At 64.0% G+C, this 57,443-nt stretch carries 49 protein-coding genes, 7 pseudogenes and 1 riboswitch (1 of these 57 only partly in view); of the genes and pseudogenes, 27 read left to right on the top strand and 29 right to left on the bottom strand.

Translation table 11 applies throughout. The features are described from left to right. The first annotated feature begins 45 nt into the window (after window positions 1-45). The 5 genes from ACUCCZ_RS00235 to ACUCCZ_RS00255 all read left to right on the top strand — a co-directional run bounded on the left by ACUCCZ_RS00235 (window position 46) and on the right by ACUCCZ_RS00255 (window position 3,191). On the top strand, window positions 46-735 hold the full coding sequence (locus tag ACUCCZ_RS00235; RefSeq protein WP_435917424.1) for a pentapeptide repeat-containing protein: 690 nt from the start codon (window positions 46-48) through the stop codon (window positions 733-735). Between the two features lie 82 nt (window positions 736-817). Beyond that, window positions 818-1,192: a hypothetical protein gene (locus ACUCCZ_RS00240; protein ID WP_016666307.1), complete on the top strand. Its 375-nt coding sequence runs from the start codon at window positions 818-820 to the stop codon at window positions 1,190-1,192. A gap of 218 nt (window positions 1,193-1,410) precedes the next feature. Beyond that, on the top strand, window positions 1,411-1,677 hold the full coding sequence (locus tag ACUCCZ_RS00245) for a dUTP diphosphatase (protein ID WP_445439685.1): 267 nt from the start codon (window positions 1,411-1,413) through the stop codon (window positions 1,675-1,677). A gap of 666 nt (window positions 1,678-2,343) precedes the next feature. Beyond that, the gene (locus tag ACUCCZ_RS00250) at window positions 2,344-2,718 is read left to right on the top strand and encodes a hypothetical protein (protein ID WP_435917423.1); all 375 of its coding nucleotides are present in this window, start codon (window positions 2,344-2,346) and stop codon (window positions 2,716-2,718) included. A gap of 50 nt (window positions 2,719-2,768) precedes the next feature. Next, complete coding sequence (locus ACUCCZ_RS00255) at window positions 2,769-3,191, top strand: hypothetical protein (RefSeq protein WP_237721787.1); 423 nt, start codon at window positions 2,769-2,771, stop codon at window positions 3,189-3,191. 417 nt (window positions 3,192-3,608) lie between these two features. Here ACUCCZ_RS00255 and ACUCCZ_RS00260 read toward each other — a convergent pair whose 3' ends face one another. The 3 genes from ACUCCZ_RS00260 to ACUCCZ_RS00270 all read right to left on the bottom strand — a co-directional run bounded on the left by ACUCCZ_RS00260 (window position 3,609) and on the right by ACUCCZ_RS00270 (window position 6,141). Then, the gene (locus ACUCCZ_RS00260) at window positions 3,609-4,595 is read right to left on the bottom strand and encodes an IS481 family transposase (RefSeq protein WP_202726018.1); all 987 of its coding nucleotides are present in this window, start codon (window positions 4,593-4,595) and stop codon (window positions 3,609-3,611) included. 86 nt (window positions 4,596-4,681) lie between these two features. Beyond that, a complete protein-coding gene (locus ACUCCZ_RS00265; protein WP_036316262.1) occupies window positions 4,682-5,335 on the bottom strand; it encodes an NAD(P)-dependent oxidoreductase in 654 nt (217 codons plus the stop codon). Then, complete coding sequence (locus ACUCCZ_RS00270) at window positions 5,332-6,141, bottom strand: EamA family transporter (protein WP_235187750.1); 810 nt, start codon at window positions 6,139-6,141, stop codon at window positions 5,332-5,334. The genes ACUCCZ_RS00265 and ACUCCZ_RS00270 overlap by 4 nt, the downstream gene beginning before the upstream one ends. A gap of 169 nt (window positions 6,142-6,310) precedes the next feature. Between ACUCCZ_RS00270 and ACUCCZ_RS00275 the strand changes: the two genes are divergently transcribed. After that, window positions 6,311-7,204, top strand: a complete 894-nt coding sequence (locus tag ACUCCZ_RS00275) for a LysR family transcriptional regulator (RefSeq protein WP_031943895.1) — start codon at window positions 6,311-6,313, stop codon at window positions 7,202-7,204. A 128-nt stretch (window positions 7,205-7,332) separates the two neighbouring features. Here ACUCCZ_RS00275 and ACUCCZ_RS00280 read toward each other — a convergent pair whose 3' ends face one another. After that, window positions 7,333-8,085, bottom strand: a complete 753-nt coding sequence (locus ACUCCZ_RS00280; RefSeq protein WP_435917685.1) for a hypothetical protein — start codon at window positions 8,083-8,085, stop codon at window positions 7,333-7,335. Between the two features lie 400 nt (window positions 8,086-8,485). On the opposite strand from ACUCCZ_RS00280, the gene ACUCCZ_RS00285 reads away from it, so the two are divergent. The 5 genes from ACUCCZ_RS00285 (at window position 8,486) to arcC (ending at window position 12,107) form a co-directional block, all read left to right on the top strand. Then, a complete protein-coding gene (locus tag ACUCCZ_RS00285) occupies window positions 8,486-8,719 on the top strand; it encodes a hypothetical protein (protein ID WP_435917422.1) in 234 nt (77 codons plus the stop codon). A 57-nt stretch (window positions 8,720-8,776) separates the two neighbouring features. Beyond that, window positions 8,777-9,124, top strand: coding sequence for a Tox-REase-5 domain-containing protein (locus tag ACUCCZ_RS00290; protein WP_435917421.1), 348 nt, complete (start codon window positions 8,777-8,779; stop codon window positions 9,122-9,124). Between the two features lie 31 nt (window positions 9,125-9,155). Next, a complete protein-coding gene (locus ACUCCZ_RS00295) occupies window positions 9,156-9,722 on the top strand; it encodes a hypothetical protein (protein WP_435917684.1) in 567 nt (188 codons plus the stop codon). Window positions 9,723-10,146: 424 nt separating this feature from the next. Then, window positions 10,147-11,151 (top strand): ornithine carbamoyltransferase, encoded by a 1,005-nt coding sequence (locus ACUCCZ_RS00300; RefSeq protein WP_117189735.1) that lies wholly within the window; start codon window positions 10,147-10,149, stop codon window positions 11,149-11,151. Window positions 11,152-11,174: 23 nt separating this feature from the next. Continuing rightward, window positions 11,175-12,107 (top strand): carbamate kinase, encoded by a 933-nt coding sequence (gene arcC, locus ACUCCZ_RS00305; RefSeq protein WP_435917420.1) that lies wholly within the window; start codon window positions 11,175-11,177, stop codon window positions 12,105-12,107. 52 nt (window positions 12,108-12,159) lie between these two features. Here arcC and ACUCCZ_RS00310 read toward each other — a convergent pair whose 3' ends face one another. The 4 genes and pseudogenes from ACUCCZ_RS00310 to ACUCCZ_RS00325 form a co-directional block, all read right to left on the bottom strand. Beyond that, window positions 12,160-13,254 carry a VanZ family protein gene (locus ACUCCZ_RS00310; protein ID WP_435917419.1) on the bottom strand — a complete coding sequence of 365 codons (1,095 nt, stop codon included), beginning with the start codon at window positions 13,252-13,254 and terminating at the stop codon, window positions 12,160-12,162. Window positions 13,255-13,529: 275 nt separating this feature from the next. Beyond that, entirely contained in the window at window positions 13,530-14,147 is a 618-nt protein-coding gene (locus tag ACUCCZ_RS00315) for an RDD family protein (protein WP_435917683.1), read from the bottom strand. A 189-nt stretch (window positions 14,148-14,336) separates the two neighbouring features. Beyond that, window positions 14,337-15,238: pseudogene (ppgK, locus tag ACUCCZ_RS00320) on the bottom strand (polyphosphate--glucose phosphotransferase). A 406-nt stretch (window positions 15,239-15,644) separates the two neighbouring features. Further along, window positions 15,645-18,200, bottom strand: a complete 2,556-nt coding sequence (locus tag ACUCCZ_RS00325; RefSeq protein WP_435917418.1) for a ribonucleoside-diphosphate reductase subunit alpha — start codon at window positions 18,198-18,200, stop codon at window positions 15,645-15,647. 112 nt (window positions 18,201-18,312) lie between these two features. After that, window positions 18,313-18,504: riboswitch (cobalamin riboswitch) on the bottom strand. Window positions 18,505-18,579: 75 nt separating this feature from the next. Here ACUCCZ_RS00325 and ACUCCZ_RS00330 point away from each other — a divergent pair. After that, complete coding sequence (locus ACUCCZ_RS00330; protein WP_435917417.1) at window positions 18,580-19,203, top strand: DUF1707 SHOCT-like domain-containing protein; 624 nt, start codon at window positions 18,580-18,582, stop codon at window positions 19,201-19,203. A 31-nt stretch (window positions 19,204-19,234) separates the two neighbouring features. Here the strand turns inward: ACUCCZ_RS00330 and ACUCCZ_RS00335 are convergent, their stop codons facing one another. From ACUCCZ_RS00335 to ACUCCZ_RS00345, 3 genes are all read right to left on the bottom strand, one after another. Continuing rightward, window positions 19,235-20,335, bottom strand: coding sequence for an NADH:flavin oxidoreductase/NADH oxidase (locus ACUCCZ_RS00335; protein WP_435917416.1), 1,101 nt, complete (start codon window positions 20,333-20,335; stop codon window positions 19,235-19,237). 37 nt (window positions 20,336-20,372) lie between these two features. Further along, window positions 20,373-20,645, bottom strand: a complete 273-nt coding sequence (locus tag ACUCCZ_RS00340; RefSeq protein WP_435917415.1) for a YciI family protein — start codon at window positions 20,643-20,645, stop codon at window positions 20,373-20,375. Window positions 20,646-20,850: 205 nt separating this feature from the next. After that, the gene (locus tag ACUCCZ_RS00345; protein WP_435917414.1) at window positions 20,851-22,044 is read right to left on the bottom strand and encodes a MarP family serine protease; all 1,194 of its coding nucleotides are present in this window, start codon (window positions 22,042-22,044) and stop codon (window positions 20,851-20,853) included. A gap of 134 nt (window positions 22,045-22,178) precedes the next feature. On the opposite strand from ACUCCZ_RS00345, the gene idi reads away from it, so the two are divergent. After that, window positions 22,179-22,751, top strand: coding sequence for an isopentenyl-diphosphate Delta-isomerase (gene idi, locus ACUCCZ_RS00350; protein WP_435917413.1), 573 nt, complete (start codon window positions 22,179-22,181; stop codon window positions 22,749-22,751). On the opposite strand, the pseudogene ACUCCZ_RS00355 reads toward idi, so the two are convergent. The 8 genes and pseudogenes from ACUCCZ_RS00355 to hemG form a co-directional block, all read right to left on the bottom strand. After that, a pseudogene (locus ACUCCZ_RS00355) lies at window positions 22,746-23,075 on the bottom strand (isoaspartyl peptidase/L-asparaginase); the annotation flags it as partial. The gene idi and the pseudogene ACUCCZ_RS00355 sit on opposite strands and share 6 nt — an antisense overlap. A 222-nt stretch (window positions 23,076-23,297) precedes the next feature. Then, window positions 23,298-24,671: a HAMP domain-containing sensor histidine kinase gene (locus ACUCCZ_RS00360; protein WP_435917682.1), complete on the bottom strand. Its 1,374-nt coding sequence runs from the start codon at window positions 24,669-24,671 to the stop codon at window positions 23,298-23,300. A 50-nt stretch (window positions 24,672-24,721) separates the two neighbouring features. Next, window positions 24,722-25,414 carry a response regulator transcription factor gene (locus ACUCCZ_RS00365; protein WP_435917680.1) on the bottom strand — a complete coding sequence of 231 codons (693 nt, stop codon included), beginning with the start codon at window positions 25,412-25,414 and terminating at the stop codon, window positions 24,722-24,724. A gap of 2 nt (window positions 25,415-25,416) precedes the next feature. Continuing rightward, entirely contained in the window at window positions 25,417-26,490 is a 1,074-nt protein-coding gene (locus ACUCCZ_RS00370) for a type 1 glutamine amidotransferase family protein (protein WP_435917412.1), read from the bottom strand. A 63-nt stretch (window positions 26,491-26,553) separates the two neighbouring features. Continuing rightward, a complete protein-coding gene (locus tag ACUCCZ_RS00375; protein ID WP_445439686.1) occupies window positions 26,554-27,030 on the bottom strand; it encodes a low molecular weight protein-tyrosine-phosphatase in 477 nt (158 codons plus the stop codon). A 628-nt stretch (window positions 27,031-27,658) separates the two neighbouring features. After that, window positions 27,659-29,776, bottom strand: a complete 2,118-nt coding sequence (locus ACUCCZ_RS00380; protein WP_435917411.1) for a bifunctional metallophosphatase/5'-nucleotidase — start codon at window positions 29,774-29,776, stop codon at window positions 27,659-27,661. A 165-nt stretch (window positions 29,777-29,941) separates the two neighbouring features. Then, window positions 29,942-31,243, bottom strand: coding sequence for a TIGR04053 family radical SAM/SPASM domain-containing protein (locus ACUCCZ_RS00385; RefSeq protein ID WP_435917410.1), 1,302 nt, complete (start codon window positions 31,241-31,243; stop codon window positions 29,942-29,944). Beyond that, window positions 31,240-32,592, bottom strand: a complete 1,353-nt coding sequence (gene hemG / locus ACUCCZ_RS00390; protein ID WP_435917676.1) for a protoporphyrinogen oxidase — start codon at window positions 32,590-32,592, stop codon at window positions 31,240-31,242. Before hemG ends, ACUCCZ_RS00385 begins: the two co-directional genes overlap by 4 nt. Before the next feature lie 299 nt (window positions 32,593-32,891). Between hemG and ACUCCZ_RS00395 the strand changes: the two genes are divergently transcribed. From ACUCCZ_RS00395 to ACUCCZ_RS00420, 6 genes and pseudogenes are all read left to right on the top strand, one after another. Continuing rightward, window positions 32,892-33,947: a thiamine pyrophosphate-dependent dehydrogenase E1 component subunit alpha gene (locus ACUCCZ_RS00395; protein WP_435917674.1), complete on the top strand. Its 1,056-nt coding sequence runs from the start codon at window positions 32,892-32,894 to the stop codon at window positions 33,945-33,947. Further along, window positions 33,947-34,942 carry an alpha-ketoacid dehydrogenase subunit beta gene (locus tag ACUCCZ_RS00400; protein ID WP_435917409.1) on the top strand — a complete coding sequence of 332 codons (996 nt, stop codon included), beginning with the start codon at window positions 33,947-33,949 and terminating at the stop codon, window positions 34,940-34,942. Before ACUCCZ_RS00395 ends, ACUCCZ_RS00400 begins: the two co-directional genes overlap by 1 nt. A 51-nt stretch (window positions 34,943-34,993) precedes the next feature. Continuing rightward, on the top strand, window positions 34,994-36,403 hold the full coding sequence (locus ACUCCZ_RS00405; RefSeq protein WP_435917673.1) for a dihydrolipoamide acetyltransferase family protein: 1,410 nt from the start codon (window positions 34,994-34,996) through the stop codon (window positions 36,401-36,403). Between the two features lie 84 nt (window positions 36,404-36,487). Continuing rightward, window positions 36,488-37,336: pseudogene (locus ACUCCZ_RS00410) on the top strand (ABC transporter permease); the annotation flags it as partial. Next, window positions 37,333-37,911: pseudogene (locus ACUCCZ_RS00415) on the top strand (hypothetical protein); the annotation flags it as partial. The pseudogenes ACUCCZ_RS00410 and ACUCCZ_RS00415, both read left to right, overlap by 4 nt. Window positions 37,912-38,026: 115 nt before the next feature. After that, window positions 38,027-39,019: an IS481 family transposase gene (locus ACUCCZ_RS00420; RefSeq protein WP_435916977.1), complete on the top strand. Its 993-nt coding sequence runs from the start codon at window positions 38,027-38,029 to the stop codon at window positions 39,017-39,019. A gap of 1 nt (window position 39,020) precedes the next feature. On the opposite strand, the gene ACUCCZ_RS00425 is transcribed toward ACUCCZ_RS00420, so the two are convergent. Next, a complete protein-coding gene (locus ACUCCZ_RS00425; protein WP_435918492.1) occupies window positions 39,021-40,013 on the bottom strand; it encodes a nucleoside hydrolase in 993 nt (330 codons plus the stop codon). Window positions 40,014-40,048: 35 nt separating this feature from the next. Here ACUCCZ_RS00425 and ACUCCZ_RS00430 point away from each other — a divergent pair, with 35 nt between their 5' ends. From ACUCCZ_RS00430 to ACUCCZ_RS00450, 5 genes and pseudogenes are all read left to right on the top strand, one after another. Next, a complete protein-coding gene (locus ACUCCZ_RS00430; RefSeq protein WP_435918493.1) occupies window positions 40,049-40,198 on the top strand; it encodes a hypothetical protein in 150 nt (49 codons plus the stop codon). Window positions 40,199-40,565: 367 nt separating this feature from the next. Further along, window positions 40,566-40,787, top strand: a pseudogene (locus tag ACUCCZ_RS00435) (NYN domain-containing protein); the annotation flags it as partial. A gap of 447 nt (window positions 40,788-41,234) precedes the next feature. Continuing rightward, window positions 41,235-41,651, top strand: a complete 417-nt coding sequence (locus ACUCCZ_RS00440) for a hypothetical protein (RefSeq protein ID WP_435918503.1) — start codon at window positions 41,235-41,237, stop codon at window positions 41,649-41,651. A gap of 1,246 nt (window positions 41,652-42,897) precedes the next feature. Then, on the top strand, window positions 42,898-43,422 hold the full coding sequence (locus ACUCCZ_RS00445) for an EXLDI protein (RefSeq protein ID WP_435918494.1): 525 nt from the start codon (window positions 42,898-42,900) through the stop codon (window positions 43,420-43,422). Window positions 43,423-43,959: 537 nt separating this feature from the next. Further along, window positions 43,960-45,399 (top strand): MFS transporter, encoded by a 1,440-nt coding sequence (locus ACUCCZ_RS00450; RefSeq protein ID WP_435918495.1) that lies wholly within the window; start codon window positions 43,960-43,962, stop codon window positions 45,397-45,399. On the opposite strand, the gene ACUCCZ_RS00455 is transcribed toward ACUCCZ_RS00450, so the two are convergent. From ACUCCZ_RS00455 to ACUCCZ_RS00490, 8 genes and pseudogenes are all read right to left on the bottom strand, one after another. Then, complete coding sequence (locus ACUCCZ_RS00455) at window positions 45,388-45,714, bottom strand: hypothetical protein (RefSeq protein ID WP_435918496.1); 327 nt, start codon at window positions 45,712-45,714, stop codon at window positions 45,388-45,390. The genes ACUCCZ_RS00450 and ACUCCZ_RS00455 overlap by 12 nt on opposite strands. A gap of 75 nt (window positions 45,715-45,789) precedes the next feature. Then, the gene (locus ACUCCZ_RS00460) at window positions 45,790-46,434 is read right to left on the bottom strand and encodes a TetR/AcrR family transcriptional regulator (protein ID WP_016666255.1); all 645 of its coding nucleotides are present in this window, start codon (window positions 46,432-46,434) and stop codon (window positions 45,790-45,792) included. Continuing rightward, window positions 46,431-48,224: an ABC transporter ATP-binding protein gene (locus ACUCCZ_RS00465; protein ID WP_435918497.1), complete on the bottom strand. Its 1,794-nt coding sequence runs from the start codon at window positions 48,222-48,224 to the stop codon at window positions 46,431-46,433. The genes ACUCCZ_RS00460 and ACUCCZ_RS00465 overlap by 4 nt, the downstream gene beginning before the upstream one ends. Then, complete coding sequence (locus tag ACUCCZ_RS00470) at window positions 48,221-50,041, bottom strand: ABC transporter ATP-binding protein (RefSeq protein WP_435918498.1); 1,821 nt, start codon at window positions 50,039-50,041, stop codon at window positions 48,221-48,223. Before ACUCCZ_RS00470 ends, ACUCCZ_RS00465 begins: the two co-directional genes overlap by 4 nt. Beyond that, window positions 50,038-50,676: an MptD family putative ECF transporter S component gene (locus ACUCCZ_RS00475; RefSeq protein ID WP_435918499.1), complete on the bottom strand. Its 639-nt coding sequence runs from the start codon at window positions 50,674-50,676 to the stop codon at window positions 50,038-50,040. Before ACUCCZ_RS00475 ends, ACUCCZ_RS00470 begins: the two co-directional genes overlap by 4 nt. Beyond that, a complete protein-coding gene (locus ACUCCZ_RS00480; RefSeq protein ID WP_435918500.1) occupies window positions 50,628-52,115 on the bottom strand; it encodes an ABC transporter ATP-binding protein in 1,488 nt (495 codons plus the stop codon). Before ACUCCZ_RS00480 ends, ACUCCZ_RS00475 begins: the two co-directional genes overlap by 49 nt. Continuing rightward, complete coding sequence (locus ACUCCZ_RS00485) at window positions 52,112-52,744, bottom strand: energy-coupling factor transporter transmembrane component T (protein ID WP_462981552.1); 633 nt, start codon at window positions 52,742-52,744, stop codon at window positions 52,112-52,114. The genes ACUCCZ_RS00480 and ACUCCZ_RS00485 overlap by 4 nt, the downstream gene beginning before the upstream one ends. Then, window positions 52,739-52,855: pseudogene (locus tag ACUCCZ_RS00490) on the bottom strand (energy-coupling factor transporter transmembrane component T); the annotation flags it as partial. The pseudogene ACUCCZ_RS00490 and the gene ACUCCZ_RS00485, both read right to left, overlap by 6 nt. A gap of 318 nt (window positions 52,856-53,173) precedes the next feature. On the opposite strand from ACUCCZ_RS00490, the gene ACUCCZ_RS00495 reads away from it, so the two are divergent. Beyond that, window positions 53,174-53,857, top strand: coding sequence for an EcsC family protein (locus tag ACUCCZ_RS00495; RefSeq protein ID WP_435918502.1), 684 nt, complete (start codon window positions 53,174-53,176; stop codon window positions 53,855-53,857). A gap of 30 nt (window positions 53,858-53,887) precedes the next feature. On the opposite strand, the pseudogene ACUCCZ_RS00500 reads toward ACUCCZ_RS00495, so the two are convergent. Beyond that, window positions 53,888-55,158, bottom strand: a pseudogene (locus ACUCCZ_RS00500) (threonine/serine exporter family protein). 166 nt (window positions 55,159-55,324) lie between these two features. Between ACUCCZ_RS00500 and ACUCCZ_RS00505 the strand changes: the two are divergent. Beyond that, window positions 55,325-56,968 (top strand): IS1634 family transposase, encoded by a 1,644-nt coding sequence (locus ACUCCZ_RS00505; protein ID WP_435917672.1) that lies wholly within the window; start codon window positions 55,325-55,327, stop codon window positions 56,966-56,968. 53 nt (window positions 56,969-57,021) lie between these two features. After that, window positions 57,022-57,443: the 5' portion of a hypothetical protein gene (locus ACUCCZ_RS00510; RefSeq protein ID WP_435918504.1), read on the top strand. Its footprint extends 151 nt past the window's final position; 422 of the gene's 573 nt are visible here — the first part of the coding sequence; its start codon is at window positions 57,022-57,024; its stop codon lies off the right edge, out of view.

Raw genomic sequence — 57,443 nt, forward strand, 5'->3', positions numbered from 1 at the left:
ACTGGGTTTTTGACGGACTCTGGTATCCGAGTCTGGAGCCAGACGGTGAACGACGAGACCTTCGATGTAGCACCTCATGGGCGATTGGCGGTGCGCGGAGCCAGGCTGGATGGTTGTATTTTTTCTGGTCCCCATCTGAAAGAATTTATCTTTCAGGGGTGCGAACGTTCAGTGTTTTCCGGGTGTCGCTTTGTGAACTGCCGGATTGATGAGTGGCACCACACATTCATGGACTTCGTCGACTGCGAGTTTGAGAGCGTCAAGATTAAGAAGTGGCGGCTGGACGAGGGTGACGTAGTGGATTGTCGGTTCGAGGGGGCTATCGCTGACGCCGTGATCTGGGGAGACACGGCAGCGAAACCCGGGATTGAGTACCGCCGCAACCGTTTCGAGCGGAACGACCTATCGGGCGTCGATCCTTGTTCGGTCGACTTTCGTTCGGGTGTGGACCTTGCCACCAACGTCCTTCCGGGGTCCGGTGGCTGTGCGCCACTGTTGGTCTTGGGGTGTGGTCCTCAGGTTGCTCAGGCTGCATTGGACAGGTTGGGTGAGGTCCCCGAGGAGTTGCGCGCAGCAGCGGAACAGTACCTGTCGGTGTCGTTGTGGGCTATGCATCTTGGCTCAGGGCAGAAGGACTGGTTCGGGTGGCCATTGCGTTCGACATCACCGGAGGTCTGGGCTGAAGTGTTGGGATTAGTACGAACGGTCGAGGCCGAGATGGGCGGAGAACACTGATGGGTGTCTTGTGTGATTACTTCGTGGTAGCTGAAGGCGTTGACCCGGCTGTGGTGCTGGACGAGCCTGGGGGCCCATCTCCATGAACAGCGGGCAACTGCGTGGTCTGGTGGAGACCAAGGGTGTCGATCCAGCGGTGGAGGCGTCATGTCTGCAATCGGCGTTGACGGGTGAGGAGTTGTCGGCGCTCCTGGTGGATCCTGCCGCTGGTTCCCTGGTGGCGATGGTTGATGATGGCGAGCGCATGGTCCTGGGGGTTCACCCGGGCTTGGTCTCCGCGTTGGCTGGACTAGACCTGGCGCAGGCTGGGGAGGTGGCAACGGCATGGGCTGAGGTGTCGCGGCAGGATCTGGGCCTGCAGCTTGCTGATCGGGTACGACTTGTTGAGGGTCTTGCTGGGCTGGCTCGGGCCGCTCATGACGTGGATGAGCGAGTTTATTGCTGGGTGTGCGTCTAGGCTCTGGCGCGATGTCTGCGAGGTCGAGGTCGTGACCCTCCGCTGGGTCGACTTCTGTAACCGGCTGCTATTCCTGGAGACTGGACGACCTCCCCCTCACGCAGGCCGAACAGCTGCACTACCATCGCCTTCAGCCCACCGACTGAAAGCATGAATCAAGCCTCTGGACACGCTAGGGGCTTCACTGTGGTGGAGGGGTTCTTGTGGGTGCTTTTGGCGTGGGTGTTTTTGAGTCTGATGTGCGTGGTGATGTTGAGGAGTTGTTGGAGGAGGGTGGTAAGCCTGCGGTGGTGAAGGCTGAGACTGTCCCTGCTGTGTCGCCGAAGGCTTCGTCGTCGAAGCTGTCTCCGATGGGTCGTGGTCGAAAGGACAAGGGCGATGACATTGATGGGGATGTGTATTGGCGTGATGTTCCCAATGGCGGGTACATGATCGCTCAGATTGTGGCGCACAGCAAGTTGTTGGTGGCGTTGGTGGTTTTTTGATCGGATTGTCGATGGTGAGCCGAGACATGAGGATGTGGTGGAGGTCACCAGTCAGGGGTCCCCGCTACTGCAGGGGACTGTTTCGCGTAATGCTGTGACTTTGGGTCAGGACGGTTGGGTGTATGCGGGTAAGACGGCGTATGAGGGTCGGGTGCCATTGCGGATGTTCCGACAGGTCTCGTCGAAGAAGCCATCGGGTTATGTCGAGTATGTGAGTGGACGTACTAAGAATGCGCTGGCGGCAGGGGATTGATCACCGCGGTGTTCTCGCATGGATGACACATTGGCATCCCACCGACGTGCAGGTCTTCGGGGGAATAGAGTCTTGTTAGTAGAAGTCATTACCGGTATGGGGGTTGCACGAGTCCATGATTGATCGGGTGCTGGTTGGGTCGGCTGGTAGCCGGGAGTTGGTTCGTGGTGAGGTTTTCGAGTTGAAGAACCGAACGTGGTAGGCGCTCGCGGCTGATGTAGAGGACTGCTCCTTTGAGGGTGCCCGCTGCAAGAATTTCGGCGCAGGGAGTGGTTCAGAGCCAACGATTTACCGGCGTTGCTCTTTTCGGGACGCTTGGTTGACGTTTTCGCCGGGAGGTGTGGCTCGTTTTGAGAAGTGCGATTTCACGGGCGCCCGCTTGAAGGATTGGTCGCTAATGTCTGGTGAACTGATTGATTGGTACGTTTACTGGACGTTTGCACCGCTGCCTTTTTTCTCGCCCGCGTGAACTTGATTCAGCAGCGCGTTTTCAATTTTTCGGCAATGATTTCTCGCAAGCAGAGATGATCGACTGCGACTTTCGATATGGGATCGATTTGTCGCGTCAGAAGCTCCCGCAGGGGCCCGGGTACTTCTATGCCGAGAACGGCGCGCAGGCGATCGAGCAAGCGCGGGAGCGTGCGCGGGCTGACCGAGACGACGATGCGATGATGATTCTTGACATCATCGACAAGAACCTTGTCGGACAGCAGCAGTTGTTTGACTCGGCGGCGACGTGGCCCGATTTGGGGCTTAAGCGTTGGCGTCGGATGTGGGGTCTTGTCTAATCCCCGGTCGGGGGTTGGCAGGCGGTCGAAGGGACGGGTGAAAGATGGGTATGGATCTGACTTTTTTCGTGGCGGCGGATGATGCGGCCGCAGCTGAGGTGTTGGAGCCCGGGGTGGTGTCTGGCTCGTGGGCCGCTGCCGTCGAGCACGGGGTGGTGGCTGGCGAAGAGGTCTTGGCGTTGCTGAACGCGTCTGATGACGCGGCTGATGGCGGCGCGATGGGTGAGCCTTTTGATCTGCCGGTGGCCGGTTTTGAGGAAGCCGTGATCGTTCCTGTGAAGGCGTGTGTGGTTGATGCGTTGGTCCGGCTGAGTGACGAGGATCGTGCAGCGGCTCTCGAGCAGTGGGCCGAGGAAGCGATGGTCCCAGCTGATGCGATCTCCGAGGGGCGTGACCTCCTAGACCGCTTGTCGGGTCTGGCTCGCGAGGCGCGAGAGGCTTGCCAGGGTCTGTACTGTCACTGGTCTGCGTAGGGCTTCGTCGCGAGAGCCATGACCCGGATGGGGTGGTCGCTGACGGTCGCGGAGATTCCGGGGGACGGCTACGTTCTGGTTGAAGTGGGCGACGAGGGTGGTAGCCGGTCCAGTCTGGGAGCTGCCTGTCCATCTTCGCGTCGCTCGGCGGAGCTGGGGTGTGAGTAGTTCGGGTCTTTCTCGGAGGTTGCTCCTGAGCAGTGTGTCACGGCTATTGAGATGAAGGCTGCGGTGGAGGTCTTCTTGAGCGGATGCCGTGGTGCCGAGTTGCCAGGAGGCTGGGGGCAGGGCTGACGGCGTAGCCCGAGTGTGACTGGGTGTTTGCTGTGGAGCGCTGAGTTGGAGCCGGTCATCGACCGGCCAACGATCTTCCGGGACCAGGCGGCAATGCGACGGTAATTGCTATCAATAAGCCACCTAGTTGTACTGACCGGGTACGTTGGTCAAGCGTGAGAAGGGCGGCTGGTTCCCGCAAGCGGTGTGGGGCCGGTGGTGGTTGTAGTAGTGCAGCCAGCCGTCGAGTTCTCCGCGGCGTTCGGTCTCGCTGGTGTAGCAGCGGGCGTAGGCCCAGCCGTCGGCCAGGGTGCGGTGGAAGCGTTCGATCTTCCCGTTGGTCTGCGGCCGATAGGGCCTGGTGCGCTTGTGCCGGATGCCGAGCTCGTGGCAGGTGTCTCGCCACAGGTGTGAGCGGTACGCGCCGCCGTTGTCGGACAGGACCCGCTCAACGGTCACCCCGCGTGCGTTGAACCACTTGACGGCCCGAACGAGGACCGCGGTGGCGGTGAGGGCGGTTTCGTCGTCGTGGATCTCGGCGTAGGCGACGCGGGAATGGTCGTCGATGACGGTGTGGACGTAGGCCTTGCCCATCAACGGGTCGCTGTACTTGTTCTTGGGCTTGCCCGGGGTGGCGGCGCGGTTCTTCTCGCCCTGCTGGCGGCCGACGTAGCGCCAGCCGCCGCCGTCGGGGATGTTGCCGAGCTTCTTCACGTCGACGTGCAGCATCGCCCCGGGGTGGTCGTGCTCGTAGCGGCGGACCGGCTCCCCGGTTGCCCGGTCGACATGCGAAAGCCGGTTCAGGTGCGCGTCGACGAGGATCCGGTGAACCGTCGACGGAGCGATCCCCAGCCGGCAAGCGAGCTGCACGGGTCCTTCTCGAAGACGGAGACGGAGCTGGATGCAGCGCTTCGTCGTCTTCGCGTTGGTCTTGTTCGGCGAGTGATGCGGCCGTGACGAGCGGTCCTGCATCGACTGGCCGGCGCGATAGCGGTCGGCCCAGCGCTTCACAGTGGGCCAGGAAACCTGGAACCGGGCGGCGACCTCGCTGATCGGCCAGCCCTGGTCGACCACGAGCTGGCCGACGATCAAGCGGTGGCGCGGGGTCAGTGCTGCGTTGGCGTGGAGCAAGAGCGTCCCCTTGGAATAGACGGAGGGGGCCGATAGCTCGACCCCCTCACGGTTGTTAGCGTGGATTCCTCTGTGGACCGCTGGCCCTAGGCCAGACCCTTTGCCAGCTCGATGGCGGTGAAGTGATGTACGGCGCTGGGCTGCTCGAGCTCGTCGAGCACCGCTAGGGCCAGGTCCGCAGGGGTGATCCGCGACGTGCCATCGTGGTTGATGAGGAGCGTGTCACCGCTACGGCGATAGGCGCCGGTTCCCTGTCCGGGCTCGAAGACTGCCGACGGACTCAGGTAGATCCAGTTCTGGTTCGGATGTTCGGTACACGCGTTGAACTGGTCGAGGCTGGCCGACGCGACGTCACGCCACTGGGTCGGCACGAAGGCGGGGTCGTCCAGGACGAGCAACTCTCGATCGTGAGGTGAGCGCAAGGGCGCTGCTCCTCCCACGACCAAGACCCGGACCCCCGCGACGGCGGCGTGGTCGAGGACACGGCTGGTCAGCGGAGCCACACGGCTTTCGTCGCCGGGGGCCATGCGCACGGCGAGCACGACGGCGTCTGCGTCGTTCAGGACGGGCTGCAGGGGTGCCTCGAGGTCTGTCAGATCGAGACGAGTGACGGTGGTATGCGGGTCGTTGGTCTCCTGTGGGTTCCGCGATACGGCAGTGACGTGGTGGCCGCGGCGTGTGGCCTCCTGCGCGATCGCTGCGCCGGCCATGCCGGTGGCTCCGAGAACCGTGATGTTCATGAATTGTCCTTTCGACGATGGGTGGGTGCGGGGAGCTGGCCACAGACCATGGCGGCCAGGGCGATCGCGAAGCCGAGGTACTGCTCGGCTCCGAGGTGTTCGTGCGCGATCAGGGCGCCGAGCAGGGCGGCGACCAACGGCGAGAGAAGTCCCAGGAGGGCTGTGGACGTGACGGGCAGGCGTCGGATGCCGGTGAACCAGAGGCTGTAAGAGACCAGTGCCCCGACCAGGCCGAGCCAGGCGTACCCAAGCCAGCCACGACCGGAAATCACTGCCGGTGGCCCCTCCACCAGCAGCGCCGGGATCGCCAGCAGAAGGCCGGCGGCCGTCAGCTGCCAACCGGCCAATGCGATGGGCGAGACACCTTGGGGGAGCTTCCACTTCTTGGTCAGGACCACGCCCGTGGCCATGGCCCCTGCGCCACCGAGTCCTGCAGCCACACCCACCGGGTCCAGGGCGGCGCTCGGCCCAAGGACCACGAGAGCCACCCCCACGACACCCACGACACCCCATCCCAGGCGCCAGCCGGAGAGTTGCTCGTGGAGGACAGCCACGGCCAGCAGGGCAACGATGATGGGCTGCACCGCACCCAGCGTGGCCGCGACCCCGCCCGGAAGACGCTGCGCCGACAAGAACAGCAGGGGGAAGAACGCGGCCATGTTCAGACCGCCCAACACGAAGCTCTTCCACCACCACGAGCCGCGCGGCAGCTGCCTCGACAGGCCCACCGCGATGATCCCTGCCGGCAGCGTCCTCATGAACGCGGCGAACAAGGGGTGTCCGGCTGGGAGGAGGTGGGTGGTCACGATGTACGTTGTCCCCCACGTAGCGGGGGCCAGCGCCGTCAGACAGGTCCACAGCAACGAACTGCGGGCCCCATGGGAAGAAGTGTTCACCGATCCATCGTCAGTCGCCCACCAGCGGTGAGTCCAACACATTGTTCTCACCCAAACAATGACCTGCAATCATGGTTTAGTGGAACTCCAACAGCTCAGGTACGTCGTGGCGATCGCCGAGGAGCGCAACTTCACGCGAGCAGCAGAACGCTGCTTCGTCGTGCAATCAGCACTGAGCCACCAGATCAAGGCCCTCGAACAGGAACTCGGCACGGCACTGTTCGTGCGCTCATCCCGTCGGGTGGAGCTGACCGCCGCCGGCGAAGCCTTCCTCACGGAAGCACGCGCCAGCCTCGCAGCCGCCGACCGTGCCGTGGCGGTCGCTGCCGAGGCCGTGGGCCAGGTCCGCGGAAGCCTATCGGTAGGTGTCATCCCGACGGTCACAGCCGTCAGCGTGCCCGACATCATCGCGGCCTTCCACGCCAGCCATCCCCACGTGGACCTCACCGTGCGGGGCGGGGGAAGCAATGAGTTCATGCGCGACCTCGGCAGCGGGAGACTCGACGTGGCCTTTCTCGGCGTGGACGCCGACGTCGCCCCAGCGTCCGGACTCACCGCGCACGAGATCGCCCGAGGGCGTCTCGTCGCCGTCATGGCGTCACAACACCGGCTAGCGCACACGGGCACCCTGGCCCTGGCTGACTTGGTCGACGAGACGTTCATCGACTTCCCGGCCGGGTCACCAGGCAGACTCCAAGGCGATCGGGCATTCGCTGCCGCAGGCCTTCAGCGCCGCGTGGGCTTCGAGGCGATGTCGACCGAGTTCATGCTCGCCCTCGTCGAACGTGGGTTGGGCGTCTGCCTGCTGCCCGTCGAATGTGTGCCGGCTAACCCAGCGCTGCGAGCAGTTCCCGTGGCCGATGGCCCCTGCCGGGCCGAGTACGTCGCGTGGGGCTCTTTCAATCCGAGCCCCGCGTCTCGGGCGTTCATCGAACAGGTCAAGGAATCAATCGCCCTGCACATGGTCGGCTGATGCCGGTCCCATCGATCAACGTCTCCGGTCCGTACAGCTAGCCAGGTCGGACCGCAAGATTCCTCTACCGAAGCACTCGCATCCCGGAACCAGGACCGAAGAACACCATTTGCCGCTCATGGCGCAGACTAGCGACGTGCGGCCGCCCGCGAAGCCGGGGACTGCCGACTCTCGGCGGCGCGCCGCAAGAGTTCGACCATCTGCCGGGACCACCCAGCCTGACGCCCGGACTGTTCAGGGAAGAACCACTCCGACTGACCAGTCGCAAGATCCTCACGCGCAAACCGCAACGCCTGCTCACACCGCGCAGCGTCGCCCTCAGCCAACCCATCAGCGACAGCAAGTAGCTTCTCGGCAGCCTTCACGACAGCGGCCCGATCATCGGTCACAAAGGCCGAATCGGCGAAGCGATTACCGACCACAGCCAGCCCAGCCCGCTGCGAGCACGGCCCCGAGAACTTCAACTCGGTGAGATCATTACCGTCGATCACCCCCGCACCACCGCCGACAGCAGAACTCTCGCCCCACCACAGCACATCCTTCGCCGTTCCCTGGACCCGGCAGCCCCGCATCGCGGCCCGCTCAAAAACCCACTTCTTCACCCGCAGATTTGTGAACTCACAATCGACAAACTCAACGTCCTGACACATCCAGCTTTCAACGGCCAGCCCGTCAAAATGGCAACCGACATAGCGCACCCGCTCGCCACGAGGAAAGCCCGGATACCAGTCGGCAATCTTGCGGCCACCCAGCGACCACCCCTTGACCAAGCCCTCGCTAAAAGCCATCACCCGATCCATGTCCCCCTGAGGGACCACACCGCCCGGAACCTGCACCTCCACCTGACTTGGCGGATCCGCCTGGGATGGATTGAACAACATCCTCACAACTACCTCCTAGCACCCAGGCTGCGCGTAGGTTGGGTAGGCACCTGCATCCTTTGGGTATCCGTCCTTCATTGTATGGAATAGAATCCGCTTAACTCCGGATTCAAGCCGACTGGATTTGAGTTTGATGGGAGTAGTCTCGATGGACCTCAGTGAGGCATGGGCGCAGTTGTGTGCCGCCAACGAGCGGTGGACGGCGTCTGATCTTCGGCCCATGTGGGAGCATGAAGGTCCTCGGCCTGGCTTGAGTGAGTCGGAGTGTTGGGATGTCCGTCGTCATCACCCAGAGGTGCCCGAAGCCTACGTGGAGGTTCTCCGGCTTGCTGACGGATGGCCTTCCTTTTATCAAGACTGCGTACTATTTGGGCGGCCTGAATTACGTTCTCGCCCGGGCATGATTGCCGAGGCGGCCAATCAGCCGGCGACGGATACCCCGTCGCCGGCTGACTGTTTTCTGGCTGCAGCTAGTCGCTCTGACGTGGATCAGTTCTTCCTCGAGACGGATCGTGGGCGGCCAGGCCGCGTGTTCTGGTACGCAGGCTCGCTGGTAGACACCTTCGACGACATCCCGTCGTGGCTGGCCGCGATGGCGGTCTACCTCGATGAAGAGACGCAGGAGAATCTGTAGGCCTGATTCCTGCAGGAGAACTGTGAAGCCTCCCGGTGTGGAGCTGTCCGTGAGCGAGTGCGAACGGGGCGTGATGGCAATATCAAGACCCATGTTGAGGCCCATTCTCGAGCTTATGAGTTGCAGATCACGGGTCGGCCTGAAGGCTACTATGTCAATGGTGTCGAGTTTGACGGTTTCCAGAATGGAGAACTCCTTGATGCCAAGGGGCTCGGATATGAGAAATTACTAACCGCGAAGTGGAGTACGGCTCGTGGCCCGCTCAGGGATGCTGCTGACCGCCAGCTAGAGGCGGCGGGGTCAACGCCCATTCATTGGATATTTGCTGAAGAAGGGGCTGCTAGGGTGGCGAGTAAGTTCATTCCTGAGGAGATTAAGATCAGTCATGTGCCTTTTCTTCGGTAGTTTCGTTGTTGTGAGCAGGAGATGATGTGTGATGTGGTCACTGGAGTGTGGTTGGCGGCCGTCTTCGTGGGAGATGGAGGATGTTGCTGCGCGTGTGGTTGAGTGGTGTAACCAGGTGGGTGGTCTTTATCCTGAGTTGAGCGAATGGCGATTTACCGCAGGTTCGAAGCGGGCGGCGTTGGCCACCCCAGTGGTGACCGAGCACGAGTTGGTCCGAACTCTCGTGGCCAAGGCGGGCTTCACCTCTATCTGGGCCCCGCAGGGTGATCTCAGCGTGGACGTCAGCGCGGATGATTATGCGAAGCGGAAGAATTTATTTCGCCTTGTGGCAATGGGGAGCTTACCGGGTGCCGTGGACGAGGACGATGAGGATGTGGCCATGGCGATGGCGGAGATGGCCTGTCGTATTTTTTCGCCTGAGTATGTCAACTGCGGGAAAGAGGAATTGGAGTTGATGCTTGACGGCCGTGCTCTTGTGTCAGCGGTGAACTATGCGCGGCGCGGCAGATATGATTCGTATCCGGATTTTGTGCGGGCGGCGCGGGTCATACGTACCACAGCGGAGGGAGTGTTCTTCGCTCGCCCCGACAACGACTAACGGTCTATGAATCGCCCCGGGATGTCCGGAGATTCTGAGCTTTGAGAAGGTTGGAGTCATGGCAGGCAATACGAACGAGCGCTATCCCGCTGAGCTGAGGGCCCGGGCGGTGCAGATATATTACGAGACCTGCCCGAACTATGACAGAGATTGGCCGCCCGTGTGTCTCGGTGGCGCCGGACCGGTTGTGGGTTGGCTGGCCGGGACCGAGTTGATCAAAACCCGGGGCAGTCCAATGCGTGTGGAGGTGGTTCATTCGTCCCGCCGTTCGATCCCACCCAGGAACGGACTCAATAATGACTGTTGGGGAGTTTTGTACTCCTGCCCGTGGCGCGATCGGATTGAGGCTTAGACTGAGCATCAACACAATGTCAGCGTCTGGACGAATTACCGCTCAGACAAGTTTGGGAAAGGATGGATTGTCGTGGCATTCAATTTGAAGAGTCGTCATTTGTTGTCGCTGGCACATCACAGCACCGAAGAGATCGAATTCCTTGTCCGACTCGCTGCGCAGCTCAAAGAGGCCAAATACTCCGGGACCGAGCAGCCCATGCTCGAGGGGAAGAACATCGCTTTGATCTTCGAGAAGGCGTCGACGCGGACTCGGTGTGCGTTCGAGGTGGCGGCCCATGATCAGGGTGCGCATGTGACGTACCTCGGCCCGAGCGGATCCCACATCGGTCACAAGGAGTCCATGAAGGACACTGCCCGAGTGCTGGGACGCATGTATGACGGCATCGAGTACCGCGGATTCCACCAATCCGTCGTGGAGGAGTTGGCCGAGTACGCTGGCGTCCCCGTCTTCAACGGCCTGACCGACGAGTTCCACCCCACTCAGATGCTCGCCGACGCCCTGACCATGCTGGAGCACGCTCACAAGCCCTTCCATCAGATCAAGTTCGCCTACGTCGGTGACGGCCGCAACAACATGGGCCGTTCCCTTTTGTTGCTGGGCGCCAAGCTCGGCATGGACGTCAGGATCGGAGCCCCGGAGGGTCTGCAGCCTGACTCGGAACTCGTCGAGCAGTGCCAGGAGTGGGCTGAGGAGTCCGGTGGCAAGGTGCTCGTCACGGCATCTGCTGAGGAAGCCGTCCGTGACGTGGACTTTATTCACACCGATGTGTGGGTGTCGATGGGCGAGCCGGTGGAGAGTTGGGGGGAGAGGGTTGACACCCTCATGCCGTTCCAGATCAACGATGACCTCGTCGCGGCTGCCAACAACCCACGCGTCAAGGTCATGCACTGTCTGCCGGCATTCCACAACAGTGAGACGACGGTGGGTGCCGAAATCGCTGAGACCTACCCGCAGCTGGCCAATGGCATCGAGGTCACCGAGTCGGTCTTCGAGTCCCCGGCATGCATCGCCTTCGACCAGGCCGAGAACCGCATGCACACCATCAAGGCGGTCATGGTCGCGTCGCTGGCCTGACGGTAGTGACTGGAGGAAAATCAATGAGGATTTTGGTTGCATTGGGCGGTAACGCTCTGCTGCGACGCGGTCAACCGATGACGGCGGAGAACCAGCGTGCCAATGTGAGGATCGCGGCCGAGCGGATCAAGGAGGTCGCCGTCGACCATCAAGTCGTCGTGGCCCACGGCAATGGTCCGCAGGTGGGTCTGCTGGCCTTGCAGTCGACGGCGTACGAGGAAGTCGGCATCTATCCGCTGGATGTGCTGGGGGCTGAGTCTCAGGCCATGATCGGCTACATGATCGAGCAGGAGCTGGGTAATGTCATGCCCAAGGAGCAACAGATCGTCACCATGATCACGATGACGGTCGTTGACGCCGATGATCCTGCATTCGACAATCCCACCAAGCCGATCGGCCCGGTCTACGATCGGGAGACCGCGGAGAGGTTGGCTGCTGAGAAGGGGTGGTCCATCGCCGCTGACGGTGAGTATTTCCGCCGGGTGGTGGCCTCCCCGCAGCCGCGCAACATTGTCGAGCAGAAGGCCATCCGTCAGCTGGTCGATTCCGGTGTCCTCGTCGTGTGTGCTGGTGGCGGTGGCATTCCCTGCGTCTTCGACAATGAGGGCAGCCTTCACGGTGTTGAGGCTGTTATCGACAAGGACTTGGCTTCGGCTGAGTTGGCGGTACGGGCGGAGGCTGATCTTCTCGTCATCGCCACGGACGTTGACGGCGTCTACGAGAATTGGGGCACTCCCGACCAGAAGTTCATCAAGGAGATGCGCGCCGAGGATGCCCTCAACGCGGAGTTTGCGGCGGGGTCGATGGGGCCGAAGGTACGGGCAGCCTGCAATTTCGCCCTGGCTACCGGAAAGCGTGCCGTCATTGGCTCCCTCGAGGACATTCGCGGGCTTGTTGACGGCACCTGTGGGACGGCGATCGTCTCTGACTCACCCGGAGACGTCGAGCTTCACTGATCAGTTCACGCACGAGTGCCGCAGACGTGGATGTCTGCGGCACTCGTGACAATTATGGACGTTCCTCGATGGTTCGGGCGTCGACGAGGTTGAGTCTCATGATCTTTCCGATCAGGCCACGCGCAGTGAACAACACCGAGATGGCCTCGACGACCAGGACGGTTGTTCCGATGCTTGCCAGGATGCTGAATCTGGTGTTGGCGAGCTGGGAGCACATGAAGGCCACACCGACGACGAGGCTGTGGCGTCGACCTGCGGGCAACCCCAGGGTGTTCGTCCAGACAAGGTGGGCCGTTCCCATTCCGGGGGAGACCCCGAGGCGCCCCGCCATGGCGACGATGACGTAGACGAGGTTGATCGCCATGAGCAGCGGTGTCCCGTAGGTCTCCATGAAGTCCCCGATCGCCGTCTTGCTCTCGGGGTTGTTGTACAACATGGTCATCTCGATCGCGACTGCCACGGCCAGGGCGACGAGGTCGATGATGGCCACCCACCAGGCGTCAATGAGGAGGGCGAGAAATCGTCGTCCCTTGGTCACCTCACGCGGCTCGTTGGCCTGTTTCTCCATCTGCTCCGGGGCTTGCGAGAAGTGTGGGGCAAAGGTCGTCGTGAGCACGCCGAGGATGCCACCGAGGGTATTCGTGATGAGGTCGTTGACGTCGGCGGCGCGGTACTGACAGTTGGAGATGAACCAGTTGCCCGTGTACTGCGTGAGCTCGATGAACAGGGACGTGCCGAAGCCGAGCAGTATCGCGGCCCAGGGGCGCATTCGGAGAAGACGGACGGCATAGAAGCCCAACGGGACGAAGAGGGCGACGTTGAGCACCATTTGCATCATCGAGAAGCTGGTGAGCACCTCCATGACGGGTGCGCCGGCGAACTGGTGGGCCATGTCTCGGAAGTACTCGGTGGGGTCGAGGATGAAGTAGCGCGGATGAGCGGCGCAGTACTTGTCGGACAGCGGCGGCACCGGAAAAATCGTGTAGGCGATGATCGCTGTGACGTACACGAAGTTGGAGAAGACCAACACCATTCGTCCGAACGAGGGCGCCCCGAACCGCCTGAACTGGTGAATGAGCACCGGGACGAATGTGACGACGCTGATGCCTGCGCCGATGAGGATTGAGATGAGTGCCTTGTCGAGCATGAGTCCTTCCAACTGTGAGCCATGACCAGGATGGCAGGTCAGGGCGCCGCCGGGCATCCTCCCGCGGGACGAGAACCGCGTCAACCGCGAGTTTGAGAGCCTGGCTCGACGGACCGTCAAGGGAATGCGAACCGGTACCATCCACATCGCGCTCCAAGGCTCGTCAGGACTGAACTGGTGCAGGTACCCCGGCGACGACCGGGAATGACGATCGCCCGTCCCCTGACATGGGGGCGGGCGATCTGCGTCCTCATTCGTCAGCGAGGATGCTGCCCTCAGTGGAGATGCTGTGAGCTGCTGAGGGTGCGGGAGTCGACGAGCTGCAGGTGCATGAGCTTCGCGATGATGCCGCGCTCGTCCCACAGCACCGAGATCGCCTCGACGAAGAGGATGAGGATGCCGATCGACGCGAAGCCTCCGACCACGGTCTTGCCCAGAATGGCCAGGATGAAGGCCAGACCGATGACGAGGGTGTGACCTCGTCCGGCGGGGCGACCGTTCTCGTTGACCCAGGCCAAGTTCCGGGAGCTCGTTCCGGGGGAGACGCCGAGGCGTCCGAGCAGGCAGACGAGAACGTAGCCGATGTTGACGCCGATCAGGAGGTCAGTGCCGACCGCCTGGATGGCCTGCTCGATCGCGGGCTTCTGGTCGATGGTGTTGGCCTCGTAGGCCAGGGCGGAGCCGAAGTACAGGCCACGTGCCAGCATGCTGAGGACGACAACCCACACCGCATCGATCGCCAGGGTTCCGAATCGACGCTGCTTGGTCACGGGTTCGGGGGAACCGGTCGGGCGCCTGCCTTCCTTGCGGACCTTGTGCACCAGGGTTGGGACAAGGAGGACCAGGGCAATAACGACGGCGATGATGGTCAGGATGAGGGCCTGGGTGCTCATGGTGTCCTTCCATGTGGGGTGGGCATCCACCCTGCCCGCTGTGAAGTCGTCGCACATCGTGCTCGAGTATGAAAACCGAGTCATCCGAGGGTTTCATCGTGGTGAGGTGCCTGGGAACGACGATCGCCCGTGCGGGATGGACGGGCGATCAGTAGGGATGTGTGATCCGGCGGGAGGTGTGAGACGACCTCAGTCGTCGTTTTCGGCCTCCTTGGCAGCCTCGGCGACCTGCTCCCCGGTGACGTCGGGGTGCTCCAGGCGCCACTGGGCCTGCCATGCCGCGCCGATGATGCCGGCACGGTTGAGCAGCTGGGCCGGAACGATCGGGGTCTCCAGGTTGAGGTAGTGGAAGAACTTCTCGTGATCCTTGGAGACGCCGCCGCCGACGACGAAAAGATCGGGGGAGAACAACATCTCGACGACCTCGTAGTAGCGCTGCAGGCGCTTGGTCGCCCAGTCCTTGTAGGACATCTTCTTGCGGTCCTTGACCGAGGAGGCGGCGCGTTTCTCGGCGTCGTGGCCGTCGATCTCGAGGTGTCCCAGCTCGGTGTTCGGCAACAGGATGCCGTTGTTGATGACAGCAGACCCGATGCCAGTGCCCAGGGTGGTGAGGATGACGACGCCCGGGACACCCTTGGCTGCACCGTAGTGGACCTCACCCAGGCCAGCGGCGTCTGCGTCGTTGAGGACGGTCACGGGGCGGCCGAGGGCATCACTGATGTAGTCCTCGGCGTGCAGGCCGGCCCACCCCTGGTCGAGGTTGGCGATGAAGGAGATGACACCATGGCGTGCCGGGGCGGGCAAGGAGATGCCAACCGGTCCGTCGCCAATGGTGGGGGCGAAGTTGTCGACGATCTCGCGCAGCACGGCGACGACATTCTTGGGGGACGACTTCTCAGGGGTGGGGATGCGAAGACGCGATTCGGCGAAATCCCCGACTTCGAGGTCAACCGGGGCTCCCTTGATCCCGGAGCCACCGACGTCAATACCCAGCACGTTACTCATGGGGGCAAGCGTAACGGGTGGTGGCGGAGCTCGGGGGGGGGGAGACAGTGAAGCGCGTCAGTGCGGTTGCCACGTTGAGGCGGCAGCGGACAACCCGAACGTGCAGTCCCTCTTGGGAGGTGACGTTCCCAGCCACCAGCGCTGTGCCGAGGTGACTCTGCATGGCATTGAGGTGCGCAGACAAGGCCTGCAGGCCCCCTCACCTTGCGTATTCGCAGCGACGGCCGGTATCCGCGAAAAATGCCATCCGGTGAAGACCAGACCGACCACCGCAGCGATGGCACCGGCCCACCAGGTGACGAAGATCCCCAGCACGGCGGCGAGGACGACCGTCAGAATGCCTCAGGTCAGACAGACCATGAGCCTCGTGACGGTCACGCATTTCGCAGAGACCGGATGCCATTAGCCTCCGGGAGGGCTGAAGAGGTCGTCCACGTCATGTGGCTCTGACAAGGGGCGATGTCAGGTCCAAGGCATCCTTTGGGGGTGACATCACCCACGTGCGTGGCATTGGTCGTGGTCTTCCGGCCAGGAGGTATCGTTGATGAGGTCGAGGGCCACGACTGGTTCGGCATCGAGTGCCTCGGACCGGGGCCTTTCGATGGTCGCGGTGCTGGTGTCGCGGCGTACTGCGGTGGCGAACCCGCGACGAGGACCGTTGCGGTGCCCGGTGGCTTTGTTGGCCGCCGTCGTCGACTGCCCGGCGGTGTGACGGGGGAGCATGTGGAGGTCGTAGGTCGTCTTGACACCCATCCGCCACGCAGCGGTGTAGAGGTCCTCCATGTCACCGATCGATCGGGAGGCCAGGTAGATGTTGCGGCTGATGGCCTGGTCCACCCACTTCTGCGCCCTGGCGGCCACGTTGAGGCAAGCCATTGGATCCAGGGTGAAGGAGGTGCGGTACAAACGTCGCAAGGATGCCGGGATGGCCTGGATCCCGCTGGGATCTCCCTGACGACGCAGCAATTCCTCGCGCACCTTCTCCCACAGCCCGAGGTCCTTGAGGTCGGCCACCAGGTTGCGATTGACCTCGAGGAACTTCCCGGCTGAGGTGGCTCGGGAGAGCACCTGGGACAACTGCGGATCCAGGCCCGGCGTCGTGCCAGCGACCAGACCGATCGACGCCGTCGGGGCGATGGCCAGCAAGGTGGCATTGCGCATTCCTCGGCTCACCTTGGCGCGCAGCCCGTCCCAGTCCATCCTCGTCGTCCGGTCGACGTCAACGGGAATGCCACGGTCGCGCTCCAGGAGGGCGAGGGTGTCGACGGGGACCATCCCCTTCGACCAACCAGATCCTTCGAACATCGGGTAGGCCCCGCGCTCGGCGGCCAGATCGGCGGAGGCGTCGATGGCGTGCCAGCTGATGAATTCGATGACTTGGTCGACGATGTCGTAGGCATTAGGGGAGTCGTAGGGAATCCGCACCTGCTCGAGCATGTCCGTCAGCCCCATGATGCCCAGGCCGATGGCCCGGTTCTCCACGTTTGATCGCTCGGCCTGCGGCGCCGCCGAAGCGGTGATGTCGACGAGGTCGTCGAGCTGACGTATCACCAGTCGGGTGGTGGCGGCCAGGTGCTCCCAGTCGATGCGACGCTTCTTGCGCGGCCCGACGAGGTGCCCGGCAAGGTTGACCGACGCCAGGTTGCACACCGAGGTGTGGTCGCGATCTTGGGGTAGGCAGATCTCGGTGCACAGATTCGAGGCGTGGATCGTCCCGGTGTTGTTGTTCAACGCGCGGGTGTTGACGCTGTCCTTCCACGTCAGCCACGGGTGCGACGTCGTCTGCAGGCTCACCAGGATGGCCCGGAACTGTTCTCGAGCCGTGGTGCGATGGAACCTCTTGATCTTCCCGGCGTCGGCCTGTGTGACATAGTACGCATATCTCTTCGAGAACTCAGACCCGGTGAGCTCGGTGAGATCGGGGGTCTCGGCGGGGTCGAAGAGGTACCAGTCCTCGTCCTTGGCGACCCGCTTCATGAACTCGTCGGAGATCCACACCGCGGTTCCGGCGGTACGAGTGCGTCGGTACGGGTCACCGGAGTTCTGCCGCAGGTCGAGGAACTGCGGGAAGTCCATGTGCCAGTTCTCCATGTAGAAGCACAGCGCGCCGAGCTGTTTGCCTCCCCGGGAGACTGCCCGCAGCGTCGAGTCGATGGTGTGCATGAAGGGGATCGGACCGGTTGACGCAGTGGTGTCGGAGCGGATCGGTGACCCTTGGCAGCGCAGGTCCGACATCGACAGCCCAATACCTCCGGTGCCCCTGGTGATCCGCATGACGTCGCGGATCGTCCGGGCGATGTGCTCGAGGTCGTCCTCGGTGCGCATCACGAAACAGGTGGACAGCTGGGCGGACGGCGTCCCGGCGTTGGCGAGGGTGGAGTCGGCGGCAAGGTGACGTAGGTTGCTCATGGAGTCGTAGAGGGCGAGGGCGGAGGATGTGGGGTCGTCCTCGGTGAGGCTGAGACCCATCGCCACACGCATCCAGAAGTACTGGGGCACTTCCAAGGCGCGTTGGTCGGGGGTGCGCAAGAGGTAACGGTTGACCACGGTGCGCACACCAGTGAATCCGATGAGGTCGTCACGGCTGGGATCGAGGGCTGATGCGAGGACGTCAAGATCGAAGATTCGCCCCAGGCGCTCGTCAAGGCGCCCTGCTGCGACGAGTCTTCCGATCGTGCGCGGGAAACAAGCACGGTGCAGGTTGCGCACGCGTGTCGGGTCGACGTCACCCAGATCGTCGTGGGTGTTGCCAAAGACCTCCTTGTACAGCTTCTTGACGGCGATCCGGCTGGCGATGGTGTCAAAGGCAGGGTCGTCCTTGGCATTGCCCAGAGCCACCTGGATGACGGCCTCGTCAAGGGCATCGGTGGTGATGCCGTCGAAGAGTGTGATCTCCACCTCGGCCTGCAGCAGAGTCGCCCGGGCGACGGCATCATCGAGCCCGCGGGCTGAGTCGATGATGGACGCGGCGACTTCGTTGCCGTCGTAGGGAGCCAGCGATCCGTCACGTTTGCGGACGCGAATGGTTGAGATGGGGTCGGCGCTCATTGCAATTCCTCCGTGCGATGCCGTGGGCACGCGACCGGGCGGAATGCGGCAGGGACACTGGTCCCCATGAACGCTGCGATACTTCCCGCGAGATCGCGAACCGGGCCCCGCGGTTGCGGGACCACACCTGGCAGGTCTTCGGGCTCACGAGCACTTGTTGCCTACTGGCCGTCGCTTCCCATGCCGGAGCACAGTGCGTGATGACGGCGGTCGTTCTCGTACACCGCTGCGGGGCAGCTCCGGATTCACACCGGATTCCCTCTTAGCCCGTGCGAACACGGGAACCACGTGCACTTGTCACTATATGAACGCTGATCAAGGCGAGTCAACGCGAGGCCTGGAGAGCCTTGGGTGTGTGTGGCTGTCCTAGACTTGCGACGTGACGATTCCCGATGACTGGCGGATTGGTGACGCCGAGCGCGCCCGGGCATCGGACATCCTCGACGAGGCATGGACGTTGGGAAAGCTGACTCGCGACGAGCATGCGGAGAGGGTGGAGGCTGCTCTGCAGGCCCGTACCTATGGCGATCTGGGCGGGTTGCTCTCTGACCTTGGCGCGACGGTCGGGAGTGTGGCCGTCCCCGCTCATCCTGGCCACGGCGAGGCGGTGCGGATCGTCCCCGGTCCGGAGGCTGACCACATGACCTGCATCATGAGCGACACGGTCTGGGCCTCGGGACGGACGATGGCCAAACTCACCACCGTCACCGGGTTCATGGGGGATCCGTGCTTCGACCTGACCTCCATGCCGTGGGCAAGTCGTCACATCACCATTGACCTGACGATCGTCATGTGTGACGCGACTTTCCTGGTGCCCGACGGGGTGCGCATCGAGGACTCGATGTCGCGAGTGCTCGGAGACCTCACGGTTCGCGGACTCTCCCAGCCGGGGCTGGATGGCCCTGTCCTCACCTTGCGCGGGACGAGCATCCTCAGCGATGTTGACATCCACGGCCCTGGATCCAAGAAGTACGCAAGGCTCAGGAAGAAGTGGAATCGCTGACGGTCGACCGGCGACGGGATCGTCAGTCGCGTCAGCGCCACGCCCCACGGAACCTGGCCGGATGCCATGGGGCGTCCTCGTTGGGAACACCCAGCTCATGGGCGGCACGCAACGGCCAGTTGGTGTCGCGTAGAGCCGCCCGTCCCACCATGATGGCGTCGGCGCTGCCCTTCTCCAGCAGCTCCTCGGCCAGCTGTGGGGTCCAGATCATGCCGACGGTGGCTGTGGGAATATCCGCCTCGGCGCGCACCCGAGCCGCCAGGTCAGCCTGGTAGGCCGGGGCGACGGGGATGGGGGCCGACGAATTGCCTCCTGAGGAGGCGTCGAGCAGATCGACCCCGGCTTTCGCGAAGCGCCGCGACAGTTCGACGGAGTCCTTCACCTGCCAGCCGTCGTCCCGCCAGTCAGTGACCGACAGGCGCGCCAGCAAGGGCATGTCTTCAGGAATGGCCCCACGCACAGCCTTCGCGACCTCCAACGGCAGGCGAACACGTCCGTCGAAGTCACCGCCCCAACCGTCGGCGCGGGTGTTGGACAGCGGTGAGTAGAACTGGTGCAGCAGGTAACCGTGGGCGCTGTGAATCTCGACGGCGTCGAACCCAGCTTCCACGGCACGTGTCGCAGCGGTGCGGAAGTCGTCGATGACCTTCGCGATGCCGTCCTCGTCAAGGGCAGTGACGGGCAGACCGACGTACTGCTTGCCGTCAGCAGGCGCGTCAGTCGGGCCGACCGGAATCCAGCCGCCGCGCTCGGGAGGCACCACACCACCATGGAATCCCGGCCACCACTTCTCGGTGGAGGCCTTGCGACCGGCGTGGCCGAGCTGCACGGCGATCTTGCCGCCCAGCTCGTGAACGGCGTCGGTGACCGTGCGCCAGGCCGCTACCTGATCGTCATTCCACAACCCGGTGTCACAAGGGCTGATGCGACCTTCGGGATTCACTGCGGTGGCCTCGGCGACGATGAGACCGAAACCACCCACAGCGAACGAGCCGTAGTGGACGAGATGCCAGGTGCCTGGGATGCCATCCATGGAATCCACGGCGTACTGGCACATCGGCGGCAACCAGGCACGGTTGCGAATCGTCAGTCCACGAAGGGTGAGAGGCTGGAAGAGCTTCGGTGATGTCATGACTCCATGACACCACGCCGGTCAACCACGGTCCGGCTCAGAAGCTGAAATTGGGCGTCCACTCACGGACGGAGGTCACCTGGACAGCCGTCTTGGGATAGGGGTCAGCCTCAAGCAGACGGTCGAGGGCACCACGGTCAGGCACGGTGTAGATGAGGACCGCGCCGCTGCCGTCGGCCAGCGGGCCTGCGTTGACGAGTTGGCCACGCTCGCGCATCACGTCAAGATTCTCGAGGTGGGCCGGGCGCGCGGCCATGCGCTCCTCGGAATGGGCGGGGTCGTAATGGGTTTCGACGATGAACACTGCCATGGCCCAATGTTATTGGGGCCTGGACCAGGACTGAAGCATGGAACACGTCGTCGGGACCTGACGCATCATCGAGTGGCTCAAGGCCCTGGAACACCACGTCGGTGTCGGGCCTTGTCAGATGACGTTTCGAGAGGTCAGGACGGCAAACGTGCGCGGAGCCGTCCCGAGGCGGGAACGTTGGGCGCCCAAAGCTGGTGACGCCGGTTCAGTCAACGATGCATCGGCCGGTCGATGCCGCGGTGTTGGCGTTGACCCCACCACGAATGAACGTGCGAGTCTGGTTGTTCGACAGCGCATATCCGGTCTGCGGCTGGGTCGTGGACCGGGCGAAGATCGTCCCGGCAACCTTGCCGTCGGTCGTCAGCAGCGGTCCACCCGAGTTGCCCGGGCGCACCGTACCGCGCAGGGAAAGGATCTCGCGAACGACGGCGCCAGTGCCGTAGATGTTCTCGCCGCGAGCCAGCATTGACCCGCGTACCGTCACGGCCTCGAGGGTGTACGGGCCGTCGAGAGGGAATCCTGCGACGATCGTCGACTCTCCGTCGCCCACACTCGACGCCATCGTCAGGGCCGGGGCGTCGAGATCGGGAACTGCCAGTATCGCCAGGTCCGTGTCGGGGTCGTAGGAGACGACGCGGGCCCGCAGCCGGGCGCCGGCCCCGCCGACCTGCACGGTGACGTGCTCGGACCCGGCGACGACGTGGGCGTTCGTCACCACCCGGTGACGGGAACTCACCCACCCGGTGCCCTCGGATGCCCTGTCACACTGTGGCGCCCGCGACCGCACCTTGACAATGGATTGGGCTGCGCGCCGCACCCCAGGAGTGGTGACGGCGTCATCGGCAGGAGCCGATGCGGGCAGGCTGGGGGCGTCACCGGCGAAGACCCTCGGGAAGGTGTCTGCGGCCCGTCCCACCAGTCGGGCCGCGGCGTCGTTGACCCTCTCCGGGATGACGCGGTTGGTCTGAGCAATGACGGACGATTCATCGACGGCCTCGGTCCATGGCGGCGGCAGGATGGGGGAGAGGGTGGTCGCCGCCACCGTCACGACAAGGGCTGTTGCGATGACATTGAGCACCGAGCCGCCGAAGCGGTCCACGTTGCCCAGTCCAACTGAGTCGGATACGCGGCGCAGGCGTTGGGCGGTGTGGACGCAGATGGCATGGATGAGTTCGACGGCGACGACGATGATGCATATGCGTACCGCACCTGCGGTCAGCCAGGTCCAGTTCTCGTCAAAGAACTCATCAGCGACCACGCCGGAGGTCCACAGGCCGGCCCACACCCCCAGGACCAACCCGATGAGACTGGCCATTCCGACGATGGTCCCGCGTCTCCACCCGGCGACCGCACGCATGGTGAGGCCAGCCATGAGGATGACGTCGAGGATGTGCGGCATGGTTCTCCCATCGGAGGTGGATGATCGGCGAAATACAGCATCTCAATGGTGCCTTCGCAGCTGCCTTGTGCCAACGTCGAGCTCCCTGGGCGCATTTGACCTCGCGGAGTCGCTGTTGTTGGTAGCTTGACGCCATGAGTCATCATGGTGGCGAGAATGAGGGCGTGGCCTCCTGCGGCACGGATTCCGTTCACGACGATCTCGTCATCTTGCTCGACGACGATGCCAACCACGTCGGAACCGCTCCTCGGGCGACCGTCCACAGCCAACACACCCCGCGACATCTGGCCTTCTCCTGCCACGTCCTTGACGTCGGCGGGCGGGTGCTCCTGACCCGACGATCCCTGACGAAGGTGGCCTGGCCGGGAGTGTGGACGAATGCTTGCTGTGGGCATCCGCGGATCGGCGAGACGATCATCGACGCGGCGGTGCGTCGTACCCACCAAGAGCTCGGCCTCGACCTCGATCCGTGCCGGATGCGCGTCGCCCTACCTGACTTTTCCTACCGCGCCACCGACTCCAGCGGCATCGTTGAGGACGAGCTGTGCCCGGTCGTCGTTGCCCGCTTGTCCCTGCCCGAGGAATTCGTTGAGCTCAGTCCCGACCCCGACGAGGTCGAAGAGGTCATCTGGGTGGGTTGGCAGGACATGGGGCGACGTGGCGAGGACGGCGCGGGCCAGAAGAATCGGGTTGCGGGCATGACGTGAACAACACACTGCTCCGGCACACCCGTCACCGGTCATCACGGCGGCGTCAGTCTCAACCGTCCCGTTCGCGGTGAGGGCCCCACCTCGTCCGGCATTGAAGAGCGGGTGGTCCTCCATTGCCACGACGGAGGCTGTGACGGCGTCAAGGGCTGGCCCACCGGCGTCAAGAACGTGCTGGCCAGCGTCGAAAGCGTGGCGTAACAACCACCGGAACCTCTCGGCATCCTTTCCCGATCGCGGTGGAACATTGCCTGCTCCACCGTGGATGACGAGAGTGGGACGGAGCTGATCGACGACGTGACTGATCGTGCACGCAGCGTAGATGCCGAGGTGGTGTCACGGGGGGATTGAGGACTCGTCCACTGGTCTCAGACCCTGCTGTGGGAAAAACATCGATGTGTTTTCCCCAGCCACGACGGTTGTCCACAGGTATTCTGTGGACAACTCCCAGTTCGAGGCAGGTGTGGATGAGTAGCGTTACCACTGACCTTCCTAGTTGCTGGCCACGATGGTGAGGGACCTGAGCGGCCAAGGCGAGCCAGGTCGTCAGGAGGCCGTCGGCTCCTCAGCCGGGGGTTCCTGACGCGGTAGGTACATGGTGAACATGGCACCACCACTGGGGGCTCGCGACGCCTTGATCCAGCCCTGGTGGCTGGTGATGGTGTGCGCCACGATCGACAGGCCCAGGCCGGTGCCGGGGGTATTGCGGGCTCGGTCGGAGCGGTAGAACCGGTCAAAGATGTGTGGCAGATCCGCCTCGTCGATACCCGGCCCCTCGTCGCTGACGACGATGGTGTCACCTTCCATCGTGACCGTCACGGTGCTCCCGGTGGGGGAGAACTTCACCGCGTTGTCGAGCAGGTTCGTCACCGCCCTCTCGAGAGTCGCCTCGTCACCAAGTACCGGATGGGACTCCAGGTGGACGTTGAACTCTAGGTTCGGGCCGCGTCGGCGTCCCCTCTCAACTGCCTTGGACACCGCATCTGACAAGTCGAAATACTGCGGCCGCGGGGGAGGGGCGTCCTCACGTGAGAGCTGGACGAGGTCGCCGATGAGGCTGGAGAACTCACCGAGCTGAGCGGCGACGTCGTCAAGGATCTCGCTGCGGGCCTGATCGGGGAGCATGTGGCTGTTCTGGTCAGCGATGAGCAGCTCGACATTGGTGCGCATGGACGTCAGCGGGGTGCGCAGCTCGTGGGAGGCGTCAGCGATGAGCTGCTTCTGGCGTTCCCGCGAGTTCGACAGGGACGACAGCATGGCATTGAAGGAGAGGGCGAGGTCTCCCAGCTCGTCATGGGAGCGAACCGGGATGGGGCTGAGCTCGTCGGTTGCCGTCACTCGGTGGACGGCCCGGGAGAGGTCGCGTAGTGGTCGGGTGGCAGAGTCTCCGGCCACGTATCCGGCGATGGCCGTCAGCACGATGCCGACCAGGCTGGTGCCGACCAGGACGATCCACAGTGATCCCAGGGTGGCCTTGGTGCCGGTGAGGTCCTGGCCTGTGACGAGGGCGTAGTGCACCCCGTCCGAGGTGAACGGGATCGCGACAATGCGGACCGGAACTCCGTGGGAGTCCATGACGGTGCGGGCCTTGACACCCGTTCCGGTACGGGCGACGGCAAGCTCCTGGGCCCCGGTGGTGACGGTGACCTCAGCCCCAGGGGCTGTAGCTACCTGGCCGTCAGCGCGCACCAGGATGAGAGTGGTGTTCGTGGCCGCCAGAGAGCTGGCCTCCAAACCACCAAGGTTCTGAGGATCAGCGGCAACGCTCGGTGAGATGGTGGTGGCCATCCGTGTCAGTTGTTGGTCCAGCTCGCTGTACAGCGAGATGCGCGTCATGAGCCAGGCAGACAGGGAGGTCAATGCCACCGCGACGACGACCGAGATCGACACCAGGAGGCTGACCCGGCGCCCCATCGTCATGCGAAGCGGACGTGGACGCCAATCCAGCAGCCTCCGCCACCACCGACGGATCACGAATTCGCTTCCCGCAACACGTACCCGACGCCGCGCACGGTGTGGATGAGACGCGGCTCACCATCGTGCTCGGTCTTGCGGCGCAGATAGCCGATGTACACCTCGAGGGAGTTGGCGGTCGTCGGGAAGTCGAATCCCCACACCTCGTGCAGCAGCCACGAGCGTTCCAGAACCTTCTCCGGGTTCTGGAGGAAGACGGTGAGCAGGGCGAACTCGGTGCGCGTCAAGCTGATGCGGCGACCGCCGCGGGCGACCTCGCGAGTCCCTGGGTCCAGGGTGAGGTCGGCGAAGGACAGCTGCTCGGGAGGTTCAGCGGTTTCCGGCTCGGGGCGGGAACGGCGAGTCAGGGCCCGTAGACGGGCCAGCAGCTCGTCCAGGGCGAAGGGCTTGACCATGTAGTCATCAGCACCGGCATCCAGGCCATCAACACGGTCGTCAACGGCGTCGCGGGCGGTGAGGATGAGGATCGGGACGTCGTTGCCGTTGCTGCGCAGCATCCGGGTGGCCTCGAGACCGTCGAGGCGCGGCATCATGACGTCCATGATGACGGCGTCAGGGTGGCTGCCGGACAGGTGTGCAAGGGCCTCGACACCGTCACCAGCACTGTCGACCTCGTAGCCGCTGTACTGCAGGGATCGAGCGAGGGATTCCCGCACCGCGCGGTCGTCATCAACGACGAGAATGTGCATGCTCATGGCTTGACGTCCTCCGCCGTCGGCTGTGAGGCGGGGGTCTGCTCGGGTACTGACTCGGGGGCCTGGGTGGTGCCTGCGGATGCAGGTGCGTCCTCGGGGATGGCGGAGTCCTCGGAAGTCCTGGTCTCGTCATCAACAGACGTTGACGTCCGCGCGCGATGTCTCTTCTCGGCACGCTGCCGGGCCGCCTTCTCGCGTTCTTCCTTGTCGTGGGCGGCGCGGGTCGCCGCGGCCACCTTTGCCAGACCCTCGAAGCGGGGCTTGTGGGGAGCCGGAGTCGTTTCCGGGGGGACGGGGCGCTGGGAGCGGACGAGAACTCCGTTGACCTCGCGGGTGAACCATCGAACCAAGCCACGTCCCATCACCTTGGTGTGGCCGGTCGAGGCGTCGATGCGCAGGCAGGTGGCCTCGTCGACGGCAACGGCGTTGGGGAGCAGGCCGGACTCGACGCCCGAGATGATGAGGCCATCGCCGGACAGGGTGTCGTTGTGGGTGGATATGGTCAGGCTGACCAAGCCGAGGCCCTCCATGACGGTGACGTCGTCGAAGCCCTCAGCACCTGCCTGCTGGCCGACCTGGCGTCCCTGCAACTTCCAGCCCCCTGCCAGAGCGGTGACGCACGGGGCCATCGCACCGGCCGAGAAGCCCAGCCACGGAGCACCGCCGCGCACCAGCGTCGAGAGCTGCTCGGCGGCTGGTGCAAGACCGTTGATGTAACTGGGGACGGCGCCTCCGCCGACGATGATGCCGGCAACGGTGTCGAGATTGTCGGGGAGCTGGAAGGACTCGTCCTCGGCCCACACCGGGGTGGTCGGATCGCCCATCGTCGGAGCGGTACCCGGGCCATCGAGGTGGATGGTGAGGATGTTCGCGTCGACCCACCGGGAGGTGACGATGTGCGTCAGTTCGGCGGCCTCGGCGGCGGACTCGGCGGCGGACTCGGAGGCCGGACCGGTCACGACTACCGCAATCGGAGCGTCAGCATTGTGATGGCGGGCTTGGGAGACGAACTCGTCGTAGACCTCCACCAGTGAGTCGTCGTATCCTCCGCCGACCAAGAACAAACTCATGGGGACAGCCTATAGTGCAGCGTCGATGGGTCTGTGGCGACCAGCGCGATGGCGGAGAACTGATCAGACCAGTGAGCGCACCTCGTCAACGATTCCAGGCATTGCGGCCTCAATGGCATCGAGGGTGTTCTCGAACCCGTCGGTCGAACCGTACCAGGGATCCGGCAGGGAGGTGCCGGGGCTGCAGTCGGGGTCGTAGTCGCGGATGAGACGGAGGTTGTCAGCGTCGGGGACCATCTGCTTCATCATCTGGACGTGGCGCGGCTCGGCGGCGATGACGAGGTCGGCGGACATGATCTCGGACTCGTTGATCTGGTGAGCGCAGTGGCCCGAGCAGGGGTAGCCGTGGGACTTCAGGACGGACCGGGCCCGCGAGTCCATCGGACCGCCGTGCTCCTCATCGCTGACACCTGCGCTGGTGATGCGGGCGGCCAAGGCCTCGTCGGCAAAGACCTTCTTGGCAACGAATTCGGCCATCGGAGAACGACAGATGTTTCCCCAGCACACGAAGATGACGGAGGGTGTGTTCTGGTTGCTCACAGGGGTTCCTTCCATGATCGGTGGGTCCAGTCTGCCTGGTGCGGGGAGGAGTCTGCGGGGGTTTGTACTCGCGGCGAACCAGGAAATGCCAGGACATGCCTCGATTCGATGGTGTGAACGCTAGCAGCGCCATTCCTGGCAGCTCCGTGATGCTGAGCGGAGTAGGTCATATCAGCCAAATCTGCCAAAAATCGTCCCTCATGTGGTGATGGCAACGTCACCATCCTCAATTCTTGGCAGATTTGGCCGATCAGCGGGAGGTATCGGCTCTTCTTGTCTCGAATGCCAGACCAACACGTGAACCTGCAATGTCCTCGAACCATGAATTCCTGAGTGAGGTGCATCTCAACCCCGTCTTTCGAGGGTTGAACCAGTCCGCCAGAACCAGCTCACCGCGATGGTGGTCTTCGCCTTCCTGCCGACGGTGGAGACCGTCGACCGGGTACTCGTGTTGGAACACGGCCAGATCCAGGAGGACGGATCCCCGGCCGAACTCGAGGCCCAGGGCGGACGCTACGCCGAGCTCCACGAGGTCTGGCAGGAGTCGCGAAGCGGGAACACACAGCAACCCCGGCCCGGGATCTCTCCCAGACCGGGGTTGCTCAGTGCGAGGTTGTGTCGATCCGTGTCAGACGCCAGTGCTCGGCAGGCCCGGCTTGCCGGTGCTGGGGGCGTCACCGGATCCGGGCGTTCCCGAGTTGACGTCGTGGCCCGAGGTGCCAGGCTGACCCGGCTTCGGGGCCGGGATCACAGCGCCACCAGGCTGATCGCCGGACGGTACTGACAGCTTGGCGGCGAAGCGCACCGTGGTGCCGGAATCCGGGAAGGTGAAGACGATGGTGGCCTCACCGCTGACCAGGCCTTTGGCGGTCGGCACCTTGACGGTCACGGAGGACGAGCCGTCCTTGACTGGGACGGTGGCGACGTCGACGGTCTTGTCACCCTGAACGATCTGAGCCCTCATCGTCTTGTTGACGACGGAGCCCTTCGAGGTGAAGTCGACGGTGTCGGGGGCAACTGCCTTGTCAGCCGGCTTGCCAATGGTGAAGGTGGCATCCTTGGACATGCCCTCCTTGAGGGAGGTCGTCAGGGAGACGGCACGCTTGGCGAAGTCAGGTTTGAGGGTCTTCTGAGCCTTGATCCAGTCAACCCAGGCGGACAGGTCGATCTTTCCGGTGTCGACCGGCTTGGATCCCTTGGCGAGTTCGGTGAAGTTGTCACCACCGGCGATGAGGAAGGAACCGGAACCCACGGTGTAGGTGCCTTGGGGATCGATCGGCTTGCCGTTGATCCAGACGGAGGTGATGCGGTCACCTTCGTTGCGGGACTCGTCGTAGGTGTAGGTGACGTTCTTCGAGACGCCGAGCTGCAGGTACGGACGCGACGGGACCTCGCCCTTGCCATCACGCTGCCACTGCTGCTCCAGCGTCTTCTTGAACTGGGCGCCGGTGATCTTGGTGGTCATCAGCGTGTTCGCGAAGGGGAGCACCTGGGCGGCCTGCTTGTAGGTGATGTCCTTCTCGAGCAGGGAGGCGCGGGTTCCACCGGGGTTCTGCAGACCGATGAAGTTGGGGTCGTCCTTGCCGAGGGTGTCCTTGAACATGTCAGCGACCATATTGGTCATCGTCGATTCGCGGTCACGGACGTTGGCGCCGAACGTCTGGTCGGTCTCGTTCGACGGGGTGGTGATCGGAGCGGTCTCGTGCCCGATGACGGTGGCGCCTACCTGATCCGACTTGGCCTTGGCGTCCTCGTAAATTGAGGTGATCTTGGCGATGGTCGGGTCATCTGCTGGGGCCTTGGCCGGATCGATGAGCGAGGCATCGGTTGAGCAGAGCTTCTTCTGCTCGGAGTCCCAGGCCACCTTCACCTTGGCCAGGTGAGCGCCGTAGGAACCGGCCTGCAGCAGTGGGGCGCCGGCCTTGTCCTTCCACGAGTACACCTGGTGGGTGTGGCCGTTGAAGACCAGGTCGACGTCGGAGGAGGTGTCGGCGTAGATCGGGGCGAAGTTACCGCCCTGGCTGGCCGGATCGGCGGAACCGTCAGCAGCGCCCTCGTGGTACTCGGCGACGACGACGTCAGCCAGGCCCTCGCTCTTGAGACGCTTGGCCTCGGCGTTGACGGCCTTGACCGGGTCACCGATGGTGAGGTTGGAGATGCCGGCGGGGGAGACCAAGGAGGGGAGGTCATGAGTGACGGCTCCGACGATGCCGATACGGACACCATCCTTGACGATGACGGTCGACGCCTTGAGGGGAGCGGCAACCTTCTTGGTGCCCTTCTCGTAGACGTTGGCACCCAGGTAGGGGCTCTCGGTGTGCGGCATGATGCGCTCGGCGAGATCCTTCCAGCCCTTGTCGAACTCGTGGTTGCCGACGGCGTTGGCCTCGACGCCCGCAGCGTTCAGCATGGCGATGGTCGGCTCGTCGTTGAGGGAGCCGGACTCGAAGGTCGAGCCACCGACGTTGTCTCCGGCGCTCAGCAACAGAACCTTGTCAGCTCCGTTGGCATTGCGCGCCTCAACGACGGGGGTGAAGAGGTTAGCACCCGTGGCGATGCGACCGTGGAAGTCGTTGAAGTTGAAGATGTCGACGTTCTTGTCGCCGTTGCATGATGCGACCGGCGCGGCCGGGGCGCCACTTGCGCTCGGTGCGGCAGAGGCCGGGTTGGCAATGAAGCTGCCACTCATCCCGACCACACACAGCACCGACAGGCTGGTAATTCGGGCCCTGCGTCGGTGATTCATAGGTTCTCCCTGGGGTTCGTCCGAATATTCATGTGTACCCAAAGGCATACACGCCTAGCCTCGCCCATTGTTGGCCGGGCTCGCAAGGGGCCTGAGGAACTTCGTCATGAGGAATTCATCTGCCCGATACGTCGCCACGGCGTCTCGCTCATGGACATGTCCTGGTCAGACTCTCGGAAGTCCCTCGACGGGTACCCCCTCCGGCAGCTCTCCGTGGTAGCCCGGCGGCACGTAGGCGCAGGACGGATCGGAGGCCAGATAGTCCCCGGTCATGGCGTAGGCCGTCGAACGAGATCCACCACAGAAGTGGTTGAAGTTGCAGGCTCCGCACTTGCCGGAGAACCCGTTCGGGTTGCGAAGTCCCTGGAACACCGGGGAGGTCCGGTAGATCTCGGGGAAGGGCTTCTCCTTGATCGACCCGCAGTGGATCGGCAGGAATCCCGACGGGTACACGTCGCCGGTGTGGTCGATGAACGCGAATCCGGACCCGGAGTTGATGGCCAGTGGAGTACGCGGGGGGCGTGGGTCCTCGATGACGTCGCCGAGCAGCTCGTTGGTCTCGCGGGTCAGCCACTCGTAGAGCTCGCCGTGGCGAACCGGTCGCTCCTTGCCCTGACGGACAGCCTCGCGCTGGAAGGCGATGCGTCGATACTGAGGCGCCTCGGTCGTCTTGATGGCGATGCGCGTGGAGTTGTCGTGCAGCCAGTACAGGACGTCCTCACGCTCCAGCGGTGACAGCATGTCGAGCTGGGCGCCGCGTCCGGTCGGAACGAGCATGAACGTGTAGAACATGAACGCACCGAGGTCGATGGCGTTCTTGAGCATCTGCGGTGCTTCGTGGATGTTCTTGGCGGTGAACACCGTGTTGAGCTGGAAGCGCATGCCGAGGTCGTTGAGCATGTGGCAGGCCTCGACGGTGCGCTCGAAGGTTCCCGGGAAACCGCGGAAGGCGTCGTGGGTGGCAGGGGAGCCGCCGTCGAGGGACATCGACATCATCGAGACGCCGGCATCCTGCACGGTCTTGACCCGGTCACGCGTGAACAGTGGGGTCACCGAGGGTGAGATTGACACGTGCAGGCCCTTGCTGACGCCGTACTCGATGAGGTCGACGAGGTCGGGACGCTCGAAGCAGTCACCACCGGTGAGGATGAGCATCGGGTAGGGACGCTCGTAGCTCGTCAGCTGGTCGATGAGTTCGTGGCCCTGGGCGTTCGTCAACTGGCCGGGGGCGGCGTGGTGCTGGGCCTCGGCGCGGCAGTGCTGGCAGACCAGGGCGCAGGCGCGGGTGACCTCCCAGATGACGATGAAGGGCTTGTCGTTGAGGTCGTGCTTGATCTCGCGGACGAGCGGGCCGTGGCCGGGATGTCCACCTGGGTGGCCACCGGGATGCCCGGCAGGATGACCCGCGGACGCACCCGGATGTCCGGGCTGCACTGGCCGCTCGGGTTGATCAGTGGTAGTGGTCACTTCTCCTCCTCCTTCGAGGTGATCTGACGGGCAAGACGTCGGCCGGCGACGATGGCGGTGCCGACTCCGGCACCGTCGATCCCGGCCCCGCCGACGTGGAGTCCGGTGTCGTCAAGGACGGTGGCGAGCGTGGCCATGCGCTCCCGGTGGCCAGGGGCTGGCTGCGGCATGGCGCCACGGTGACGCTCGATGACGTGGTCGTGAGGGTGAACACTCAATCCTAGACGCTCCAGTTCAGCCATGGTCATGGTGACGAGGTCGTCGTCGGAGAGGTCGTCGATGGGGGTTCCACCGTGACGCCCCATGGCGATCCGGAGAGTGGGCTCGGAGAGATGCCACTTCGTCGAGAGATTCGTCACCTGGCGTACCAACGGGGACCATTCCGAGCCGATGAACCACGTCTGAGCCGTGGCGATCGGGTGATCCACCTGGTCAGTTCGCACCACGAGCGTGGCAACCGTGGTGCTCTCACACCGGGACAGCAACTCCGAGGCATCGGGGTGTGCGGTGGACAGCAGAGCTGCAGCGACCCTGGCGGGCGTGGCGATGATGACGTCGTCGGCGGCAACTGATCCGATTCCTCGCGGTCCTGTGACGGTGACGACCCATTCATGGCCAACCTGCCGGATTCCCGTGGCACGGGTGTTCGTGTGCACGGTGAGGTCCCCAGCCAGCGCCTCCGGCAGCGTCACCAAACCGCGTTCCCATGTCGCGGTGGCAGGGGTGCGGGGTCCGGAGGGCTGAGGACGATGACGAATGCGCGACCATGTTGCGACCGCATTGCGTTTGAGGGTCCCCGTGACGAGGGACTCACCCTTCCTGACGGTCTGCCTCAAGGCCGGAGCCGCGACCGCGAGGGAGAAGTCGTCGACGTCGGCGGCGTGAATGCCACCCAGCAGGGGATCGACGACGGCTCGGCCGACCTCGTCACCAAATCGTTCCGCGATGAACTGGCCGACGCTGACGTCGTCAGGGTGTGGGCGGGAGGTGAAGGGCTCCAGGCCGGCTCGCAGCAGGCCGATGGGAGAGAGGATCCGCGAGGTGATCGTCGGTAGGAGTTTCGTGGGGCCGACCGGCGTCACTCCGGCCGGCATCTCCACGACCCCGCGTCGGCTCGACAACAAGGTGCCTCCGGGGGCGGGATGACGCGTCGAGTCCGTCAGCCCCAGTTCCGACACCAGATCGGAGACGCCTGGGGCACGCAGCGGTACGGCCTCGGCTCCCATCTCGACCATGTCGGCCCCAAACCGACGGGAACTGACCTGTCCGCCGACACTCGGTCCTGCTTCCAGGACGACGACTCGGCAACCGTGGCTCCGCAGCTGGTGTGCGGCTGCCAGACCGGTCATCCCGGCACCGATGATCGCCACTGTTTTGCTCACCAGTTGAGAGTACGCAAGAGCTTGTGAGGGCCGATGGCCGGGGTCGAAACCGTGGACACAACCTACGGAACGGTAACCTCATACTTGTTGGCTCCCTACGGAACGGTAAGTTCTGTTTGGAACTGGGCTAGTCGGCGTTCAGAATGAAGCACGGAACACTCGACCAGGAGGAAGATGTGACCGAGAACATCAGTGCCGACGAAGGCGATGCGGACCCATTCGTCCCGCCGGCAACACACCATCCCGTCAGTCGTCCGGATCCTGCAATGGTGCGGATCCTCGACGACCAGGGACGCCTCACCCCCCACCCTGATTTCCCCGTCGAGTTGAGCGACGAGGACCTCGTCAAGGCCCTCGAGATGATGGTCATGACCCGGCGTCTCGACGTCGAAGGTACCGCCCTGCAGCGTCACGGAGAGCTCAGCCTGTGGCCCCCGCACATGGGCCAGGAGGCCACCCAGGCGGGTGCGTGGCTGGCGCTGGGTGACGAGGACCAGGTCTTCCCGACCTACCGCGAGCAGGGCCTGGCTCATGCGATGGGGGTCAGCATCGCAGACATCCTCGACTCGTGGAGTGGCAAGGCGCACTGCGCCTGGGACACCGTCGCCACACACTTCAGCGCCTACCCGGTGATGATCGGGTCGGGCACCCTGCACGCCGTCGGGTACGCCATGGGTATTCAGCGCGACGTTGAGTCCGGAAGCGCTCGGGCTGCCGTGTTGGACTTCCACGGTGACGGGGCGATGAGCGAAGGGGACACGAACGAGGCTTACGTGTTCGCGGCCTCGATGAACGCTCCTGTGGTCTTCGTGTGTGTCAACAACCAATGGGCCATCTCGGAGCCGACAACGGTGCAGTCCCCGACGTCCCTGTTCCGCCGCGCGATCGGCTTTGGCATTCCGGCGGTGCAGGTGGACGGGAACGACGTCGTCGCCATGACGGCCGTGCTGCGATCGGCCCTCGACCATGCCCGCAGTGGAAAGGGGCCAGTATTCGTCGAGGCGTGGACCTACCGCATGGGTGCTCACACCACCACCGATGACCCCACCCGCTATCGCACCGCGGAAGAGGAGTCGACGTGGGGTAAGGCCGACCCCATCGTCAGGCTGCAGACCTACCTGCAGGATCGTGGGGTCATCGACCAGGAATGGCTTGACGGTCTGGCTGAGCGCGAAGAGGCCTTCGGGGCCGAGGTTCGCGCCGCTGTCCACGAGAACCCCGCGCCCGTCATGGCCGAGCTCATGTCGGACGTCTACACCGAGCCGACCCCCGACGTCCTGGCCGACGCCGAGGAGATCGCCTCGTGGGAGGAGGACAACTGATGAGCGACAACGGTGCACGTCCACAGGGGGAGACCACCCTGGCCAAGGCCCTCAACGCGAGCCTGGCTGACGCCCTCGCCGCCGATGATCACGTGGTGATCATGGGGGAGGACGTCGGAACCCTGGGCGGCGTCTTCCGCATCACCGACGGCCTCAAGACCCAGTTCGGCGGCCGTCGGGTCATCGACTCCCCGCTGGCGGAGTCGGGCATCGTCGGAACCGCCATCGGCATGGCCATGCGTGGGTACCGTCCCTGCGTCGAGCTGCAGTTCGACGGCTTCAACGCCCCTGCCTTCGACCAGATCGTCTCCCAGCTGGCCAGGTATCGCGCCCGCGTGGGCGGACGGTGGTCCCTGCCGGTGACGATCCGCATCCCGTTCGGCGGTGGTGTCGGCTCTCCGGAACACCATTCGGAGTCCCCGGAGGGGTTCTACGCGAACACCCCAGGCCTCAAGGTGGTCAGCTGCTCGAACCCTGACGACGCCTACTGGATGCTGCGTCAATCCATCGAGAGCCCCGACCCGGTGATCTTCTTCGAGCCGAAGCGTCGCTACTACACCCGCGGCGAGGTCTCCGAGACCCCTGAACTCGGCCTTCACGAGGCGCGTATCGTCCGTACCGGTGCCGACGCCACCCTGCTGTGCTTCGGGCCCCTCGTAGAGACCTGCCTGGACGCTGCCGAGGAAGCTGCCCAGGAGGGACGCCAGCTCGAGGTTGTCGATCTGCGCAGCCTCTCCCCGCTTGACATGCAGACCGTCTATGAGTCGGTGCGGCGCACGACGAGGGCGATTGTCGTCCAGGAGGCACCGCGCACCCAGGGCATTGGCGCGGAGATGGCGGCACGCCTGGGCGAGGAGCTCTACTACGTCATGGAGGCCCCGGTTCTGCGTGTGACCGGGTGGTCGACCCCGTACCCGCCAGCCAAGGCCGAGGGTGAGCACATCCCCGACGTCGACCGAATCCTCGACGCCGTCGACCGCTCCCTGGCCTACTGACCACCGTCCGTCCGACATCGATCACGAGGTATTCACGTGAAGAACTACTGCATGCCCGACCCAGGCGAAGGGCTCACCGAGGGAGAGGTCGTCTCCTGGCGGGTGTCTCCCGGTGACACCGTCAAGATCAACGACGTGCTGTGCGAGGTCGAGACGGCCAAGTCGATCGTCGAACTCCCCAGCCCTTTCGCCGGGACCGTGGCGAAGCTGTGTGCCGAGCCCGGCGAGACGGTGGCTGTGGGAGAGCCACTGGTGACCATTGACGACGGTTCCGACGACCAACCCGAGGAGGAGCCGGAGTTCCTCGTCGGTCACCTGACCGCGGAGTCCGGACGTCGACGCCGTCGTCGCAGGGGAGCCGCGGTGTCGGCTGAAAGGGCACCCGAGAAGCCCCCCCAGACGCCGACCCTCAAGACCGGTCCAGAGACTGATGTCGAGCCCGTTCCCGAACCTGTGCAGCCGACACAGCCCAGGCGCCAGGATCCGCCGCGCATGGACCGCGCCGGGCATGTCCTCGCCAAGCCCCCGGCTCGACGTCTGGCTGCCGACCTCGGCATCGACCTCTCGACGGTGACGGGCACCGGCCCGCAGGGGGCGGTGACGAGGAGCGACGTCAAGGCGGCAGCGGAGGCCGGTCGTCAAGCCGCGCCTGAACCACCTGTCGTCGGTGCCTCTGCTGGCGACGCTGAGTTCGCGACCCTGTCGGTGATGTCTCGTCGTCTCCTCGGCGGTGCCCCGACCGAGCCTGACGGCCACACTCGCAGGGTCCCGGTGCGCGGCGTCCGCAAGGTGACTGCCAAGGCGATGAAGGATTCCCTGGACACCAAGGCCCTCGTGACGGCCTTCCTCACCTGCGACGTCACCCCGACGATGGACCTCGTCGCCCGGCTGCGCGCCGACCGTAAGTTCAAGGGACTGCGCGTCTCCCCGCTGACCGTCTGGTGCAAGGCGGTGTGCCTGGCGATGGGACGCACCCCGGTCGTCAACGCCCGCTGGGACGACGCCGCCGACCAGATCGTCTTCCGCGACCAGATCAACCTCGGCATCGCCGCGGCCACCCCGCGCGGCCTCATGGTGCCCGTGGTGCGCAACGCCCAGGACATGACGATGCTCGAGCTGGCCGAGGAGATCACCCGCATCGTCGCCATCGCCAAGGAGGGCAAGCTCCAGCCCACCGACTACACCGACGGCACCTTCTCGATCACCAATGTTGGGGTGTTTGGCCTTGACGCAGGGACTCCGGTCGTCAACCGCACCGAATCGGCGATCCTCGTTCTCGGGACGATCGCTCGACGTCCGTGGGTCGTCGGGACCGGTGATGACGAGGATGTCGTGCCCAGGTGGGTGACGACGATGAGCCTCGGCTTCGACCATCGCCTCATTGACGGCGAGGAGGGCTCGACCTTCCTCCATGACGTTGCGGAGATTCTCTCGGACCCGGCCTCGGCAATGCTGTACTGATCGACCTTGGCCGCTGGTCGAGGATGCCAGTGCGGTGTTTTCACCGCGGACGAGGTTGTTTTTCGGGCGTGATCGTCTCGCGCCGTGGCGCCGGTTGTGTGCATCGCTGTGGTCGGAATACCGGTCCTTGTCAACGAGAATCTCTTTGCCAACACCGGGTATGGCTCGGTGGCCTTCGCGTGGTCCATGGACATGGCAGAGCCGAGTGGCAACCACACCGCCACGGCCTCGGCCGTGACCATGCGCACCATCTTCTTTTGCATCGTCTTCGTCTCGTGCATCCTGGCTGCCAGCCGTTGGTCCACGGTTCGCTCCGGCGGTTTTACGTGGCGTCGGGTGGTGCCATGTGTGGCCCTGGTCGCCCCACCGCTCATCATCGCTGCCCTGGGGGTCGTCATGCCAGTGCCGTTGTTCCGCGATGCGCCACTGGCCTTCGAGTGTTCGTCACACGAAGACGTACGGGTGTGCGTCATGCCGGCACATCGCAGTCTCGCCTTGTCCTACGCGCAACCCGTTCAGCGCGTCGTGTCCGTCATGCCGCCTACGGCGGTACCGCACGACGTCCTACTTGCTGAGCCTGAATACCACGCACGCAGCAAGCAGTTCGTCATGGATCTCGGACATGCGACCGTATATGATTCTGCGCAACAATTATCGGATATGACGGCTCAGGGTCTGGCTCAGTCTTTTTCCGGTCAAGACGCATGTACTTTCTCTACAGAGATGACACCCCAGCAGATCGAGGCCTTCGACGGCGTTAATTCCGTGGAACGCACCATTCTTCGGCTGGCTGGATTTCAGTATGATGATGCGCCAAGTTCGGAACGAAATGACCTTGACGGCATGGATGTCACCGCATTTCGCCAGTGGTACACGCACCATCGTCAGGCGATCGAGGGGTGTTCGTTGACCTCCAGCGATCTGCACCGATGATGAGCATGGTGACTTTCCTGAAAGGGCGCCATGCCGTAGCCCTTGTTGCCGTGCCGGTTGCGGCCGTTGTCGTGGCCTTTTTCCTGTGGAAGACGCGTCTGTTGGTGGCATCGGGGGACGTGTGGGATCGCCCTGTGACAGGTCTCGAGCTGACCAGTCTGGTCGGTTGCGTCATCATCATGTGGTGCGTCTCGTCGGGCATGGGGTGGGTCGAGAGAGCTTCGATTCGCTCCCGGGCAATTGGGTATGGGTCAATGGGGCTGTGGATATGCCTGTGCGCCGCTGCCCTTCCACTGCTCACGGGGTGGATACTGCGGTCGCTTCCCGTCGAATTAATACCCGATGGTGATTCCGTGTTAGTACCGGAAATGACCGCGCGGTTTCAGCGGACGTGGTCTCCATTCATCGGGCTCTCGGTCACCTGCCTGTTGTGCACCGGTGTCGCATTGTTTGCCACGGGGGTGCTGTCGCGCAAAAGTGGGCCATTGTGCGGCCCTCTTGCCTACCTGATCATGGTCGTCGCGCAGTCAAACACCTTCCTGCGATTTCTTCCCGGCGGCTATCTAGGTGTAACCACCACACAGGTTAGGTACATCGGGCTGGTCAGAGACAGCTCTGGCTGGACACGGGCGAGGGCCTCTGGGTGAAGTGTGTTGCTACCACACAAAGCACGACTCCCAAGAGGCCCTCATGACCCACCGTAATGCCCCGTTGTCCGAAACCGGACGTTTGCGCCTGGCCTGCTGCATCGTCGAGGATGGCTGGCCCCTGCGTCGGGCCGCCGAACGCTTCAACGTCAGCGTCACCACGGCCCAACGCTGGGCACAGCGCTACCGCGCCCACGGGCCGGCCGGAATGCGTGATCACTCCAGCCGACCCCACCACCAGCCCCGACGGGTCTGCCGTCGCACGCAACGACGGGTGGTGGGATTGCGCATCACCCACCAGTGGGGCCCAGCACGCATCGCCTACCACCTACGCCACCAACACCTCAGCGTCTCGACCGTCGGCAAGATCCTGCAACGCTACGGATGCCCACCCCTGACCTGGATCGACAAGGCCACCGGCGCCCGGCTACGCGCCCAACCCACACCCGTCCGCTACGAACACGACACCCCCGGTTCACTGGTCCACCTCGACATCAAGAAGCTGGGCCGGATCCCCGACGGCGGCGGCCACCGCATGGTCGGACGCGCCCAAGGAGTACGCAACCGTGGCCGATCCGCCAGCGGGGGTGGGTATCACTACATCCACAACGCCGTCGACGACCACTCCCGCCTGGCCTACGTCGAGGTCCTCAGCGATGAGCGCAAGGACACCGCCGCCGGGTTGTGGACCAGGGCCCAGGCCTGGTTCGCCAGCCAGGCCATCACCGTCAAGCGGGTCCTGACCGACAACGGCTCCTGCTACCGGTCCAAAGCCTTCAACAAGGCACTCAAAGACACCCACATCACGCACAAGTACACCCGGCCCTACACGCCCAAGACCAACGGCAAGGTCGAGCGGTTCAACAGGACCCTGGTCGCCGAGTGGGCCTACGCACGGCCCTACGCCAGCGAGACCGACCGCCTGGCCGAACTCCCCGGCTGGCTGCACCACTACAATCACCACCGCGGACACACCGCGCTCAAAGGCAAATCACCCGCCGACCGCGTACCTAACCTGTCCGGCGATTACACCTAGGTCACCGATGCCCTTCTTCGTAACCCATCAGTTCAAAGTTCAACCCCTCCCGCAAGGTCGAGATGAGGTGCTCGATGAACCCATCGGCGTCGACGTCGCACAGCAGATCGACGTTGGGCTCCTTGCCCCACCGTCCCAGTTCGTCGCCGACAGTCTGACCACGGGTGAGGGTCCCGGTCAGCTCGACGTCGACGGCCAGGGGCCGCGTCGTCGCGAACCTCCTGGTCACCGCATTGGTGACGACGAGCGGGTCGTGCAGGTAGGCACACCACCCCAGCCCGTCGGCCTGGTGGAACTCGAAGTAGAACCGCAGCGCCTCGGACAGCACGCCGACAACAGGGTGGTCGCCCAGCTCCACCACGGCCTGACGATGCTCCTCGTCAAGCCTGATGGCCTCGGTGGCCTGCAGAGCTCCGAGCACGATCCGCTCGGACGCCTTGCCCCACGCCTCGAACACCTCGTGGCCAGCCTCAGGGTCCACCGCGATGTTCCACTCGCTCGTCGGGCCAGTGTTGCCGCGGTGATTGATCGCCCCGCCCATGACGTGCAACCGCTTGAGCAACCTCGGCAGCTCCGGTTCCTCGCGCAGCGCCAGGGCAAGGTTCGTCAGCGGGCCGGTGACGATGCCGACCAACTCCCCGGGATACTTCCGAGCCATGTCCACCCACAATTGCGTTCCGGTGCGACCATCCCGCTGACGCCCGCACTCCCCCAACCGGGCATGCCCCAGACCGTGGGGTCCGTGGGTTTCCTCGGCGGTCATCATCGGCTCGACCAGCGGCTCGTCCGCCCCTCGCGCCACCGGGACGTCCATTCCGAGCAGCTCGGTCAGACCCAGGGCATTGCGCAGCACGTCGTCCTGACCGACATTGCCGGCCGTCGTCACCACACCGACGGTCTCGACGTCGTCGTGGCAGGCCAGGTAGGCCAGCGCGAAAGCATCGTCAATCCCGGGGTCACAGTCGAGCAGAACCGGCATGGAGCGTATGGACATGGCGTCAGAATAGAGCCTCTGCCGACACCACCGACATGCCCGACGGCATCGTCGTCACGACCGCAGACGTGCTCAGCCAGGTGCACGAGAACCACCTCATCGAGAACGTGCTGGCCGAGATCATTCGCACCCCAGCGGTTCTCAGGGTGAGGTGGACGATCACCGAGGCGCTGAGCGCGAGCTGAGGGCCCCTGGGCATCAGGGAACATCATCCATCGGCGCCAAATAGTGGCCTCCATCATTGTCGACGGCGGGTTCTACAAGAAGCGCGCACGGTCCCTCTTCGGAAACAAGTCCCCCGCAGATCGAGCAGACGAGTTGATCAGATACTGTCACCGTCACATCCGGGAGTCCAAAGCGTCGCTCTACCGGATCTACTACTACGACTGCCCACCGTCGGAACGAGTGTTCTATCACCCGTTGACACGCAAGCAGGTCAATCTGCGCAAGAGCAAGCAGTACGAGTGGAACACCGAGTTCATGAAGCAGCTGACAAGGAAACGTAAGGTTGCGCTGCGTCGCGGGGAAGAGTTGGAAACCCAGGGCGGACACATGCTCAAGCCCGAAACGTTGAAGAAACTCTGTGCTGGCACGATCACGGTGAAAGACCTCACCGAGCACGACTTCTTCCTCGACATCACGCAAAAGGGCGTTGACATGAGGATCGGGCTCGACATCGCAGCACTGGCGGAGCGGGGTGCCGTCAACCAGATCATCATGATCTCTGGAGACAGTGATTTCGTCCCCGCCGCGAAACATGCGCGCCGGTGCGGCATCGACTTCGTACTAGATCCCATGTGGGCGAACACCTCCAGCAGTCTCAGCGAACATGTCGATGGCCTCCGGGAGTGCGTCTCCCGACCAGCCCTTCCAGCTCATCCTGACCAGAAGCTCGCCAGGCACCCTGGTCTGTGGCATGGTCTCATCAGCGCCGACGTCGATCGTCCAGCCAGAACCCAGTCGTCCCTGTATGAGCGACGCCGCTGCACCCGTGTGGAGCAGGGTGATGTCGATGGGCAGGACGAGGTTGCGGTCCCGGTCAGGACGGAACCCGATGGATTCGGCATGGCTGACCTCCATGCCGACATGCCCTGTATCGTCCCTACCCCAGCTGGACGTCCCCGATGTGGCATTGAGCAGCTTTCCGGGAGGACACTGGGCCTTGTCAGAACAGGTCATCAGTCACGCAAGAGGACGATGACGAACGAGCCGGGGGGAGTCATGACCGTCGAGGAGAAGGAACCGTCCCGCGCCGAGAGGATCTTTGCGGGGAGTGTCGCGTTCACGATCTGCATGGCTGTGATGTTCACGATCGTGGCGATCTTCATCGGCTGGCGGTGGTCACTGAGGGGGTTCGTCGGGGTCCTGCTCATCGGAATCCCCGGCGAGATCCTGCTGGAGCTGGTGGGCGAGGACCGGATGCTCCCACGCGGCAGGGGCAAGCCGGGTCAGACGCGAGCTGGGCGTTTGCTCGTACTGACGCTCATCCTCGCCGCGTGGGCAGTCATCGTCCTCGCCCTCACCGCTCTCATTCAGCCGTGGTACGGCGCCGTCGGTGACATGGCGTGGGTCATGGTCATCGGAATCCTCGCGATCCTCATCCAGGGGATCCGGGACACCCGAAAGAAGAAGTCCTGACCCTGGCCATGATTGCGGTGCGGGGATTCGTCCCCGGTGGCCTTCTGGCTGTGGGCCCAGGCCCCCTGGAAAACGTCAATCCGTGGAACGGGCTAGACCAGATGGCCGAGGACATCACCCTGCCCGAGCTAACCGATGTGGTCGCCATCACCCGCCTCCACACGAAGACGCCGCCCTCACACGCATCACCGCCAAATACATCGACACCGTGTCAAACCTCCACATGGACCATCAACCCTTCATAATGGCGCTTGTTGAACCGCAGTGGTGAGCACACGCATACATGAAAGGAGGAATCATGATGACAGACCTTGGACTGGTCAAACCATCAGATCCGTTGACTGACGGCGCACCTGCGCTCCCGGATCGTCGATGAGCGTGGCGGCGGAGTTCCACAGTGGAGACACTGATTCGGATTGGCGTCGGGGTGACGACATGAGGTCGACGCCATCATCGACGAAGTCTCGGGGGCGACGGCCCGGGTGTGGTTCCCGAACATGGTGGAGGACGGCTGCGCCGGCCTCGATTCTGGTGGCGCTGGGGCCACAGGAGGGTGATCCGGAAGACGGGGAGGCCTGTGTCAATTTTGTCCCATATGTAATAGACGATTCTTTAGACAGACAGCTAGCCCTTGGGCCGCGTCAGCGTGTTACCTCACCACAACGCGCACGCGGCGGGTGCGTGCCGAGGGTGCGCTTGGCGCGTATCATTGCGAGATTGTTCGAGATGAGCTGCACGGAGTGGTCACCGATCGGACGGCCGCCGCCAGAGGACATCGCCCGCAGGTTGTAACGCTCGGTCTCCCATCAGAGCGGAGAACATCCATGTGGCCAGTCACCCCGGCCGCTCCTCGAAGGATTGCGACGACGTCCCTGAGGTCGAGTGACTCACCGATGTGGCTGGGACCGCTCCGACGCTGGGAAATGACTTAATCGAGAAGTGTTTGCATCCGCCTTGATGTCGGTATCTCAGCGGGATCCGCGGCGCACCGTTCGTGATCCAGCTGACCGTAGGTCACGATCATCGGATCGGGGAAGTAGCCACCAACCGACATGAACTCCATGCCGCCGCGTCCGATGCGGAAGCCTAGGAGGAGATCCGAAGCGCAGTCAGCCAAGCCTGCGGCTTGGGTGTTGTCGCATCGGAACTGGTTGGCGCGGAATCCGACGCTCTCAGCGCCGGGATGCTGCGAACCCTGACAGGGAACCGGCTCCGTACCCAGGGGTCTTGACCAGTCCAGAATGATATGTGCATAGTTATGTTCATGCCTACTCGAAACGTGTACGTGTCTGCCGACGACCAAGCCTTGTTCCGCGAAGCGGCCGAGATGGCGGGAGGGTTGTCGCCGGCGGTCAGTGAGGCCTTGCATGAGTACGTCCAACGCCGCCGGCTAGTGGCGGCGGGGCTCGAACAGATCGAGGTGGACCTGCGCAGTGAGGGTGTTGATCACCGTGTCTCTTTCATGGGTAGACGACTGGTGCGTGTGCAACGGGACCACGAACAGGGCCACCGTGTCGACACCGTGTACGTGACGGCCAAGAGCCAGATCGCCGTTGCGTCCAAGGTTCAGCGTTCCCTGCCTGGTTGGGCCGAAGGGAAAGAGAATCTCTGGTCTCATCCAGAGACGTGGGACAGGGACTTCTGGATGGTTGGGGACCGCACCCTCGCCGTCTTCGCAGACTTGGACGAGCTGCGCACCACCGATACCGACCTTGCTGATCGGGTGGAGTCAGCAATGCGAGTCGTGCCCTACCAGGTTCTGGACATCTGAGGGGGCAGTGAACGCGAACGCCTCCTCGCCTGTCCCACGGCCCAGTCCATCATGAATCTCGTCAAGAAGGACAAGGTCCAGGGCGGGTACCAGGTCCCCGCTCTCGGCGACTCGATTGGCCCGCGCGTAGTATGCCCTCACCGGAAGAACTATCAGAGATGAAAGGGTCTTCGACGTCATCACACCCATGACCTGTCATATCGGTAGCAAAACCTTGGATGGGTTTTTCGCTGGTGGAATCCTGCTGAGGAATCACAGTCACGCGCTCTGTCACATTTGAGCTCCGCGGCATCCGTGATTCCCGTTTTCGAATTCGCTGTTCCCGAAGGATGGGCTCATCGAGATCATGGGGAACTGACCGTCTTGCAGGTACCAATCCCATCGACGCAATCGGCCACCGACCCACACCGAGGCACGAACTCTCCCCGGGAAAGGAGGCGTTGACGATGAGGATCAACGACAACGGCGCCAGGGCGACGACACCCCCACGGCCTCGCCACACGCCCGGAGACCGCCGATGACACCCGAAGCCCGCCCATGACGAAGACGAAGAAGAACTCCCTCGTCCTGGCGATCTGCGTCATCATCCTGGAACTCATCGGCGGGATGCAGACCTACCTCACCCAGCTCATCCTGCCGATCATGGCGGCCGACCTCGACGCCCAGGACATGTACGGCGTCATCACCGGGGTCGGATCCCTCTCCACCATGGTCGGCCTGCCCATCGGTGCCGCCTTTCTCAGACGCTGCCGGCTTCCGAGAATCCTCCTGACGGCCACAGCGGCCCTCATCGTCGGGGCCATCATCAGTGCCACCGCCCCCACCATTTGGGTCTTTCTCATCGGCCGCGCGATCCGCGGATTCGCTGGGGCCTGCCTGGCCATGACGTCCATCGGTGCCGTCGCCGTCGGACTGACCGGGCGAGCTCGTCAACTCACCCTGGCTTTCAACTCGGCCAGCTGGATCATCGCATCCATTGTCGGCCCGAGCTACGCCGCATGGGTCACCCACCTGCTCTCCTGGCGCTGGGCGATGCTGTGTTACCTGCCCTTCCTGCTCGCGGCGCGGATCGTCATCGCCGAGAACCTCGACGCCGACCAGCACAGCGACGACTCCCCCATGCCCCTCAAGGCCACCGGGCTCATCGCCATCGGCATCACCCTCATGATCGTCCCGGTGCCCTCACCGTGGAAATACGTCCTCATGATCGCAGGATTCCTCATCCTGGGCTGGGTGGCCATCATCTCCATGCCGCCGCACACTTTCACCACGGGTGGCATCCGCCTGCACGCCCTGGCAGGTCTGTTCTTCCTCACCGGCGCCTACTACTCCGCCAACGAGCTGGTCACGCTGAGCTACCACGACCTCTTCGGCGGTGACGCCAAGGACCTCGGCTACATCATTCTCGGCGGCGGACTCGGATGGGCCATCACCGGCGTACTCGCCGGCCTCAAACCCGCCAAGAATCCACGTCATTACCTCATCCGGATCGGGGTGGGCGTCGGGCTCATCATCACCGCGTCGACCCTCATCACCATCGCTCTGGCCACCCGGATGGCCGGTCTGCCACCCTTCCAGGCCATGATGGTGCTGTGGATCAGCGCCGGGATCGGCATGGGGGTCGTCTACCTCGACGTCCTCAGCACCCTCTTCGAGGACCCCATCGTCCCCGACGGCATCCCCATCGAGACCATCGCGGGATCATCCGTCATCGTCGAGAATCTTGCCAGCGCCATGTTCGTCCCGCTACTCACGTCTCTGGTCGCGGTGGCCTTTCCCCAACACGGTACCTCAACGCCGATCACCCCACCACGCTGGCCTTACGCCCTGTCCTGGGGTCTGGTTGCCGTGCTCGCCGTCATCGCACTGAGCTATCTCATCCGCTCCGGGCACAGCGAAAAGGCAGCGTGGCTGGCCAAGCCTGCCGAGGCAGACCAGTCAGATCGCGCGGCCCAGGCTCAGCCCTCAGTCAGGTGAGAACTCCGAACAAACCTGCTCAGCTCCCACTCCGACGAGCTTTCCCAGGAGGACGAGGAGAGCACCAGAACCGCCCTCGCCAAGGACGGGCAGGACGTTCGGGGCCATCTTGACGCAGATACCGGGGGGCCAGCACCGCGCACCCGAGAACCAGGGGTGGCCAACTGCACCAGAAGCATGGCACCATGCGCGCTCGGCAAGGGTCTGGCCGATGCGACGCGCTGTACCCCCGCCAGCAGCAAAGTGTGGAGTTGCTTGAAGATGTCGCCTCCTGGCCAGGGCCATCAGTGAGCTGGAGACCCCACTGTTTGACATGCACCCCGATGGACGGTGATGAGTCACAACGCGGGATGGGGGAACAGCAGGAGGATTCCCCGTCTGGGAATGCGATCATTTCCGCGTGACCGCGCCAGGGAACAGCCCGTGCTCCATGCCGGCGATGATGAATTCAACCTTGAGATCAAGATTGCCGCGCTCCCCCAGATCCTGCATCCCGAAGATGTCGGGAAGGCCCTCGGTCATGACCCCGATTCTCTCGACGCCGGTGCGTCCGTCCTCGTCAGCCACCAGATAGGGCTGCATCGAGATGAAGGTCTCGAAGGTGGTGTCCCCGACGAAATCGAAGGCGAAAGCGGCCCCCTCGACTCCTCCGGGAATACCAAGTTCTGCCAATCCCTGCGCAATCGCCGCGCAGCGAGGCATGACTGCCCCAAAAGCCTCTGGCTGAGTCATGAGCACCAGCGGGGCCTCTGGATATCGCTCACACAACGCCCACTGACGGTCGACAATCTGACGAAGGGCGTCCTGCCAACTCGCGACGTTGGGATCGGGTTCAATGTCCACCATGATCTCCGCGATTGCAGCCACTTGCAGTTCCTGACGAGAACTGAACTCCCGGTACAAGGCGGTGGCCTTCACCCCGAGACGATCAGCGACCGCCCTCAGGGTGAAGGTCTCAATGCCCTCGGCCAGGACTGCATCAATCGCCTGACGTCGCGTGAACGCAGGCTTGCGCCCTGGCCGTTTGCTGATCATTCACGGCCCACGAGCGACCACCCCTCGGCCCGCTCCCGGGCATGCCACAGATCGGCGTAAGCACCGCCGCTGGCAATAAGGTCGTCATGGGTTCCCACTTGGCAGACTCTACCGGTGTGGTCGACGACGACGATACGATCCGCCGAACGGATGGTGTCGAGCTTGTGAGCGATGACGAGGATCGTCGAGAACTCACGCAGCTGGGCCAGGGCGGCCTCGATGTGGGCCTCGTTCTCCGGGTCGAGAGCAGAGGTGGCCTCGTCGAAGAGCAGGATCGGGGCGCGTTTCAGCAAGGCTCGTGCCACCGACACCCGTTGCCGTTCACCACCCGAGAGACGACGGCCACCTTCACCAACGCTGGCGTCCCATCCACCGGGCAGACGAGCTGCGATCTCATCGACCCCGGCCAGGGACCCCGCCTTCCGGACCTGCTCGTCAGTGGCATCCGGGTCACCGATGCGGATGTTCTCCGCCAAAGTGGAGTCGTAGAGATAAACGTCCTGGAAAACCATGGCGAGCTGACTCATGAGCTGCTCGGTGGTTTGGTCGCGCACGTCCAGTCCGCCGACACGCACCGTCCCGGAGTCGACGTCCCAGAACCTCGCCATGAGCCGGAACAGAGTCGTCTTGCCAGCCCCCGAGGGGCCGACAATGGCCGTCAAACCCCCCGCTGGAGCAGTGAACGTGACGTCATGGACGACCGGGTGCTCCTTGTCATAACCGAAGGAGACGTCTTCGAAGGACACCTCACCGGGAGCTGTCATGTCGCTCGGGGCCTCGGGCTCGGGAAGCACCTCAGCCGAGAGGATCTCGTCGACCTCACTGACCGGCTTGCGCGCGGTCTCGACGGACAGAGCAGCCGAGACGACGTCCTCCAACACCTTGGCGTAGCGCAGCGAGACGCCGACGAAAGCGACCGTCGCGACCGGGGCGAGGGTGCCGTTGCTGCCCATGCGCGCGGCCAGCACGATGAGGACGACCGCGACCGCCTGGGCACCCAGACCCGAGAGGAAGTTCGCCGTCACGCCCAGCCCCAGACACTTACGAGCGGCGCGTTCATTGGCCCGGCGTGCATTCCGAAGCGGCTCGTAGCCCTCGGCTCGTCCGGCGGCCCTCAGCACTGGTTGGGTCTCACAGAACTCGACGATGCGGGCAGCCAGTTCCTGCTCGGTCGGCTGGACCACCGACTCACCGCGAAGCCACAAGGCCCGCGAGGCGATCATGATCAGACACATCGCAGGCATCGAGATGAGCAGGGACAACCCCAACTGCCACGACCAGAACCACGAGAGCACCATCATGACGACGGTGGTCGCGGCACCGCGCACGAGTGGGGCGGTGAAATGTGCCAACCCCTCGCCCAGGTGCATGAGTCCCTGAGTGAGAAGGCGGGACAGGCGGCCGGGGAAACTCGAGCGGAACCATCCCAGTGGCAGGCTCGCCACCTGGTCGCCGATGCGCACGCTGAGTTTTCCCATGACATCCATCGCGGCGAGATAGCCGATCGTCGACTGGAAGTACGTCACGACGGCCCCGGCAACGGCCAGGGCGACGAGCACCCACACCCAGCCCTGCCAGGTCAGTCCCATCGAGGGTCCACCCTCGACGAATGCCGTGATCGTCGGAATGATGGCGAACAGGCCAACTCCCTCGAGGACTCCCTGGACACCTGCCAGCCACAGGGAGCGACGGAACTTGGCAGCCCCTTCCTCGGTGAGAAGGGGCCTGAAGGTGTTCAGGAGCAGGATGTCGCCCGCCCAGGAAAGGCGGGAGTTCATGGTCGTGGTCATTGAGTGACTCCTTCCATCGCTCGCCCTGCCGACAGACGCGCCCAGTAGGGCTGGTCGGCCAATTCCTCGGACGAACCGCAAGCTACGATGCAACCGCCCTCCATGACGCAGATGACGTCAGCTCCGGCCACCGACTCGGCGTGGTGACCGATGGCGAGCACAGTTCGGCCCCGGGCCAGTGCAGCCAGGGCCTGCTGGATCTCCGCCTCGCAGTCGGGATCGGTGGCGGCCGTCGCCTCGTCGAGCACGAGGATCGGGGCGTCGGCGAGCACAGCGCGGGCGATCGACAGCCGCTGCTTCTGACCACCCGAGAAATCGGTGTCCTCACCCAGGACGGTGTCGAAACCCTTCGGCAGTGCGTCGATGTCGTCAAGAATGTGGGCGGCACGAGCAGCCTCGCACACCTGGTCGTCGGTGGCGTCGGGACGGGCCAGGGTGATGACGTCACGGATGGACCGACGCTGCATGTACGGATCCTGGAGGACGAAGGACACCAACCGGTAGAGGTCGTCCTGGGCGAGGTCCTTGAGGTCGACCCCACCAATGCGTACCACCCCGGAATCAGGGTCGCGGAAGCGGGCGAGCATCGTCGCCAGGGTCGACTTGCCCGACCCAGACGGCCCGACGAGAGCCGTCACCGTCCCCGGACGCAGCGTCAGGTTGACGTGGCTGAGCGCCGGGATGACGCCGTCAGGGGTGAGGTAGGAGGCGCTGACGTCGTCAAAGGTGACCGTCATGTCGTCAGGAATCCGCGCGCTCGCGTCAGGATGACTGATCTGCTCGATGGACAGCACGTCCTGCAGTCGCAGAGCCGCATTGCCGGCCTGTTGGTAACCCCATGCCATGGTGCCCAGCACCTCGATGGTGCGCGGCAGGACCAGGGCGATGAGTGAGCAGGTGAGGACGTCGGTGACGCCCACCCAGCCGGCCTTGGCCATGAGCAGGCCGAATCCCAGGTTGATCGCCATGAGGGCGGCCACCGAGATCACCGACAGCGACAGCGCCGACGCCTTGATGAGCGGGCCACACCAGTTCCAGTAGAACTGGGCGAACTCCTCGCACGCACGGGTGAAGCGACGATGGGCCTTACCGGTCTGTCCGAAGTTCTTGACGACATGGATACCCTCCGTCAGCTCGATCGCCGAGGATGAGATGTCGGCCAGTTTGTCGTCCATCTCGGCGGTCTTGGTCGCCATGTCCCGCATCGTCACCCACTGCAACAGCGCGTAGATCGGGAAGGTGGCGATGGAGAGGAGCCCCAGCCGCCAGTCCACCACGAAGGCGTAGACGAGCAGGACGAGCGGAACTCCCACGGCTGCGGTCTGCTCGACCGGCGCATGGGCGACGAGCATGTGGATCTGGACGGTGTCGTCCTGGATGGCCTTGCGCACTCGACCGGTTGACGACGAGCTGAACCAGGCCAGCGGCGCCTTCGAGATGTGGTCGATGATGCGATCCTGCAAGATGTTGCGCACCTTGATGTCGGCGATGTGAGTGATGAGGAGGGCCACCACGTAGAGCATGGCCTGGATACAGAAAGCCATCCACAGCACATTGGCGGTATGGGTGAGCGCCTCACGGTCGACGTGATCACCCAGCAGGATCGCGCCGAGTCTCGTCAGGGCCACATACGGGGCCAGTGCGACGATGCATGACACCACGACAAGGATCCGCGCAACGATGACGTACCCACGAATGGGCCTCATGATCATCGACAGGGCCTTGCCGCCGGCACGGTGCTTGGCCTGATAGTCCTGAGTTCCTCCCGGCGCGACAGCGTCGGGGCACACCTGCGGGGACGTGGAGATCTCGGTCACTTCGTCAGTCCTGCCCGCTGGAAGTGCTTGCGACCCACCTTGATGCCCAACCAGCCACCGGCCAGCCCCAGCAGGAAGACGATGACGGCCCATCCCGCCACCAGGCCAGGTGTGAACAGTTCCCGCATCGCGTTGGAGTAGTCGGCACCCATCTGCTCGGTGATCATGGCGTAGTACTCGTCGGCATTCACGAGCATCGGGATGAGCGGGACGATCATCCACAGCACGAACACGGCATACCCGAGCATCGCGCGGCTCGTCGTGAGACGGGTGCTGCGGCCGGCATTGGTGATGATGATGTCGGAGAGGAATCCGAGCACTATTCCAGCCGGGATCACCCAGATGGTGTGCCCCGGGCTCATACCGAGCCCGACGAGCAGACCAGTGATCGTCATGGTGCCAATTTTCGGCACCCGTGCAACTGACAACATGAGGACGATGCCGCCCAGCAGGATGCCCAGGATCCAACCGACGAACATGAAGGCCGGACCGGCGAGACCGATCATGCCGCAGGCGTAGAAGACGACGAAGAAGATCACCGCGAAGATGGCGATACTCACCAGGTCACGCGTTGTCAGACGGGGTTTCATGATTGTCCTTTCAGAGTGGTGATGTTGATGAGGTAATCCCCACATCGGGCCATGAGCTCCGGGTCGTGGGTGATGACGATAACGACCTTCCCAGCGGTCGCGAGATCACCGACGAGGTCAGCGATCGAGGTGAGGTGACGAAAATCGACACCCGATGTGGGCTCGTCGAAGATGACGACCTCCTTGTCCTGAGCGATGGTGGCCGCCACGACGAGGCGCTGGGCCTGCCCACCGGACAGTGACAAGGGGTGACGGTCACGTTGACCGACCAGGTCGAGACGTTCCAGGAGCGCCGGGACGTTGGCGGCATCGCGTTGGCGCGGGTCCAGACCGAGGGTGACTTCCCGCTCCACCGACTCACTGAACAGCTGGCGGCGGACGTCCTGCATGACCATCCCGCACAATTTCTGCCGCGTGCCGGTGCTCCACGGCTCTCCCATGCCGATACGGGCGCTGGGCGGGGACTTTTCGAGCCCGCAGATCAGTCGGGCCAAGGTCGATTTGCCCGCGCCATTGGGGCCGGTGAGGATCGTCACCGCTCCGGCCGGCAGGAAGAGGGAGTCGACGTCGAGAATCGTCGGGCCATGCCCGTAGGAGAAGGACAGGTGCTCGACCATCAGCCCAGTCGGGAGTTTTGGGCCATCGGTGTTGGAGGAGGCTGCGGCGGTCGGCGGCTCGGGTATGTCCACCGGGACGACATCGACGGCGCGGAGGCCACGTTCGGTCCGTTCCATGTCCGTCAGGCTGAAAAGATCATCGCCGGTCATGGTTTCGACGACCCTGCCGTCAGAAAGGCGATGGACGACGTCGACCGCCCCGCGGAAGAGGTGCAGTCGATGCTCGGCGATGACCAGTGTCTTTCCGGAGGCCTTCAGCTGGGCGACGAGGTGGCGAAAATCGTCGATCCCCTCGGCAGAGAGATTCGAGGTCGGCTCGTCGAAGAGGAGCAGATCGACGTCAGTGACCAGGGCACAGGCACACGCGACGCGCTGCAACTCCCCTCCCGAGAGGGTGTCGAGCCGCCTGTCGAGCAGGTGTGCGATGCCGGTCTGGCCGACTGCCCGAGTCATAGCGTCGCGGATCTCAGACGGGTCGACCCCGTAATTCTCCAGCCCGAAAGCCAGCTCGGTTCGCACGCTGGAGGTGAAGAACTGGGTGCGAGGATTCTGGAAGATCATCGCCGAGGTGCGCCCGACGTCGTGGAGTTCGACCCCGGCCAGATCAGTGCCGTCCACCTCCGCCTTGCCACGCATGGTGCCCTCGAAAAACTTCGGGACAAGGCCATTCATCGTCCGCAGCAGGGTGGACTTCCCCGATCCTGATCCCCCAATGAGCAGGGTCAGGGTCCCGGGCCGGATCGTCATGGTGATGTCCCGGAGCTGGTCCACGGCCTCTCGGTCGGGCGTGGGGCCGTCATCGAACGGGGACCCGTCGAGGTCAGGGACCGGGTAGGCGTAGGAGACGTCGGTCAGGCTGACGCTCATGCGATCACCTCGGTCACGCGCCAGGCAATCAACGCGACCAAAACCGTCAGCACGACGACGTCACCGAGACGGAAACGACTCGGGTCCAAGGTGGACCGGGATTTTTGTGCACCCAGCCCCTTGATGATGGCTGCGGCGGAGAGCTCGTCGGCGATCCGGGCAGCCGAGGCGAGAAAGGGGATGACGACGTATTCCCCCGTACGCAGCGGGTGGCGCATGGTTGAGCGGGCGCCGGGTCTCAGGCCTCGCAGGGTCATGGCCTGGACGATCGCCCGCAGCTCGCGCACTGCCATCGGGAAGAACCTCACCACGACCATCACCGGGACCTGCACGACCCGCGGCGCACGCATCTGGGTGAGGACTGAACCAACCCGGGTGACGTCGAGAACCTTGATCGCAGCCACTGCCGAGCCGAAGACTCCTGCGAAGCGGAACATCCAGAAGGCGATGAAGACCAGAAATGCGGAAACAGCCGAGTGCCATAGGGCTGGAAGGGCGAAACAGCAGAAGACCCACACCAAGACGAAGCCCACCCACCCGATCCACGTCTTGGAGCGGGTCGTGAGCACGAGTGACACCGCGACGACGCCGAGGCAAGCCAGCACCAGAGGCGTCGACCCCGCTCCCATGAGAAGGACGTTGAGGACGGTGACGTAGAGGAACAGGGTGCGTGGGTCCACAGCGTCGTGGAAGCCGCGAGCGCGGGGCCAAGGGGTGGGGGTCAGCGCACTTCCGGCCATGACACCGGCCCCCGGGCGCGCATGGATGTCACCTGGTGGGGTCAAGGCCACCTCGTCACAATTCATAAGGCAACCCTAACTCATTAGTTATCCTCGTTAACAAATAGGGGCGTCCATGCCCTGACCAGGAGAGACGCTCACGGGTCAGACAAGTGGTCCTACTGCTGACACCGGTGGGCATGCCACGTTCGGAGCATCGCGGCGTCGCGCAGCCGCGATCACCACGGGCATTGCCCGGCACCACCTCGACGCGAACACCAGAGGACTCGTCCGGCCCCACGGCTACCCTTGAGGTGAATTGATCGAGAGGAGACCCTCGTGGGCATCGGAAGCAACATCGGCAAAGCACTGCTGTCCCAAGCCCCTGACATGGCGCCCGGGGCAGCCGTCTCCCTATTACGCAGCATCCTCGGATTTGCCATCGACGGCGTCTCGGGCCTGCCAGGAGCGCGTCAGGCCGCTGGCAAGACCCTCACCAAGCACGACGGTGACGTCGAACAGGCCATCAACTCCCTCGTCAACCAGCACATCGCCATGGCCGGTGCACAGGGATTCGTCTCCAACCTCGGTGGCGTCGTCACCTTGGCCGTGACCATCCCCGCCAACATCTCGGGCGTCGCGATCGTCCAGGCCCGCATGGTGGCTGCCATCGCCCACCTACGCGGCTACGACCTTGACGACCAGCGCGTCCGGACCGCCATCCTCGCCACCCTCATGGGTCAGCGTGAGGTCGACAGCCTCATTCACGAGGAGAAGCTTCCGACGACCCCGATGGGCATCGCCACCGCCCCGGTGGGGGACGCCGATCTGGAGAAGGTCGTCGCCCGTAACCTCGTCAACGTCCTCATGGGCCAAGTTGCGGGCAAGAAACTGCCGGTCTTCGTCTCCAAGCGCGTGCCCGTGTTAGGTGGTGGAGTCGGAGCCACCACCGACGGGTTCACCACCTGGAGCGTCGCTCGTTACGCCCGCAAGCAGTTCCCGACCCGCCGCCCGCGCGGCTGAGGCCAGGATCTGTGTTCGGTCCGGGACGCGTCAGAAGGTTTGCCGACGACGTGCCCCGGGCCGACGTGTGCGGCTGCGACGAAGCAGCCCGACAGCCCGCGCAGCCGTCGTGCCGATGAGCAGACCCAGCGCGATCGAGCCAATGATTCCCGTGGACTCCAACACCGTCGCGCCAGCCACCGGGGTGCCCGCGCCCAGCTGGGTCAGGGACACCAGGCCCAGGGATCCCGGCACCAACAACCAGAAGCTCGGCAGGAAGAGCACCAGACGCGGTAGTCGCGGGCGATGCATCTCGATCACCGATGATCCGAAACTCGCCACGGTTGCTCCCAGCAGGCCGCCGCCCCAGGTGGCCCCGGCAACCGTCTGGCCGATGATCTGGAAGGTCAGGGTGGTGGCCAACATGAGAGCCACCCACGGGACGAGGTATCTGGGTATCGACTCCATGAGACTCATCCCGGCGGTCAGGAGCAGGACGCCGAGGAATGGCACCCACAACCCTCGCCAGGGAATGATCTGGTTGTTGAGCTGGTCGACGGGGACCTTTGTCAGCACGCCGCACCGAGAACACCCGCTGTGAACATGGCCAACTGGGCGGTCCCGAACCCCAGACGCGACGCGCCCGCCATCATCGCTCCTGCCGCCAGTTCAGCCACCCCGGTAACGATGAGGGCACCGGGAAGCAGCACCGCGATGGGCGGCAGCAGGCTTCGCAGCGGCCCCTCGATGAGTCCGAGTCGCGCGGCCCAGAAGGCACACAGTGCGACGACAAACGCGGCCAGGAACGGGGTAAGGACGGCCAGGGCCTTCCTCTTGCCGGACAACCATATGAATCCGGCGGTGACCTGACCGGCCAGCACGGAGAACAGCACGCTGGGCCACAACGGCTGCAGTACCAGGGCGATGCCCGAGGCGACGCACACCATGCCACCATGCAGACCCAGGCGCGGGTAACGTGGCGGGATGGAACGCAAGTCCCGCAGTTGCTCGAGGGCCTCGACCGGGCCGATGGTGCCGTCGAGGAGCTGCTGACGGATACGAGCTGTGGTGGCGCTCTGGTCCAAACGGATGGTTCCTTCCACCGATTCGAAGGTTGCGGGGGTGCCACCTCCCAGGCTCACCACGACTCCGGTGGGCCAACCCTGTACCTGGACGTCGGGGCATCCCAGGTATCGACCGACGCTGCGGGTGTCGGCCTCCACCTCGTGCACCGACTGACCACCGGCGATACCGGCTGCGGCAACGTAAGCCAGCAGTCGGCGGACGCCATTTTCGTCGAGCTCGTCCACTCCAGATCCCATCGTCGATACCGTCGCCAGGATCAATCGTCGCGCACCTTGGGCCCTCCTGACTTGATGCAGTTTTTCGGGGTTCGGTCGGGTGTGTTGGTCTGGCTAGGGGTTTCGTGTTCGATCGTGGCTGTTTTGGGGCACTAAGACGGTCCTGGGGGCCCGTATTGTGGGGGTCATGACCTATGTCCGGACGGTCCGCACGGGTTCGGGTGCGGTGGCGGTCCAGATCGCTGAGAAGCGACGGGGCAGGCGCATCATCGTGGAGTATGTGGGCTCGGCTCACAGTGACGAGGAACTGGCGGTACTCAAGACCACTGCCTGGGCCAGGATCGAGCAGTTGAGCGGCCAGGAGCCCTTGGACCTGGGCGTGGAGATCCCGGTTGCGGTCGAGGAGTCGTTCACCGAGCCCGTGGTCCAGGACAGGTTGACCGGTGAGGACTCTGGACGCCATGAGAGTTCAGCGCTTGCCAGGCCTGCGCAGGTCGTCTCGACGGCCTCGGACCTGTTGTGGTCTGTGCTGGACAGGGCCTATCGCCGCCTGGGATTCGACGCGGTTGCCGATCAGGTGTTCGAGCAGGTCGTTGTGGCCCGGATCGTCGAACCCACCTCGAAACTGGCTGTCGGGCGGGTCCTGACCGGTTTGGGTCAGGACCTGCCGCATCACACCACGATCTACCGGCACCTGGCTCGTGCCCAGGACCGCGACTACCGTGCCGTGATCACTGATGCCTGCCACCGGTACTCGGCCGGTGGCGGGGAGGTGACTCTGGTGCTCTATGACGTGACCACCCTGTACTTCGAGGCTGAGAACGAGGACAGTCTGCGCAAGGTCGGCTATTCGAAGGAACGCCGGGTTGATCCCCAGATCGTGGTCGGGCTCCTCGTGGACCGCTGGGGCTTTCCCCTCCAGATTGGCTGTTTTCCCGGCAACAAGGCCGAGACCACGACCCTGATCCCGATTGTTGAGGCCTACCGGTCGGCCCACGAGATCGCCGACATGGTGGTGGTCGCAGACGCCGGCATGCTGTCGGCCTCCAATCTGGAGGCCCTGGACGGTGCGGGTCTGCGGTTCATCGTGGGATCCCGGTCGGTAAAGGCCCCCAGCGACCTGGCCGGCCATTTCCACTGGAACGGCACGGCCTTCGATGACGGGCAGATCATCGACACGATCACACCCCGCACAGTGAGGAGGAAGACCTGCCACCCTCGCAGCAGACGGGCCGAGCCGGTCTGGGATCCAGCCGGGTCCACCGATAGCTGGCGGGCGGTCTGGCAGTACTCCCGCAAACGGGCCGTGCGGGACTCGGCCACATTGACGGCTCAGGAGAACCGCGCCAAAGCCGTGGTCGACGGTGACAGACCGGCCCGCAAGCCACGGTTCGTCAGCGCATCGGCGAACGGCTTGTCCTTGGATCACAAGGCGATCGACCGGGCCCGCCAACTGGTCGGGTTGAAGGGATACGTGACCAATATTCCAGTATCGGTGATGACTCCGGTCCAGGTGATCGGGGCCTACCACGACCTCTGGCACGTCGAGGACTCCTTCCGCATGGCCAAGTCCGACCTGCGGGCCCGGCCCATCTTCCACCGGCTCTCTGACTCCATCGAGGCCCACCTGACCACGGCATTCGCCGCCCTGGCAGTCTCGCGTTACCTACGACAGGTCACCGGCCTGTCGGTCAAACGGATCGTCCATACCCTCGCCCCACTACGCTCAGCGACCCTGGAGATCAACGGCTCGCTTCACACCATCAAGCCCCAGACCACACCCGAGGCCCGCGCCATCATCAACGCGATCGAGTCCGATGCGGGGCACTAAGCCAATGCAACAAGTCAGGTCCGATCTTCTTCGAGGGGTCGATCTATCACACGGTGCTGGTGCTGCTGGTTCTGGTGCAGGTGGCAGCGCTGGTGTGGGGGACTGTTCATGCGGCGCGCCTGGCCGGGGTCAGACGCCGCATGGCCGGCTCGCTGGAGGGCGTCATGCCGCCGCCGGCCGAGTACATCAACAGAGTGCAGCTCGATGACGCCGCCTTCTACCGTCGCGACGACCGGGCGCCCGTGGTGCAGAAGCTGGCCGCGGTGCAGGCGGGGCTGCTGTGGTTCCTCGACGACTTCGCCACCGATCCTGACCAGCCCTGGACTGCCTCCACCGACGACGATCAACGGGCCGATTTCCACAAGCGCCGGCAGCCGCGGCGGGCAATGCTGGCCTCCGCCATTCTGCTGACGATCGTCTGGGTGGGGCTGACGGTGCTGATGTTCTTCGTGGGGGACTGGGTGACCTCGACGCC

This window comes from Cutibacterium nasicola (assembly GCF_052654715.2).

Coding starts and splice junctions, on each gene's coding strand:
- ACUCCZ_RS00240 (WP_016666307.1), top strand. CDS start 818: ATGAACAGCGGGCAACTGCGTGGTCTGGTGGAGACCAAGGGTGTCGAT.
- ACUCCZ_RS00255 (WP_237721787.1), top strand. CDS start 2,769: ATGGATCTGACTTTTTTCGTGGCGGCGGATGATGCGGCCGCAGCTGAG.
- ACUCCZ_RS00265 (WP_036316262.1), bottom strand. CDS start 5,335: ATGAACATCACGGTTCTCGGAGCCACCGGCATGGCCGGCGCAGCGATC.
- ACUCCZ_RS00280 (WP_435917685.1), bottom strand. CDS start 8,085: ATGTTGTTCAATCCATCCCAGGCGGATCCGCCAAGTCAGGTGGAGGTG.
- ACUCCZ_RS00285 (WP_435917422.1), top strand. CDS start 8,486: ATGATTGCCGAGGCGGCCAATCAGCCGGCGACGGATACCCCGTCGCCG.
- ACUCCZ_RS00295 (WP_435917684.1), top strand. CDS start 9,156: ATGTGGTCACTGGAGTGTGGTTGGCGGCCGTCTTCGTGGGAGATGGAG.
- arcC (WP_435917420.1), top strand. CDS start 11,175: ATGAGGATTTTGGTTGCATTGGGCGGTAACGCTCTGCTGCGACGCGGT.
- ACUCCZ_RS00310 (WP_435917419.1), bottom strand. CDS start 13,254: ATGCTCGACAAGGCACTCATCTCAATCCTCATCGGCGCAGGCATCAGC.
- ACUCCZ_RS00315 (WP_435917683.1), bottom strand. CDS start 14,147: ATGAGCACCCAGGCCCTCATCCTGACCATCATCGCCGTCGTTATTGCC.
- ACUCCZ_RS00325 (WP_435917418.1), bottom strand. CDS start 18,200: ATGAGCGCCGACCCCATCTCAACCATTCGCGTCCGCAAACGTGACGGA.
- ACUCCZ_RS00335 (WP_435917416.1), bottom strand. CDS start 20,335: ATGACATCACCGAAGCTCTTCCAGCCTCTCACCCTTCGTGGACTGACG.
- ACUCCZ_RS00340 (WP_435917415.1), bottom strand. CDS start 20,645: ATGGCAGTGTTCATCGTCGAAACCCATTACGACCCCGCCCATTCCGAG.
- ACUCCZ_RS00345 (WP_435917414.1), bottom strand. CDS start 22,044: ATGCCGCACATCCTCGACGTCATCCTCATGGCTGGCCTCACCATGCGT.
- idi (WP_435917413.1), top strand. CDS start 22,179: ATGAGTCATCATGGTGGCGAGAATGAGGGCGTGGCCTCCTGCGGCACG.
- ACUCCZ_RS00360 (WP_435917682.1), bottom strand. CDS start 24,671: ATGACGATGGGGCGCCGGGTCAGCCTCCTGGTGTCGATCTCGGTCGTC.
- ACUCCZ_RS00365 (WP_435917680.1), bottom strand. CDS start 25,414: ATGCACATTCTCGTCGTTGATGACGACCGCGCGGTGCGGGAATCCCTC.
- ACUCCZ_RS00370 (WP_435917412.1), bottom strand. CDS start 26,490: ATGAGTTTGTTCTTGGTCGGCGGAGGATACGACGACTCACTGGTGGAG.
- ACUCCZ_RS00380 (WP_435917411.1), bottom strand. CDS start 29,776: ATGAATCACCGACGCAGGGCCCGAATTACCAGCCTGTCGGTGCTGTGT.
- hemG (WP_435917676.1), bottom strand. CDS start 32,592: ATGACCGGTCTGGCAGCCGCACACCAGCTGCGGAGCCACGGTTGCCGA.
- ACUCCZ_RS00395 (WP_435917674.1), top strand. CDS start 32,892: ATGGTGCGGATCCTCGACGACCAGGGACGCCTCACCCCCCACCCTGAT.
- ACUCCZ_RS00400 (WP_435917409.1), top strand. CDS start 33,947: ATGAGCGACAACGGTGCACGTCCACAGGGGGAGACCACCCTGGCCAAG.
- ACUCCZ_RS00405 (WP_435917673.1), top strand. CDS start 34,994: ATGCCCGACCCAGGCGAAGGGCTCACCGAGGGAGAGGTCGTCTCCTGG.
- ACUCCZ_RS00420 (WP_435916977.1), top strand. CDS start 38,027: ATGACCCACCGTAATGCCCCGTTGTCCGAAACCGGACGTTTGCGCCTG.
- ACUCCZ_RS00425 (WP_435918492.1), bottom strand. CDS start 40,013: ATGTCCATACGCTCCATGCCGGTTCTGCTCGACTGTGACCCCGGGATT.
- ACUCCZ_RS00430 (WP_435918493.1), top strand. CDS start 40,049: ATGCCCGACGGCATCGTCGTCACGACCGCAGACGTGCTCAGCCAGGTG.
- ACUCCZ_RS00440 (WP_435918503.1), top strand. CDS start 41,235: ATGACCGTCGAGGAGAAGGAACCGTCCCGCGCCGAGAGGATCTTTGCG.
- ACUCCZ_RS00445 (WP_435918494.1), top strand. CDS start 42,898: ATGTGCATAGTTATGTTCATGCCTACTCGAAACGTGTACGTGTCTGCC.
- ACUCCZ_RS00450 (WP_435918495.1), top strand. CDS start 43,960: ATGACGAAGACGAAGAAGAACTCCCTCGTCCTGGCGATCTGCGTCATC.
- ACUCCZ_RS00455 (WP_435918496.1), bottom strand. CDS start 45,714: ATGTCAAACAGTGGGGTCTCCAGCTCACTGATGGCCCTGGCCAGGAGG.
- ACUCCZ_RS00460 (WP_016666255.1), bottom strand. CDS start 46,434: ATGATCAGCAAACGGCCAGGGCGCAAGCCTGCGTTCACGCGACGTCAG.
- ACUCCZ_RS00465 (WP_435918497.1), bottom strand. CDS start 48,224: ATGACCACGACCATGAACTCCCGCCTTTCCTGGGCGGGCGACATCCTG.
- ACUCCZ_RS00475 (WP_435918499.1), bottom strand. CDS start 50,676: ATGTGGGGATTACCTCATCAACATCACCACTCTGAAAGGACAATCATG.
- ACUCCZ_RS00480 (WP_435918500.1), bottom strand. CDS start 52,115: ATGAGCGTCAGCCTGACCGACGTCTCCTACGCCTACCCGGTCCCTGAC.
- ACUCCZ_RS00485 (WP_462981552.1), bottom strand. CDS start 52,744: ATGGGAGCGGGGTCGACGCCTCTGGTGCTGGCTTGCCTCGGCGTCGTC.
- ACUCCZ_RS00505 (WP_435917672.1), top strand. CDS start 55,325: ATGACCTATGTCCGGACGGTCCGCACGGGTTCGGGTGCGGTGGCGGTC.